The sequence below is a fragment of the Ruegeria sp. BH8 genome, assembly GCF_056538065.1.
In genome coordinates, this window is record NZ_JBQFSP010000003.1 from 169,473 (window position 1) to 224,352 (window position 54,880).

General features: G+C 58.1%; 59 protein-coding genes, 1 tRNA gene and 2 pseudogenes (2 of these 62 only partly in view). 34 read left to right on the plus strand and 28 right to left on the minus strand.

Features of this window, described 5'->3' with window-relative positions:
* The 5 genes in view from ACR0AD_RS09485 to ACR0AD_RS09505 are tightly spaced (at most 47 nt apart) and all read right to left on the minus strand, a layout consistent with a single transcriptional unit that may run on beyond the window.
* On the minus strand, positions 1-155 hold the 5' end (the start) of the coding sequence (locus tag ACR0AD_RS09485; RefSeq protein ID WP_480487032.1) for a hypothetical protein. It extends 1,993 nt beyond the left edge of the window; only the first 155 of its 2,148 coding nucleotides appear in the window; its start codon is at positions 153-155; the stop codon falls past the left edge of the window.
* Positions 152-1,021 (minus strand): flagellar motor stator protein MotA, encoded by an 870-nt coding sequence (gene motA / locus ACR0AD_RS09490; RefSeq protein ID WP_209505140.1) that lies wholly within the window; start codon positions 1,019-1,021, stop codon positions 152-154. Before motA ends, ACR0AD_RS09485 begins: the two co-directional genes overlap by 4 nt.
* Positions 1,022-1,068: 47 nt before the next feature.
* Positions 1,069-1,653 (minus strand): MotE family protein, encoded by a 585-nt coding sequence (locus tag ACR0AD_RS09495; RefSeq protein WP_480487034.1) that lies wholly within the window; start codon positions 1,651-1,653, stop codon positions 1,069-1,071.
* Positions 1,650-2,132, minus strand: coding sequence for a hypothetical protein (locus ACR0AD_RS09500; protein ID WP_480484557.1), 483 nt, complete (start codon positions 2,130-2,132; stop codon positions 1,650-1,652). Before ACR0AD_RS09500 ends, ACR0AD_RS09495 begins: the two co-directional genes overlap by 4 nt.
* A gap of 9 nt (positions 2,133-2,141) precedes the next feature.
* Positions 2,142-2,639, minus strand: coding sequence for a flagellar basal body-associated FliL family protein (locus ACR0AD_RS09505; protein ID WP_480487036.1), 498 nt, complete (start codon positions 2,637-2,639; stop codon positions 2,142-2,144).
* Between the two features lie 118 nt (positions 2,640-2,757).
* Here ACR0AD_RS09505 and fliF point away from each other — a divergent pair, with 118 nt between their 5' ends.
* From fliF to fliP, 4 genes are read left to right on the plus strand one after another with little or no spacing between them, the layout of a single operon-like run.
* Positions 2,758-4,341 (plus strand): flagellar basal-body MS-ring/collar protein FliF, encoded by a 1,584-nt coding sequence (fliF, locus tag ACR0AD_RS09510; protein ID WP_480487038.1) that lies wholly within the window; start codon positions 2,758-2,760, stop codon positions 4,339-4,341.
* On the plus strand, positions 4,341-4,937 hold the full coding sequence (locus ACR0AD_RS09515) for a FliH/SctL family protein (RefSeq protein ID WP_480487040.1): 597 nt from the start codon (positions 4,341-4,343) through the stop codon (positions 4,935-4,937). The genes fliF and ACR0AD_RS09515 overlap by 1 nt, the downstream gene beginning before the upstream one ends.
* Complete coding sequence (locus ACR0AD_RS09520) at positions 4,930-5,217, plus strand: FliM/FliN family flagellar motor C-terminal domain-containing protein (RefSeq protein ID WP_267364617.1); 288 nt, start codon at positions 4,930-4,932, stop codon at positions 5,215-5,217. Before ACR0AD_RS09515 ends, ACR0AD_RS09520 begins: the two co-directional genes overlap by 8 nt.
* Complete coding sequence (fliP, locus tag ACR0AD_RS09525; RefSeq protein WP_480484562.1) at positions 5,217-5,948, plus strand: flagellar type III secretion system pore protein FliP; 732 nt, start codon at positions 5,217-5,219, stop codon at positions 5,946-5,948. Before ACR0AD_RS09520 ends, fliP begins: the two co-directional genes overlap by 1 nt.
* Before the next feature lie 102 nt (positions 5,949-6,050).
* Here fliP and ACR0AD_RS09530 read toward each other — a convergent pair whose 3' ends face one another.
* Entirely contained in the window at positions 6,051-6,650 is a 600-nt protein-coding gene (locus tag ACR0AD_RS09530; protein ID WP_480484563.1) for an MlaC/ttg2D family ABC transporter substrate-binding protein, read from the minus strand.
* Positions 6,640-7,410 (minus strand): MlaA family lipoprotein, encoded by a 771-nt coding sequence (locus ACR0AD_RS09535; RefSeq protein ID WP_480484606.1) that lies wholly within the window; start codon positions 7,408-7,410, stop codon positions 6,640-6,642. Before ACR0AD_RS09535 ends, ACR0AD_RS09530 begins: the two co-directional genes overlap by 11 nt.
* Before the next feature lie 350 nt (positions 7,411-7,760).
* Between ACR0AD_RS09535 and ACR0AD_RS09540 the strand changes: the two genes are divergently transcribed.
* Genes ACR0AD_RS09540 through ACR0AD_RS09555 form a run of 4 tightly spaced genes read left to right on the plus strand, consistent with a single transcriptional unit; the run spans position 7,761 to position 10,503 of the window.
* Positions 7,761-8,216 (plus strand): RidA family protein, encoded by a 456-nt coding sequence (locus tag ACR0AD_RS09540; RefSeq protein WP_480474299.1) that lies wholly within the window; start codon positions 7,761-7,763, stop codon positions 8,214-8,216.
* A complete protein-coding gene (locus ACR0AD_RS09545; protein ID WP_480474298.1) occupies positions 8,213-8,980 on the plus strand; it encodes a glycerophosphodiester phosphodiesterase family protein in 768 nt (255 codons plus the stop codon). Before ACR0AD_RS09540 ends, ACR0AD_RS09545 begins: the two co-directional genes overlap by 4 nt.
* A gap of 45 nt (positions 8,981-9,025) precedes the next feature.
* On the plus strand, positions 9,026-10,213 hold the full coding sequence (locus tag ACR0AD_RS09550) for a GNAT family N-acetyltransferase (protein WP_480487042.1): 1,188 nt from the start codon (positions 9,026-9,028) through the stop codon (positions 10,211-10,213).
* The gene (locus ACR0AD_RS09555) at positions 10,210-10,503 is read left to right on the plus strand and encodes a 4a-hydroxytetrahydrobiopterin dehydratase (protein WP_209505128.1); all 294 of its coding nucleotides are present in this window, start codon (positions 10,210-10,212) and stop codon (positions 10,501-10,503) included. The genes ACR0AD_RS09550 and ACR0AD_RS09555 overlap by 4 nt, the downstream gene beginning before the upstream one ends.
* Here the strand turns inward: ACR0AD_RS09555 and ACR0AD_RS09560 are convergent.
* The 4 genes from ACR0AD_RS09560 to ACR0AD_RS09575 all read right to left on the minus strand — a co-directional run bounded on the left by ACR0AD_RS09560 (position 10,500) and on the right by ACR0AD_RS09575 (position 12,018).
* Positions 10,500-10,811: a hypothetical protein gene (locus ACR0AD_RS09560; RefSeq protein ID WP_267364626.1), complete on the minus strand. Its 312-nt coding sequence runs from the start codon at positions 10,809-10,811 to the stop codon at positions 10,500-10,502. The two genes, ACR0AD_RS09555 and ACR0AD_RS09560, sit on opposite strands and share 4 nt — an antisense overlap.
* A gap of 15 nt (positions 10,812-10,826) precedes the next feature.
* The gene (locus ACR0AD_RS09565) at positions 10,827-11,174 is read right to left on the minus strand and encodes an EF-hand domain-containing protein (RefSeq protein WP_480487044.1); all 348 of its coding nucleotides are present in this window, start codon (positions 11,172-11,174) and stop codon (positions 10,827-10,829) included.
* A 10-nt stretch (positions 11,175-11,184) separates the two neighbouring features.
* Complete coding sequence (locus tag ACR0AD_RS09570) at positions 11,185-11,430, minus strand: glycine zipper 2TM domain-containing protein (RefSeq protein WP_480487046.1); 246 nt, start codon at positions 11,428-11,430, stop codon at positions 11,185-11,187.
* 102 nt (positions 11,431-11,532) lie between these two features.
* Entirely contained in the window at positions 11,533-12,018 is a 486-nt protein-coding gene (locus tag ACR0AD_RS09575) for a redoxin family protein (protein ID WP_480474293.1), read from the minus strand.
* A 99-nt stretch (positions 12,019-12,117) separates the two neighbouring features.
* Between ACR0AD_RS09575 and ACR0AD_RS09580 the strand changes: the two genes are divergently transcribed.
* The 4 genes from ACR0AD_RS09580 to ACR0AD_RS09595 are packed head-to-tail and all read left to right on the plus strand — an operon-like array spanning position 12,118 to position 14,719.
* Positions 12,118-13,329: an NAD(P)/FAD-dependent oxidoreductase gene (locus tag ACR0AD_RS09580; RefSeq protein ID WP_480484567.1), complete on the plus strand. Its 1,212-nt coding sequence runs from the start codon at positions 12,118-12,120 to the stop codon at positions 13,327-13,329.
* Entirely contained in the window at positions 13,326-13,886 is a 561-nt protein-coding gene (rsmD, locus tag ACR0AD_RS09585) for a 16S rRNA (guanine(966)-N(2))-methyltransferase RsmD (protein ID WP_480487048.1), read from the plus strand. Before ACR0AD_RS09580 ends, rsmD begins: the two co-directional genes overlap by 4 nt.
* Positions 13,879-14,514, plus strand: coding sequence for an HAD family hydrolase (locus tag ACR0AD_RS09590; protein WP_480487050.1), 636 nt, complete (start codon positions 13,879-13,881; stop codon positions 14,512-14,514). The genes rsmD and ACR0AD_RS09590 overlap by 8 nt, the downstream gene beginning before the upstream one ends.
* 25 nt (positions 14,515-14,539) lie before the next feature.
* On the plus strand, positions 14,540-14,719 hold the full coding sequence (locus ACR0AD_RS09595) for a hypothetical protein (RefSeq protein ID WP_267364635.1): 180 nt from the start codon (positions 14,540-14,542) through the stop codon (positions 14,717-14,719).
* On the opposite strand, the gene map is transcribed toward ACR0AD_RS09595, so the two are convergent.
* The gene (gene map, locus ACR0AD_RS09600) at positions 14,707-15,519 is read right to left on the minus strand and encodes a type I methionyl aminopeptidase (protein WP_480484570.1); all 813 of its coding nucleotides are present in this window, start codon (positions 15,517-15,519) and stop codon (positions 14,707-14,709) included. The two genes, ACR0AD_RS09595 and map, sit on opposite strands and share 13 nt — an antisense overlap.
* Positions 15,520-15,794: 275 nt before the next feature.
* Between map and ACR0AD_RS09605 the strand changes: the two genes are divergently transcribed.
* Positions 15,795-16,712 carry a homocysteine S-methyltransferase family protein gene (locus ACR0AD_RS09605; RefSeq protein WP_480487052.1) on the plus strand — a complete coding sequence of 306 codons (918 nt, stop codon included), beginning with the start codon at positions 15,795-15,797 and terminating at the stop codon, positions 16,710-16,712.
* A 55-nt stretch (positions 16,713-16,767) separates the two neighbouring features.
* Here ACR0AD_RS09605 and sfsA read toward each other — a convergent pair whose 3' ends face one another.
* Positions 16,768-17,499, minus strand: coding sequence for a DNA/RNA nuclease SfsA (sfsA, locus tag ACR0AD_RS09610; protein ID WP_480487054.1), 732 nt, complete (start codon positions 17,497-17,499; stop codon positions 16,768-16,770).
* 50 nt (positions 17,500-17,549) lie between these two features.
* Here sfsA and ACR0AD_RS09615 point away from each other — a divergent pair, with 50 nt between their 5' ends.
* Genes ACR0AD_RS09615 through ACR0AD_RS09630 form a run of 4 tightly spaced genes read left to right on the plus strand, consistent with a single transcriptional unit; the run spans position 17,550 to position 20,466 of the window.
* Positions 17,550-18,272 carry a competence/damage-inducible protein A gene (locus tag ACR0AD_RS09615; protein ID WP_480487056.1) on the plus strand — a complete coding sequence of 241 codons (723 nt, stop codon included), beginning with the start codon at positions 17,550-17,552 and terminating at the stop codon, positions 18,270-18,272.
* A complete protein-coding gene (locus tag ACR0AD_RS09620; RefSeq protein WP_480484573.1) occupies positions 18,269-18,979 on the plus strand; it encodes a GNAT family N-acetyltransferase in 711 nt (236 codons plus the stop codon). The genes ACR0AD_RS09615 and ACR0AD_RS09620 overlap by 4 nt, the downstream gene beginning before the upstream one ends.
* Positions 18,980-18,994: 15 nt before the next feature.
* Positions 18,995-19,567 (plus strand): peroxidase-related enzyme, encoded by a 573-nt coding sequence (locus ACR0AD_RS09625; protein WP_267365930.1) that lies wholly within the window; start codon positions 18,995-18,997, stop codon positions 19,565-19,567.
* Complete coding sequence (locus ACR0AD_RS09630; protein ID WP_480487058.1) at positions 19,564-20,466, plus strand: OmpA family protein; 903 nt, start codon at positions 19,564-19,566, stop codon at positions 20,464-20,466. The genes ACR0AD_RS09625 and ACR0AD_RS09630 overlap by 4 nt, the downstream gene beginning before the upstream one ends.
* On the opposite strand, the gene ACR0AD_RS09635 is transcribed toward ACR0AD_RS09630, so the two are convergent.
* Entirely contained in the window at positions 20,459-21,421 is a 963-nt protein-coding gene (locus tag ACR0AD_RS09635; protein WP_480487060.1) for a sodium-dependent bicarbonate transport family permease, read from the minus strand. The two genes, ACR0AD_RS09630 and ACR0AD_RS09635, sit on opposite strands and share 8 nt — an antisense overlap.
* Positions 21,422-21,519: 98 nt before the next feature.
* Between ACR0AD_RS09635 and ACR0AD_RS09640 the strand changes: the two genes are divergently transcribed.
* Positions 21,520-22,437, plus strand: coding sequence for a LysR family transcriptional regulator (locus ACR0AD_RS09640; protein WP_480484577.1), 918 nt, complete (start codon positions 21,520-21,522; stop codon positions 22,435-22,437).
* 52 nt (positions 22,438-22,489) lie between these two features.
* Here the strand turns inward: ACR0AD_RS09640 and ACR0AD_RS09645 are convergent, their stop codons facing one another.
* Positions 22,490-23,395 (minus strand): LysR family transcriptional regulator, encoded by a 906-nt coding sequence (locus tag ACR0AD_RS09645; protein WP_209505110.1) that lies wholly within the window; start codon positions 23,393-23,395, stop codon positions 22,490-22,492.
* Positions 23,396-23,818: 423 nt separating this feature from the next.
* Between ACR0AD_RS09645 and ACR0AD_RS09650 the strand changes: the two genes are divergently transcribed.
* Positions 23,819-24,427 carry a LysE family translocator gene (locus tag ACR0AD_RS09650; RefSeq protein WP_480484578.1) on the plus strand — a complete coding sequence of 203 codons (609 nt, stop codon included), beginning with the start codon at positions 23,819-23,821 and terminating at the stop codon, positions 24,425-24,427.
* 20 nt (positions 24,428-24,447) lie between these two features.
* On the opposite strand, the gene ACR0AD_RS09655 is transcribed toward ACR0AD_RS09650, so the two are convergent.
* Entirely contained in the window at positions 24,448-26,475 is a 2,028-nt protein-coding gene (locus ACR0AD_RS09655; protein WP_480487062.1) for an FAD-dependent oxidoreductase, read from the minus strand.
* Positions 26,476-26,612: 137 nt separating this feature from the next.
* On the opposite strand from ACR0AD_RS09655, the gene ACR0AD_RS09660 reads away from it, so the two are divergent.
* Both ACR0AD_RS09660 and ACR0AD_RS09665 read left to right on the plus strand, forming a co-directional pair.
* Positions 26,613-27,104, plus strand: a complete 492-nt coding sequence (locus ACR0AD_RS09660; protein WP_480487064.1) for an RNA pyrophosphohydrolase — start codon at positions 26,613-26,615, stop codon at positions 27,102-27,104.
* Between the two features lie 185 nt (positions 27,105-27,289).
* Positions 27,290-29,488, plus strand: a complete 2,199-nt coding sequence (locus tag ACR0AD_RS09665; RefSeq protein ID WP_480487065.1) for an adenylate/guanylate cyclase domain-containing protein — start codon at positions 27,290-27,292, stop codon at positions 29,486-29,488.
* Positions 29,489-29,616: 128 nt separating this feature from the next.
* Here ACR0AD_RS09665 and ACR0AD_RS09670 read toward each other — a convergent pair.
* Positions 29,617-29,877 (minus strand): annotated as a pseudogene (locus tag ACR0AD_RS09670) (PfkB family carbohydrate kinase); the annotation flags it as partial.
* Between the two features lie 254 nt (positions 29,878-30,131).
* Here ACR0AD_RS09670 and ACR0AD_RS09675 point away from each other — a divergent pair.
* A complete protein-coding gene (locus ACR0AD_RS09675) occupies positions 30,132-30,875 on the plus strand; it encodes an ATP-binding cassette domain-containing protein (RefSeq protein WP_480487066.1) in 744 nt (247 codons plus the stop codon).
* Complete coding sequence (locus ACR0AD_RS09680; RefSeq protein ID WP_480487068.1) at positions 30,875-31,510, plus strand: glutathione S-transferase family protein; 636 nt, start codon at positions 30,875-30,877, stop codon at positions 31,508-31,510. The genes ACR0AD_RS09675 and ACR0AD_RS09680 overlap by 1 nt, the downstream gene beginning before the upstream one ends.
* Before the next feature lie 262 nt (positions 31,511-31,772).
* On the opposite strand, the gene ACR0AD_RS09685 is transcribed toward ACR0AD_RS09680, so the two are convergent.
* Both ACR0AD_RS09685 and ACR0AD_RS09690 read right to left on the minus strand, forming a co-directional pair.
* Positions 31,773-32,120, minus strand: a complete 348-nt coding sequence (locus tag ACR0AD_RS09685) for a cupredoxin domain-containing protein (RefSeq protein ID WP_480487070.1) — start codon at positions 32,118-32,120, stop codon at positions 31,773-31,775.
* Entirely contained in the window at positions 32,120-32,641 is a 522-nt protein-coding gene (locus tag ACR0AD_RS09690) for a DUF4142 domain-containing protein (protein ID WP_480484586.1), read from the minus strand. The genes ACR0AD_RS09685 and ACR0AD_RS09690 overlap by 1 nt, the downstream gene beginning before the upstream one ends.
* 136 nt (positions 32,642-32,777) lie before the next feature.
* Between ACR0AD_RS09690 and ACR0AD_RS09695 the strand changes: the two genes are divergently transcribed.
* A complete protein-coding gene (locus ACR0AD_RS09695) occupies positions 32,778-33,731 on the plus strand; it encodes an AraC family transcriptional regulator (RefSeq protein WP_480484587.1) in 954 nt (317 codons plus the stop codon).
* Between the two features lie 202 nt (positions 33,732-33,933).
* On the opposite strand, the pseudogene ACR0AD_RS09700 reads toward ACR0AD_RS09695, so the two are convergent.
* Both ACR0AD_RS09700 and ACR0AD_RS09705 read right to left on the minus strand, forming a co-directional pair.
* Positions 33,934-34,131: pseudogene (locus tag ACR0AD_RS09700) on the minus strand (hypothetical protein); the annotation flags it as partial.
* A 222-nt stretch (positions 34,132-34,353) separates the two neighbouring features.
* A tRNA-Leu gene (locus tag ACR0AD_RS09705) sits at positions 34,354-34,440 on the minus strand.
* 201 nt (positions 34,441-34,641) lie between these two features.
* Between ACR0AD_RS09705 and ACR0AD_RS09710 the strand changes: the two genes are divergently transcribed.
* Entirely contained in the window at positions 34,642-35,625 is a 984-nt protein-coding gene (locus ACR0AD_RS09710) for a complex I NDUFA9 subunit family protein (protein WP_480487072.1), read from the plus strand.
* Here the strand turns inward: ACR0AD_RS09710 and ACR0AD_RS09715 are convergent, their stop codons facing one another.
* On the minus strand, positions 35,626-36,429 hold the full coding sequence (locus ACR0AD_RS09715; protein ID WP_480487073.1) for an undecaprenyl-diphosphate phosphatase: 804 nt from the start codon (positions 36,427-36,429) through the stop codon (positions 35,626-35,628).
* A gap of 231 nt (positions 36,430-36,660) precedes the next feature.
* Between ACR0AD_RS09715 and ACR0AD_RS09720 the strand changes: the two genes are divergently transcribed.
* The 8 genes from ACR0AD_RS09720 (at position 36,661) to ACR0AD_RS09755 (ending at position 48,867) form a co-directional block, all read left to right on the plus strand.
* Positions 36,661-38,094: an NAD(P)-dependent oxidoreductase gene (locus ACR0AD_RS09720; protein ID WP_480487075.1), complete on the plus strand. Its 1,434-nt coding sequence runs from the start codon at positions 36,661-36,663 to the stop codon at positions 38,092-38,094.
* Between the two features lie 24 nt (positions 38,095-38,118).
* Positions 38,119-38,556: a GFA family protein gene (locus ACR0AD_RS09725; protein WP_480487077.1), complete on the plus strand. Its 438-nt coding sequence runs from the start codon at positions 38,119-38,121 to the stop codon at positions 38,554-38,556.
* Entirely contained in the window at positions 38,553-43,085 is a 4,533-nt protein-coding gene (gltB, locus tag ACR0AD_RS09730; RefSeq protein WP_480487079.1) for a glutamate synthase large subunit, read from the plus strand. The genes ACR0AD_RS09725 and gltB overlap by 4 nt, the downstream gene beginning before the upstream one ends.
* 181 nt (positions 43,086-43,266) lie before the next feature.
* Positions 43,267-44,181 carry a Hint domain-containing protein gene (locus tag ACR0AD_RS09735; protein WP_480487081.1) on the plus strand — a complete coding sequence of 305 codons (915 nt, stop codon included), beginning with the start codon at positions 43,267-43,269 and terminating at the stop codon, positions 44,179-44,181.
* A gap of 39 nt (positions 44,182-44,220) precedes the next feature.
* Entirely contained in the window at positions 44,221-44,955 is a 735-nt protein-coding gene (gene mtgA, locus ACR0AD_RS09740; RefSeq protein WP_480484594.1) for a monofunctional biosynthetic peptidoglycan transglycosylase, read from the plus strand.
* Positions 44,956-45,013: 58 nt separating this feature from the next.
* A complete protein-coding gene (gene fzlA / locus ACR0AD_RS09745; RefSeq protein ID WP_267363152.1) occupies positions 45,014-45,679 on the plus strand; it encodes an FtsZ-binding protein FzlA in 666 nt (221 codons plus the stop codon).
* Between the two features lie 74 nt (positions 45,680-45,753).
* On the plus strand, positions 45,754-46,791 hold the full coding sequence (gene queG, locus ACR0AD_RS09750) for a tRNA epoxyqueuosine(34) reductase QueG (RefSeq protein ID WP_480487082.1): 1,038 nt from the start codon (positions 45,754-45,756) through the stop codon (positions 46,789-46,791).
* A gap of 72 nt (positions 46,792-46,863) precedes the next feature.
* Positions 46,864-48,867, plus strand: coding sequence for a hydantoinase/oxoprolinase family protein (locus ACR0AD_RS09755; RefSeq protein WP_480487084.1), 2,004 nt, complete (start codon positions 46,864-46,866; stop codon positions 48,865-48,867).
* A gap of 39 nt (positions 48,868-48,906) precedes the next feature.
* On the opposite strand, the gene msrA is transcribed toward ACR0AD_RS09755, so the two are convergent.
* From msrA to ACR0AD_RS09770, 3 genes are all read right to left on the minus strand, one after another.
* Positions 48,907-49,419: a peptide-methionine (S)-S-oxide reductase MsrA gene (gene msrA / locus ACR0AD_RS09760; protein WP_480487085.1), complete on the minus strand. Its 513-nt coding sequence runs from the start codon at positions 49,417-49,419 to the stop codon at positions 48,907-48,909.
* Entirely contained in the window at positions 49,416-49,865 is a 450-nt protein-coding gene (gene msrB / locus ACR0AD_RS09765; RefSeq protein WP_267363147.1) for a peptide-methionine (R)-S-oxide reductase MsrB, read from the minus strand. The genes msrA and msrB overlap by 4 nt, the downstream gene beginning before the upstream one ends.
* 125 nt (positions 49,866-49,990) lie before the next feature.
* The gene (locus tag ACR0AD_RS09770) at positions 49,991-50,875 is read right to left on the minus strand and encodes a DMT family transporter (RefSeq protein WP_480487086.1); all 885 of its coding nucleotides are present in this window, start codon (positions 50,873-50,875) and stop codon (positions 49,991-49,993) included.
* A 182-nt stretch (positions 50,876-51,057) separates the two neighbouring features.
* Between ACR0AD_RS09770 and ACR0AD_RS09775 the strand changes: the two genes are divergently transcribed.
* On the plus strand, positions 51,058-52,254 hold the full coding sequence (locus ACR0AD_RS09775; RefSeq protein WP_480484607.1) for a BCCT family transporter: 1,197 nt from the start codon (positions 51,058-51,060) through the stop codon (positions 52,252-52,254).
* Between the two features lie 99 nt (positions 52,255-52,353).
* Here ACR0AD_RS09775 and ACR0AD_RS09780 read toward each other — a convergent pair whose 3' ends face one another.
* The 3 genes from ACR0AD_RS09780 to ACR0AD_RS09790 all read right to left on the minus strand — a co-directional run.
* Positions 52,354-52,827 (minus strand): GNAT family N-acetyltransferase, encoded by a 474-nt coding sequence (locus ACR0AD_RS09780; protein ID WP_480487088.1) that lies wholly within the window; start codon positions 52,825-52,827, stop codon positions 52,354-52,356.
* A 216-nt stretch (positions 52,828-53,043) separates the two neighbouring features.
* Positions 53,044-53,331 carry an HU family DNA-binding protein gene (locus tag ACR0AD_RS09785; protein ID WP_117871130.1) on the minus strand — a complete coding sequence of 96 codons (288 nt, stop codon included), beginning with the start codon at positions 53,329-53,331 and terminating at the stop codon, positions 53,044-53,046.
* A gap of 130 nt (positions 53,332-53,461) precedes the next feature.
* On the minus strand, positions 53,462-54,880 hold the 3' portion of the coding sequence (locus ACR0AD_RS09790; protein WP_480487090.1) for an AMP nucleosidase. 45 nt of this gene lie beyond the right edge of the window; 1,419 of the gene's 1,464 nt are visible here — the last part of the coding sequence; its start codon lies beyond the right edge, outside the window; its stop codon occupies positions 53,462-53,464.

Below are 54,880 nucleotides of genomic sequence, written 5' to 3' on the forward strand. Positions count from 1 at the left end.
TTGCGCTGGCTCAGAACCCAACCCGTATCCGGTGGAACGGTGAAAACCAGCCGGGTGTAGCCGTCATGTTCACCGGACCGCACAGTCACCTCTTCAGAGGTTGCGGCCGTTGCAAGCGTGATCAACGCTGCAACCAGTATCGCGGTTTGCCTCATGCTGCGGCCCGTTTGAGCTCTTTCAACGCATCCTCAAGCTCAGAGAAACCGGGGCGGTTGTGCGTTGGTGTGTTCTGGCGTCCGACCTCAATGCACATGGCAGCATTGTGGTTGTGCAGGTTTGCAACCAGAACTTCCTTGATCAACTGATAGAAGTGGTTGTCTTCCTCGACAACGGATTTCAGCTTGGCCGCAAAGGGACCAACCAGACCGTAGGCCAGAAAGACACCCAGAAACGTACCCACAAGGGCGCCGCCGATCAGTTTTCCCAGAACTTCCGGTGGCTGATCAATGGACCCCATTGTCTTGATTACCCCCAGAACGGCGGCGACAATTCCAAGTGCGGGCAGGCCGTCGGCCACGGTTTGCAAGGCGTGGCTCGAATGCAGGGCATGGTGGAAATTCGCTTCCATCCGTTTCTCCAGAACCTCTTCGACCTGATGCGGATCGTCGTAATTCATCGCCGCGGACCGCATCGTGTCGCAAATCAGATCAACCGCTTCCTTGTCGGCCTGAATTCTGGGGTAGGACGAAAACAGGTCCGAGCTGCCGGGGTCTTCGATATGCTGTTCCACCTCTACCGGATTGGCGCGGGCAATGCGGATGAGGGAAAACAGCAGGCACAACAGGTCGCGGTAATCCTCGGGCTTCCATTTCGGGCCTTTAAAGACCTTCCCCATGTCCTTGATCGTGTGTTTCACGCCGCCGATGTCGTTGCTGATCAAAAAGGCACCAACCGCGGCACCACCGATCATCATCATTTCAAACGGAAGCGATTTCAGAATGATGGTCATCTTGCCGCCAGCGGCCAGATAGCCGCCGAAGACCATCACGAAAATGACGACAATTCCAACAATTCCAATCATCTGAGATCTCCGGCTATGTGTGTTGCAACCGCGGGGAACACGGGCGACTATTCCTGAGGGGCCGAGGCGTTTCGGCCCGCCATGACAACGCTGATCGTATAGGCCGCTTCGGGGCTGAGCCCCGCCAGAACCCCGGCTGCCGCATCCGGTGACATGCGTGACAGAAACCCGGCGGCAAAGGTCGGGTCCATGGTTTCGAACAGCGCAGCCGCGTCTTTCGGCTTCATGTTCTGATAGATATCGGTCAGGCGCGTCAGGTCGTTTTCCGCCGCCCTGTCCGCCAGCGCCAGAGTGGTGCGCAACGACTCCTCGGCCTCCTCAAGCGCGGCCATGCGCATCTCAATAGCCTGACCCGCGATTTCCAGAGCGTTTTCCCGCTCGCGCAGCATGTCTTCCTTTTGTTTGACACGCTCTTCCCGGCGCAGAAGCTCGGTCAGCAAAACTTGCATGTCACGGGTGTCGGACGGGGCGGGTTCATCGTGTTCCGCCTCAGGTTTGGCTGGTTTGGCAAAGGCGGGTCCGGCTTCCAGTCCGATGCGGATAGCGGCCGAGCCGATCATCAGCAATGAGATCACGGCAAGCACCCCTCCGCGGGGCCGCGCGTTGGGAGTGTTGATCCGCGGGCGGCTCATGCCTGCGCCTCGCCTTGCTTGCGGTCATGCCGGAAGAACATCAGCCCCTCAGGTGCGCGTGCCTGTTCTTGGGGCGCAGCGGCTTCGCTGGCCTGCGGCTCGGGTTTGCCTTCGTGCTTCACGCTCTCCGGAACTTCGGTGATGGTGCTTGTCGCTGAAATCTCTGCCTCGGGTTGGGGATCAGCGTCTTTTTCGGGCACGACGTCGTGCATTGACGCCATCATGAGTTCCAGCCGCTGTGCCACCGTTTCGGCGCGCCCCGTCAGCGCCTTAAGCTGGTCGCCTGACTGATCAGAGGCGTTTCGCGCATCATCCAGTGATTTCCGCAGCTCTTCCGCTTGGGTTGACAACACCGCTACCGCGCCGCCGACGCCCTTTTCAAGATCGGCAAAACGCTTGAGACGGCGCGACAGCACAAAACAATACAGACCCGCACCCATGGCGCCGGCGACCAGCAAAATATCCGCAATCAGCTCCAATTTCGCCTCCTAGTTCAGAACAAATTCCATCACCAGCACGTCGCGCACGCGACCTTCGCCAACGACAATCTCGATGCGGCGTAGCAGGTGGCCCCGGATGCGCATCAACGCCAGTGAATCCTCAAGATCCATTAATTCGACGGCCCGCAGATACCCGTTCAGGACATCCATGATTCGCGGTCGCATTTTTTCCACGTCAGTCATGTACGGGGCGTTAACCTCAAGCTGTGCGTGAAACTTCAGATGCCGCGCGCCGCCGGAATTCACCGAAACGATCACCGGCGGCAAATCGAGAAAGGCAACATCCGCCAATGCCTTGGCCGGTTCTTCCTTTTCCAAGTCATGGCTTTCCGCCTTCTCGGCCTTGTTTCCCAGAGGCAGCAGCCCGGATGAGGTCAGGAAATACCCACCGGCGGCACCGGCGATGGCCAGAATCACTCCGACGATCATTCCTTTTTTCCCCTTCTTTTCCGGGGTTTCCGCCTGTTCAGCCGTTGCGTCGGTCATGACGTCCTCATTCCTGTGATCTGCCCTGTCATAACCTTGCAGGGACTAACCGATTGTTAAGGGCAATCGTCCAAACAGAGGACGCGCCGGGCAGAATGTCGGCGAGTCGGAGGTGAGCGTGCAGCAGATCGGAACTGTCTGGGCAAGTTTGGACAGGCGTAAACAAATCGTCGTTGCCGGTGCGGTTGTGCTGGTGTTTCTGGGGATCCTCGGGATGTCGCGCCTTGCGACAGCGCCGTCGATGACCTTGCTTTACGCGGGTCTGGAAAGCGGTGCCGCCGGGGATATCGTGCGCGCGCTGGATCAGCGTGGCGTGACCTTCGAGATTCGGGGCGGATCAATATACGTCTCTGGCGCACAACGGGACGAGCTGCGGATGACTTTGGCCAGCGAAGGTCTGCCGGCCAACGGCAACAAGGGCTATGAATTACTGGATTCGCTGAACGGCTTCGGCACCACATCCCAGATGTTTGATGCCGCCTACTGGCGCGCGAAAGAGGGGGAACTGGCGCGCACGATCGTGGGCAGCCCGCATATCAGCCAGGCCCGCGTTCATATCGCCAATGGCTCTGCCAATCCGTTTCAGCGCAGCGTCGCACCGACGGCTTCGGTTTATCTGGTGCCCTCGGGGGGGGATATCACCGGTGATCAGGCCAAGGCCATCCGGTTTCTTGTCGCCTCGGCCGTTAGTGGTCTGTCGCCTGAAAGCGTGACTGTGATCGATTCGAACGGGTCCGTGATTGGCGAGCAGGACACCGCCGTTGCCGCTGACATGGCAGATGAGAAGGCACGGCAGCTGCGGGAACGGGTTCTGCGTCTGGTCGAAGCGCGTGTCGGTACGGGGAATGCGGTTGTCGAGGTCAGCGTCGATACCGAAACCAGGACAGAATCCCTGCGTGAGCGGCGCTTTGACCCCAAAAGCAGGGTGGCGATCAGCACAGATGTCGAGGAACGCTCCGACAGCGTGCGCAATCAGTCATCTGATGTCACGGTGGCCTCAAACCTGCCCGACGGCGATGGCGCGGGGGGGGAGGAATCGAATTCGACCGGGACCCAGACACGCGAGCGGGTGAATTACGAGGTTTCCGAAACCGAGCTGGAGGTGCACACTGCCCCCGGTGCGATCAAACGCCTGACGGTTGCCGTTCTGGTTAACGGAACGCGGGCGGTGGATGCCTCGGGCGCTGAATCCTTCACGCCGCTGCCACAGACGGAACTCGACGCACTTGAGGAGCTGGTGGCCTCGGCTGTGGGATTTGACGCCGCGCGTGGGGACGTCATCACGCTGAAATCATTGGATTTACCAGTGGTCACGCCGCAAGGCACGCTGGTTTCCTCGTCGCTTTGGCAAAACATCCATCTGGACGCCATGTCACTGATCCAGATGGCCGCGCTGGCGCTGGTGTCGCTGGTGCTGGCGTTGTTCGTGATCCGTCCGATCCTGATGAAACCTGCGATGGTCCCGGCGCTGTTGCCAGCTGCGGAGGGACGGGCACCGGCCCCGTCGGTCCTGACCGGTGAAATTGCAGCCGACGGAACGGCAGAGTTCACGCCACTGCCCCAACAAGGGACCGTTCCCGTGCTTGGGGTCAGTGCCATCGGGGACCCGGTTGATCGGTTGCGCGCAATGATCGGCGACAAACAGGAAGAAACGGTCGAGATCCTGCGCAGTTGGCTTGAAGAAGGTGAGGAGCGCGTGTGATGTCCATCGCTCATCTGCTTGAGGATTTCACCACCCGAACCAGCGCCGGAGCAGTTCTGTATCTGGACGAGGAAGCGCTTGAGGAACAACGCCTTGCCGCGTTCGAAAGCGGGTACGGCGCCGGTTGGGAGGATGCCGCGCAGGCGCAGGAACAGAACCGCGGCCGCGTTTCAGCTGAACTGGCGGGTTCGCTTGAGGATATGTCCTTCACCTATCACGAGGCGCTTAACCGGATGACATTGTCTCTGGAACCGATGTTCGAAAGCCTGGTTCAGACCGTATTGCCTGACATGGTCGAACGCGGGCTGGCCGCCCGGATCGTCGAACAGCTTTGCGAGATGGCGCGCATGGAAATCGAACAACCGATGCAGATCATGGTGCCGGAAGGGTGCGCGCAAGCCGTTCAATCCCTGCTGCCGCAGACCTTGCACTCCGCACCGCGCGTCATCGAAGACCCTGGCCTGGCCCCCGGACAGGCGCGATTGCAGGTCGGCACAAGCCGGCGCGAGATTGATTGCGCGGCCCTGCTGTCCACCATTGCACAGGCATTTGACGCATACGTCTTTGAGGCAAGAAAGGCTTTGTCCAATGAATGACACCCAGTTCCCGAAAACCGAAAAACCCAATCCTTTCGAAACGGTTCCGATTGAAGTGACCGTTTCGGTTGGCCGCGCCCGCCCGTTGATCCGGGACTTGCTGAACATGGGTGAGAACGCGGTGCTGACCCTGGACAAGCGGATCGAGGACCCGGTCGACCTTTATGTCGGGGATCAGCTGGTGGCACGCGGGGTGCTTGAGGAGATGGAGGGCGATCAGGCTGGGCAACTGGCCGTGCGCCTGACCGAGATTGCGGATCTGCAAAACGGAATCGGCTGATGCGCTATGTGATCTGGCTGGGTCTGGCTGTAGTGGTGTCCCTGCCGTCGATGGCGGCGGCTCAGGATGTAACCCTGTCGCTGGGCGAAGGCGGTTCGATCTCGGCCCGCACCATCCAGCTGATCCTGTTGATCACGGTGCTCAGCGTTGCTCCGGGTCTGGCGATCATGATCACCTGTTTCCCGTTTCTCATCACCGTTCTGTCGATCCTGCGGCAGGGTGTCGGCCTGCAGCAATCGCCGCCGAATATGCTTTTGGTCAGTCTTGCGCTGTTTCTGACCTATTTCATCATGGACCCGGTGTTCACCGAGGCCTGGACCGCGGGAATACGCCCGATGATGGAAGAAACCATGGCGGTCGAGCCCGCGCTGGAACGCGCGTTAGAGCCGTTTCGCACCTTCATGGCGAACCGGCTGGATTCAGATACGTTTTATGCAATGGCGGCCCTGCGCCCCGGCGGTGACGCGGTCGAGCTGTCTGCCCAGGCCCCGTTATCGGTGTTGATGCCCTCTTTCATGCTGTCCGAGATCGCGCGTGCCTTTCAGATCGGGTTCCTGATCTTCCTGCCCTTTCTGATCATCGATCTTGTGGTTGCGGCGGTGCTTATGTCGATGGGCATGATGATGGTGCCACCTGCCATCGTGTCTTTGCCGTTCAAGCTGGCGTTTTTCGTAATCGCCGACGGGTGGGCTTTGATCGCAGGCGCGTTGGTTCGCAGCTACATGCCGTAAATCTGTCAGGCACGCGCATCATGAGAAAGGGTCAGGCAGACCCGACCCTCTTGAACTTCCAAAAACACGAGCTGTCCGGCACACTTTTGTGCCGGAAACGGCTTAACCCGTCTTTTTCAGATCCGTGATCAGTTGGTTCAGGTTGCCTTTGCGGGCATCCAGCATTGCGCCAATCTCGGTGCGTTCGGTCAGCAACAGATTCACGCCTTCGATGAACATGTTGTAGAACTTGTCGCGGCCGGATTTGTCGGAAACAAGGAACGTCACATCGAACGGGGCTGATCCGCGCAGCTTGACCATCGTGCGAACCTCGAACCCGGCCTTGATCCTGCGGGCATTGCGAACATCGACCTCACCGCCGATGAACTCGCGGAAACGGCGGCCGTATTTGCGCGAGATATAACCCTGAAATGCAGCGGTGAACTGTTTCAGCTGGGTCGGGCTGGCTGAGCGGGCATCCGCACCCAGCGCATAGCGCGCCATGATCGGCACGTCGGCATATTGAGCGAAGATCTTTTCGAAATCGCGCAGCATCGCTTTTTCGGACTTGCCCGACTCGATCACCCGGTTGATGTCGGTAACCACGCTGGTCACAAGCGCCTTGGCGGCGGCCTCGGTCTGGGAAAAGGCAGGTACGGGTAGCACTGCCAGCGCCAGCCCGGCTGCGATAAAATGACGGCGGTTCAACGCGTTATTCGGCATAGGGGTCCTCGTAGGGGTCAAGATAGGGGTCCCTGACCGGGTCCGTTCCGGTTTCGGCATAGGGGTCAGAATACAAGTCCAGATAGGCGTCTTCGTCATCTCTTGCCAGTTCGAAGCGGCGGTTTTGCAAATAGATCAGGCGGGCCTGCGCATAGCTGTCAGCACTTTCGTAAAGAATGGAATCGACAGTGTCCGAGAACCGGCCCCGATCTCCCATGCGCCGTACGATCTCGGCGTAGACGCCAAGGTTGTCGGTGGGGCGGGTCGGGCTGAAATTGATCGGGTTCGAGAACAGGTTGACCACAACCCCAATCGCATCCCTTTGGGTCGACGGGCCATAGAATGGCAGCTCGATATAAGCGCCTTCACCCACTCCCCAGACATGCAGGGTCTCACCGAAATCCGTGTCCACCGGTGGCAGGTTCAGCTCATCAGCGGGCGAAGACAGGCCAAAGCCACCAACGGTCATGTTGATCACAAAGCGCAGCAGGGCGTTGCCCATCTGTTTCGGGTTGCCCTGAAGCAGGTAGTCAACAGCCTGACCGGGCAGCGAGATGTTTTCGGCAAAAGTGCTGAAACTGGTGACCATCGGGTCAGGAACGATTTTGACATAGCCTTTCGAGGCCGGCCGGAACAGAAACCGGTCAACACCCAGATTGAACTTGTGAATTCCCCGGTTCGCATTTTCATACGGGTCAAACACGTCACTGCGCGAGGCACCCTCGGGCGGCGTGGTTGCACAGGCGGACACAACGGCCATGAGCGACAGTAAAACAAGGTGTTTCAGGCGAAATCTGCTCGACACGATCTTTGTCTCTCCTAAATGGCCCGGCATATGCGCCTGCCGGACATTCAATCAATAATCCACCAAAATCCACGTGCCGGAGCGGCACAAGTTGCAGTCACATAGTCGTTTCAGGTCTTAAATGAAACACCTTGCGTGTAACCTGTTCATCACGGTGGGGTAAAGTGACCGTCGATCAACAGTGAATTTTCAGTAAAGATACGCTCAGATCGCAGGAAGGCCGAAATTTACCGGTTTCCGTCTTTCCCAATCCGTGCTTCCCGGTTAGCGTCCCGCAGAGTTGAATTTAGGGAAGGACCCTCGCAATGAGCATCGCTGCCAAACTGGAAAGCCTCGGTGTAACGCTGGAAGACGCGCCCGCGCCTGCGGCCAACTATGTGCCTTTCGTGCGTGTCGGCAACATCCTTTATGTATCTGGCCAGATCTCGAAGACTGATAAGCTGATCACCGGAAAACTGGGCGATGACTTGGATGTCGAAGCCGGGGCTGCGGCGGCGCGTGTCTGCGCGATCAACCTGCTGGCACAGGTCAAGGCGGCTTGCGGCGGCGATATCGAAAAGCTGGTCCGCGTGATCAAGCTGACCGGATTCGTGAACTCGACCGCTGAATTCACGGCACAGCCGCAGGTGATCAACGGCGCGTCCGATTTTCTGGTCGAGGTGCTGGGCGATGCCGGTCGCCATTCGCGTTCCGCCGTCAGCGCGGCGTCGCTTCCGCTGGGTGTCGCGGTCGAGATCGAAGGCATTTTCGAAATCGAATGACGCCGCCCCTACCAGATGTGTTTTTGCAGGCCCCGATTGCGCATCGGGCGCTGCACGACATTACCAAGAACCGCCCGGAAAACAGCCGGGCGGCCATTCGTGCCGCGATTGAAGCTGGCTACGGGATCGAGATCGATCTTCAACTGACATCGGACGACCAGGCAATGGTCTTTCACGATTATGACATGACCCGTCTGACCGGGCAGTCGGGCCCCATTCAGCAGGTCACGGCACTGGCCGCCTCTGGCACGCCGCTTCTGCATGGGGATGACGGCATTCCGACACTGGATGATGTGCTGGAAATTGTCGCGGGCCGGGTGCCGTTGCTGATCGAATTAAAGGATCAGGACGGGGCGATGGGCACGAAGGTGGGCGCGCTTGAACGCGACACCGTACGCGCGTTGCAGGGCTACAAAGGCCCGGTGGCCCTGATGTCCTTCAATCCCAACTCGGTCGCTGAACTGGCGCGGCTGGCCCCGCATCTGCCGCGCGGGATCACGACCTGCGCGTATGAGCCCAGTGTCGAGCTTTTGCCGCAAAGCGTCTGCGATCACTTGCGCGATATCCCGGATTTCGACCGTGTCGGCGCCAGTTTCATCAGCCACGAAGCCGCAGACCTGTCGCGCCCCCGCGTGGCGGAACTCAAGGCGCGGGGCGTGCCGATCCTGTGTTGGACAATCCGGTCGCCCGAACAAGAGGCAGAAGCCCGCAAGGTTGCCGACAATGTGACCTTCGAAGGCTATTTGGCCGCGCATTCGACTTGAACCCCCTCCGTGCGGTCACAGATAAAGGACAGGCGCGGAGGACATATGGATCAGGCACAGATCGAGATTCAGGTACTGGGCGCTCTGTCGCAGATTTCAGAGGCAGAGTGGGATGCCTGCGCCTGCCCCGAAGCTGCCGATGGCGGGCGGCCGCTTGGTCCCTTTACCACACATCGCTTTTTGCTGGCGCTGGAGGACAGCGGCTCGGTCGGGCGTGGCACCGGCTGGCAGCCGCAATACCTGACCGCCTATCATGACGGGATGTTGATCGCGGCGGCCCCGATGTATGCCAAATCGCACAGCCAGGGTGAATATATCTTCGATCACAGCTGGGCCCATGCCTATGAAAGCGCGGGCGGGCGGTATTACCCCAAACTGCAAATCGCGGTGCCGTTCACCCCGGCAACCGGGCGGCGGTTTCTGGTGCGTCCGGGCTATGAACGGATCGGCATGTCGGCGCTGGTTCAGGGGGCGGTGCAGCTTGCGGCTGACAACCGGGTTTCGTCCCTTCACGTGACCTTCTGTACCGAAGACGAAGCCCTTGCTGGTGAACAGATGGGCCTGATGCTGCGCCGATCGCAGCAGTTTCACTGGCTGAACGATAACTATTCAGATTTCGACGACTTCCTGAGCGCGCTGTCGTCGCGCAAGCGCAAGACTATCCGGAAAGAACGCGCGCAGGCCTGTGGTTTTGGCGGTGAGATCCGCACTCTGACCGGTGACCAGCTGCGCCCCGAACACTGGGACGCGTTCTGGCGGTTCTACCAGGACACCGGATCGCGCAAATGGGGCTCACCCTATCTGACGCGGCAGTTCTTTGATATTGCACAGGACACGATGGCAGAAGACATGGCCCTTGTGCTGGCCGAACGGAATGGCTTTCCCATTGCGGGTGCGTTGAACTTCATCGGCCGTGAAACCCTTTTTGGGCGCTATTGGGGCTGCATCGAACATCATCCCTGCCTGCATTTCGAACTGTGCTATTATAGGGCAATCGACTTTGCCATTGCCCAAGGTCTGGCCCGGGTCGAGGCAGGCGCACAGGGCGAACACAAGCTGGCGCGAGGGTACCTGCCAACACGCACGCATAGCTTGCATTGGGTGGGCGATCCGGGTTTTGCTGATGCGGTCAAGAAATATCTGGACGCCGAAGGCCACGCAGTGGAAGAAGAGATCGAGATTCTGACGGATTACGGCCCGTTCAGGAAATCGAACCCGGAGGAACAGCAATGACCGAACTCTTGTCGACCGAAACCCGTGGCCCGCTGCTGGATCCGCTGTTCAAAAACGGTTGGACCATGGTTGAAGGCCGCGATGCGATCACCAAGACCTTCATTTTCGACAATTTTGTCCATGCCTTCGGCTGGATGACACAGGTGGCAATCTGGGCCGAGAAGTGGAACCATCACCCCGAATGGTTCAATGTCTACCGCACGGTCGAGGTTGTCTTGTCCACCCATGACGTGGGCGGCCTGTCGTCGCTGGATGCCAAGCTGGCCCGCAAGATGGACAGTCTGTGCTAGCGATCGTTGCGGCCTGACCCTTCACCGCCAGCCAGCGATGCGGCAGTGCCCATCTGCCGGAACTCGGCAGGCGTGACAGTGCCGTCGCTGACGTCAATTGCCCTTGGAATGCCCGTGGTCTTGTTTCCGATCTGACGCACGCTGCGCGCGGCCGGGTTGATATCCAGACACTTGTTTTCATAGCAGGTCAGGCCAGACAGGTTGATCTGAATGCGGGCCTGCCCGTCCGGGCCTGTCACCAACGGGGCCTGCGGCACGTCACAGGCCGCAACCAGCGCCAGCGCTGTCAAACCGAGCCATTTGTTCATCTCATGCTCCTGCCATTAATCAAGCTGACCATTCCCGTTCTGATCGGCAGACAGGAAATCCTCGCCCATCTGGGTGTCAAATTCAGGTCTTGAGATTACGTTGTCGCCGTTTCGGTCAGCGTTGCGGAACAGTTTGATGTCCATGAACGGTTTGGCCTCGGCCTGACCCAAAGTGCCGTTCCTGTCTTCGTCCATCGTCTGAAAGGCGTAATCCGAGAAAGCATCGAACTCGTCTTTGGACAGGAACCCGTCATTGTTGGCGTCGATGGCCTTCAACTCGTTTTCGTGCAGTTCAGCCACGCTTTCGGCGTGACCCGAACCGGCCAAAGCCACCATGAACATCACTAGGCTTAGCTGTTTCATATCGACCTCCTCAGCACGCGAATCTCTGACCTTCGATGCCGCCAGCGGCAGCGCCCGCTGCGGTCAGGATCGTCTTGCCTGATCCGCCACCAAACTGGTTGCCGATTGCGCCCCCGATCAGCGCCCCGCCCAACGTTCCGCCCAGACAGGCGATTTCGTGCTGGCGTGCAGCTTGCTGTTGCTGAGTTGGGACCGGTCCACAGGCCGCCAAAAGGGCCGCGCCGGACAGTAATAGGTAGAACGCGTTAAGTTTCATGAAAAACTCCCCGTATGAATACGCCAAGTATTCGCGCTCTGGGGCGGTGCTTCAAGTTAAATTGGCGGCGAAAGGCCCCGGTCGGACCGGGGCCGATCAAAATCAGATCACATCCAACAGGCCTTCACCGGCGGAAATCTCGCAGGCGCCGGGGTTTTCTTCCATATTCAGCACCGTGACCGTGCCATCCTCGACCAGCATTGCATACCGCTTGGACCGCGCGAAAAGCCCCACGGGCGGCGCGTCGAAATCCATGCCGATGGCCTTGGTGAACTCTGCCGCTGCGTCCGACACCATGGTCAGCCCCGCCTCGGTCGCGCCTGTGGATTGCCCCCACGCCTGCATCACAAACGGATCATTGACCGAAAGGCACAGGATCTCGTCCACGCCCTTGGCGTCAAACTGTTTCTTTGTGCGGATGAAACTGGGCACATGGGCGGTCGTGCAGGTTCCGGTATAGGCCCCCGGCACGGCAAAGATCACCACCTTGCGGCCTTTGGTCTTGTCTGAAATCCGCACCTCTTCCGGCCCGTTCGCACCCATCTGGATCAGCGTTGCTTCGGGTAGGGTATCTCCTGTTGAAATCATTATTCAGCTCCTGTCGTTTGGATTTGCAGAAATGTGCTTAGCCGCAATATAGGTGGTCTGAACACGGTGACCACTTGAAAACTACGGGGTAGGCAAAGCATGAACCATATTGTCGTGATCGGCGCGGGGCAGGCAGGCGCCTCTTTGGTGGCTCGTCTGCGCAAGGACGGGTTTGCGGGTGAGATCACTCTGATCGGGGCCGAGCCGCATCTGCCCTATCAACGCCCACCCCTGTCCAAAGCCTATCTGCTGGGCGAGATGGAGCTTGAGCGTCTGTTCCTGCGGCCCGAAAGTTTTTACACGGAAAACAACATCACCCTGCGTTTGGGTCAGCGCGTCACCGGTATCGACCCCAAGGCCAAAACGGTCACCCTGGGGGATGAGGTTATCTCTTACGACGAACTGGCGCTGACCACCGGATCGGACCCGCGCCGCCTGCCTGCCGCGATTGGTGGCGATCTGGACGGTGTGCATGTGGTGCGCGATCTGGCCCATATCGACGAGATGGAGCCCAAAGTGACCGAAGGCGCCCGCGCGCTGATCGTGGGCGGCGGGTATATCGGGCTCGAAGCTGCCGCTGTCTGCGCCAAGCGCGGCGTCAAGGTCACTCTGATTGAAATGGCCGACCGTATCCTGCAACGGGTCGCAGCGCCCGAGACCAGCGATTATTTCCGCGCGTTGCACAGTGCATACGGCGCTGACATCCGCGAGGGTGTCGGGCTGGATCGTCTGATCGGCGAAAACGGCAAGGTCACCGGCGCGGTTCTGACCGACGGCACAAAGTTGGACGTTGATTTTGTAGTGGTTGGCGTCGGCATTGCACCCGCGACCCAGCTGGCCGAGATGGCCGGGCTGGAACTGGATAACGGCATCAGGACCGACGCCCATGGCCGCACGTCCGACCCGTCGATCTGGGCGGCTGGCGATTGCGCCTCTTTTCCGCATGGCGAAGGCCGCATCCGTCTGGAAAGCGTCCCCAACGCCATTGATCAGGCCGAGATCGTGGCCCAGAACATGCTGGGCGCGGCCAAGGATTATGTGGCAACCCCGTGGTTCTGGTCGGATCAATACGACGTCAAGCTTCAGATCGCGGGCCTGAACACCGGATATGACCGCGTGGTGACGCGGCAGGGCGAAGGGCAGACCGTATCCTTCTGGTATTACAACGGTGACAAGCTGATTGCGGTCGACGCGATGAACGATCCGCGCGCCTATATGGTTGGCAAGCGCCTGATCGAGATGGGAAAAACGGCAGACCCGGCCGTCGTGGCCGACCCGGATGCAGACCTTAAACCGCTGCTCAAGGCATGAGGATCATCGCCGGAGAGTTCCGCGGTCGCGCCCTGACCCCCATCGGCAAGGGCGATGCGGGCGCACATCTGCGCCCGACCACCGACCGGGTGCGCGAAAGCCTGTTCAACGTGCTGGCCCATCAGATCGATTTCGACGGCCTGCGCGTGCTGGACCTGTTTGCTGGCACCGGGGCGCTTGGGCTCGAAGCGCTGTCACGCGGCGCGGCACATGTCACCTTCGTTGATGACGGGCGCGTGGCGCAGGGTTTGATCCGCAAGAATATCGACCTGACCCGCAGTGCCGGGCGCACCGACCTGATCCGCCGCGATGCAACCCGGTTGGGCGAAAATCCGGGCGCACCCTACGATCTGATCTTTCTGGACCCGCCCTATGGCAAGGCCATGGGACAGAAAGCCATCGCCGCGCTGTCCAATGGCTGGATCGCGGATGATGCGCTGCTGGTTTGGGAAGAAAACTCACGGATGCAGGCTCCGGCCGGGTTCACGTTGCACGACAGCCGCAAATATGGCGACACCTATATCTCATTGATGCGGAACGGTGATCAAAGTGCATGATCTGGTCATTTTCGATTGCGATGGCGTTCTGGTCGACAGCGAGGTGATCTCGAACCAGGTGCTGGCGGACAATCTGGCGGGCTATGGCCTGCACCTGACCTTGCCCGAATGCATGTCCCTGTTTGTGGGCGGAACCATGGTCGGGGTGCGCGACAAGGCGCGTGCGATGGGCGCTGATCTTCCCGAAGACTGGATTGATCAGGTCTATGCCGAAACCTACGACCGCCTGCGCGCCGGTGTGCCTTTGGTGCCGGGTGTCGCGGACCTGCTTGCGGCGCTGGATCAGCGGGGCATCCCCTGTTGCGTGGCCTCAAACGGCAGCCCGGACAAGATGCAGATCACGCTGGGCCAGAATGGGCTTTGGGACCGGTTCAAAGATGTGATGTTCTCGGCCCATGTGCTTGGCACCGGCAAGCCTGATCCAAAGATGTTCCAACTGGCGGCCGAGAATTTTGGCGCACAGGCCCCGGTGGTCATCGAAGACAGCCACAATGGCGTTACAGCCGCAATCCGGGCCAATATGCGCTGTCTGGCCTACGCGCCGCATGGCGGTGGTGACAGGCTGGCCGATCTTGGGGCCGAGGTGATCACGGATATGTCACAGGCGCACCCGCTGTTGGGACTCTGACTCCCAACTGTGCTAGGGTGCAGCCATGGATCATGCTCTGACACCCTTTGTCTGGACAGTCTCCCGCGACGCCGAGGTCATGGCGAAACCTGACCCCAAGCCCCTGCGCGCGCCGGTGTTCATCCACGATGCGGTTACCCCTTGGGGGGCTGAGACGATGCTGCTGAAACTCCTGCGCGAACAGGCCGCCGATCAGGACGAATAGGTCGGGTGAAACTTGCCGCCTGGCGACAGGGTAAAGATATCGACCCCATCCGCCGTTACGCCCACCGAATGCTCGAACTGTGCCGACAGCGACTTGTCGCGGGTCACGGCGGTCCAGTCATCGGCCAGTGTCTTGGTTTCGGGACGGCCCAGATTGACCATCGGCTCGATGGTAAAGAACATGCCTTCCTCAAGAACCGCGCCTGTGCCGGGGCGGCCATAATGCAGCACATTCGGCGGCGCGTGGAACACGCGGCCCAGACCGTGCCCGCAAAAGTCGCGAACAACACTCATCCGGTGCGCTTCGACATAGGCCTGAATGGCATGGCCGATATCGCCGAACGTGTTGCCCGGCTTGACCATCTCGATGCCCTTGAACAGTGCGTCATGGGTTACCTGGATCAGACGCTCGGCCTTGCGCGGCAGTTTGCCCGCCACATACATGCGCGAGGTGTCACCGAACCAGCCATCCACGATGACGGTCACATCGATGTTCAGGATATCGCCATCCTTCAGCTTCTTGTCACTGGGAATACCGTGGCAAACCACATGGTTCACACTGATGCAGCTGGCGTGCTCATATCCTTTATAGCCGATCGTGGCCGAGGTCGCGCCCGCATCCTCGACCATCTGCGTGATCAGCCCGTCAAGCGCACCCGTGGTCTGACCGGGAAAGACATGCGCGGCGATATCATCCAATATCCGCGCCGCCAGAGCGCCCGCCGCGTGCATCCCGGCAAAATCACCCTGTTCATAGATGCGGATACCGTCCTTGGTCAGGCGGCCACGATGCTCTTTCATCGACGCAAAGCTCCAAATGTTACGCGCGGCACTTCTTTTACGCTGCTTGTGCAGAAAGTACCAGAGGGCGCAGTGTATCAGGCGGCACATGGGGCAGAACCACGAGAGTTCAAGAACTTGAACTGAAGTTAGGTTTCAAATCCGGTTTGACCCATCGACCATTGCGTTGACGCATAACGGATTGGCGTTTGTTCAGTTTACACAGCAAATTTCACAGACAGCCTCTGCCCTGTTATTGTTGCGATGAACTCCAACAACTAAAGGAGCGCACTGAAGTGCCACGACAGCTCCCGCACGAGACAGACAAAAAGTATTTGGTTTTTGCCGGAACTGGCACGGATCTGATCTTTAACCACGGCATAGATTTGCCGGGATTTGCCTCATTTCCATTGCTAGAGAACCCAGAAACCCGTTCTGTCCTGGCAGGTCAGATGCACGCGCTTGTTCAGTTGGCGGGCGAGATGGAAGTGGGTTGTATACTTGATGCACCGACTTGGATGGCCAATGCTGATCGGGCTGCTCCTCTGGGTTACGATGCCGAACAACTGGATGAAATAAACCGGGATGCTGTCGCGTTAATGGAAGACGTGCGTCAGAGCGCTGGTCGAGATGACGTTTTGGTTTCTGCCTGCGTCGGCCCACGCCACGATCCCTATGCGGACGTTCCGGCCATGTCGATCGATGATGCCCGTCAGTATCACAGTGCGCAGCTTGCCGTTTTGAAACAAACCAGTGTCGACTTGGTGACAGCTTATACGTTCAACAGACCTAGCGAAGCAGCGGGCTGCATTCTGGCTGCGCAGGATTTGGGACTACCGATAGTGATGTCATTGGTAGTTGAAACCGACGGGTGTCTGGCTGATGGAACAAAGCTTGTAGACGCGCTGGATCAAATCGATGTCGCCACGGATGCGGCTGCGCAGTTCTTCATGGTCAATTGTGCCCATCCGACCCACTTTTCCGATGCGCTAAATCGCCATCCAAGACTAAGAGGCGTTGTCGCAAACGCATCAAGTTGCTCTCATGCGGAACTGGATGAGGCCGAGGAATTAGACGAAGGTGACCCCCATGTGCTTGGGCAAGAGATTGCGGACGTCGTGCATAACAACCCGTCAATTTCAGTGATAGGAGGGTGCTGCGGTACAGATATGAGGCATTTGAAACTCATGGCACAAGCGGTTGCTGCGTCTTAGACGCGCGCCAAACAGTCTCAATCAGTGCTCCTTAGTCAATCGCGCGCATTTTGGGCTACGTCAGCAGGCCAGGGTCATGCTGGTTGATTACTGGAAAGGTACTGACGTCAACCCAAACCCCATCCGGCGCAATCCGCGTCCCGCAAATCATCCGCTCTACCCCTTGCGCCTGCGCGACCTCAAACGCCGCCGCATAGGCCGGGTCGATATCCGCGGCCAGCGCGAACCGGTCGCAATCGGTGCGTTGCACCAGGTACAGCATGATCGCCCGGTGCCCCTGCGCTGCCATCTGTGCCAGCTCGCCCAGATGTTTGGTGCCGCGGGCGGTGACGCTGTCGGGGAACTCGGCCAGACCGGGCTGGCGGGACAGCGTCACGCTTTTGACCTCGATAAAGGCATCTGGCAGGCCGGGGCCGCTCAGCAGGAAATCGATACGGCTGTTTTGCCCGTATTTCACCTCGGGCCGGACGGTGTCATAAGCGGCCAGCTCGGGGATCTCGCGCGCCTCAAGCGCTGCCCGCAGGGCGCGGTTCGGGACGGAAGTATCGACCCCGGTGAAATGCCCGTTTTCGTGATCCACCAGCCGCCAGCCGAATTTCAGCTTTTTCTTCGGGTCGTCATTGGGCTCAAGCCAGATCAACTGGCCCGGTTCGGCCAGCCCCATCATGGATCCCGGATTGGCGCAATGGGCAGTCACTTCGTGCCCGTCTTCCAAACGGCAATCGGCCAGAAAGCGTTTGTAGCGACGGATCAGGCGGGCGGGGACAAGAGGGGTTCCAAAACGCATGTCTCACGGCCTATACCTGCCCCTGAAGACGATCAAGAGGAGTCCGCGCCATGGCCAATCCAACCGCAGCAATGCTGGTGATCGGGGATGAAATCCTGTCGGGCCGCACCCGCGATGCAAACATGCATTATCTGGCGCAGGAGCTGGCAAAACACGGCATCGATCTGAAAGAGGTCCGCATCGTCAGCGATGACGCCCCCGCCATCGAAGCGGCGGTCAAAGCGCTGTCTGACAGCCACGACACCGTCTTTACCAGCGGCGGCATCGGCCCGACCCATGACGATATTACCGCCGATTGCATTGCGCGCGCCTTTGACACCCCGATTGACATTCGCGACGACGCGTGCGCGCTGTTGCAGGCGCATTACGACAAATCCGGGCTGGAACTGAACGCTGCCCGCCTGCGCATGGCGCGTATCCCGGATGGCGCGACATTGATCGACAATCCGGTCTCGACGGCGCCGGGTTTCACCCTGAAGAACGTGCATGTGATGGCCGGGGTGCCGCTGGTGTTTCAGGCCATGGTCGCCAGCGTCCTGCCCACACTGACCGGTGGCAGCCCCTTGTTGTCGCAAACCCTGCGCGTGGACCGGGGCGAAGGCGATATCGCCGCAAACCTGTCCGCGCTGGCCGAGGATTTCAGCGATCTGTCCATCGGTTGCTATCCGTTTCAGATCAACGGGGCCTTCGGGGCCAACGTGGTGGTGCGCGGCACCGATGGCAGTCGGATTGACGCGGCCATGACCCGTCTGGCGAAAGAGCTTGCGCTTTGAGCGGCGACTGGGCGGACATCGTCGACGGCACATGGCCTGCCGCGCGGTATCGCAGGCTGGGGCCGTTTCAGCTGCGCGAAGGGCAGGGCGGCGGCTCGCGTGTTTCTGCAGCCAATGCGCTGGCCCCGGCCAGTGATGCAGATATCGACGCGGCCGAGGCCGCGATGCAGGCCATGGGGCAGAAATCCATCTTCTGCCTGCGCCCGGGGGATGAGGCGCTGGATGCAAAGCTGGCGCAACGGGGATATGACATCCTTGATCCGGTCAACATCTATACGTGCCCCGTCTCTCACCTCACCGATCAGCCGATCCCTCCGGTCATGGTGTTTTCGGTCTGGGAGCCGCTTGAAATCATGCGCGAAATCTGGGCAGCTGGTGGGATCGGGCCCGAACGTCTGGCGGTGATGGAGCGCGCGAAGGGTCCCAAAACCGGTCTGCTGCTGCGCCACAACGACCAACCCAGCGGCGCAGCCTTCGTGGCGATGCATGGCGATGTCGCGATGCTGCATGCGCTTGAAATCCTGCCCGCGCACCGCCGTCAGGGGCTGGGTCAGTGGACCATGCGTGCCGCGGCGATTTGGGCAGGTGACAACGGCGCTCAAACCTTCAGTGTGATCTGCACCAAGGCCAATGAAGGTGCCAATGGTCTCTATTGCGCCCTCGGGATGGAGATCGCCAGTGAATACCATTACCGTCACCTTGTCTGAACAAAAGGGGTCGCCATGACACAGAAAGACATGCCCACCGCGCTGAACCTGCCCATGGTCGATCCGCTGCCGCCGGAAACGCAGAAATATTTTGATATCTGTGTCGAAAAGCTGGGCATGGTGCCGAATGTGCTGAAAGCGAACGCCTTCGATATCGACAAGCTGAACACGTTCACGGCGATGTATAACGATCTGATGCTGGCCAACAGCGGCCTGTCCAAGCTGGAGCGCGAGATGATCGCCGTAGTCGTGTCGTCGATCAACAAGTGCTTCTACTGTCTGGTCGCGCATGGTGCGGCGGTCCGGCAGCTTTCGGGCAACCCGCAACTGGGCGAGATGCTGGTGATGAACTACCGCGTTGCCCCGATCGAGCCCCGGCAGCGCGCAATGCTGGACTTTGCCGCCAAAATGACAACCGCCAGCGCCGAGATCGAAGAGCCCGACCGCCAGAACCTGCGCGACGCAGGCTTTTCCGACCGCGACATCTGGGACATCGCCAATGTTGCCGGGTTCTTCAACATGTCCAACCGGGTGGCCAGTGCCACGGCAATGGTACCCAACCCCGAGTATCACGCGCAGTTTCGATGATCCGATCAGCCGCCCTTATCGCCACGCTGCTGGCGGGGCCGGTTCTGGCGCAGGACCTGACCCTGCCAGCCAGCGCCCGCCAGATCAGCGACCGTACCTCGCCGCTGGACAGCTATGACCTGCCAACGGGGCCTTATGCGAATGGCGCGGTGCCTGCTGACACCCTCGAAGGCCGGGTTGAACGCTACACGTGGCGGCTTCAGGCGGGCTCAAGCACAACCCTTCAGCTTCTGACCCCGCTGCGCGACCAGATCGAGGCGCAGGGCTACAAGATTCTGTTCGAATGTGATGCCCGCGCCTGTGGCGGCTTCGATTTCCGCTTTGGCACCGAGGTCGTTCCGACCCCGGACATGTATGTCGCCATTCAGGATTACCGTTTCCTGTCGGCCACCAAGGGGCCTGTTGCCCTCAGCCTGTTGGTCAGCCGCAACCCCCCGGACGGGTATGTCCAGATGATCCGCGTCACACCCCAGAATGCACCGGACCCTGTTCCGGTCGTGATCGAACAGGCAGTCGAGGGGTCGGGCGGGCTGATTGAGGCGCTGGCAACATCGGGTCACGTGATACTGGACGATCTGCATTTCCCAACCGGTGAGGTTGCGTTGGGCGAAGGGACATACGCCTCTCTGACCCTGCTGGCCGGGTATCTGGCCGAAAACCCCAAGATGCGCCTAGCGCTGGTGGGGCACACCGATGACACCGGCGCGTTGCAGGCCAATATCGCGGTCAGCAAAAGCCGGGCCGAGTCGGTCCGCACCCGTCTGATTGATGCGCATGGTGTGGCCGCCGACCGGATCGAGGCGCAGGGCGTCGGCTATCTGTCCCCGCTCACCTCGAACGCAACCCCCGAAGGGCGCGAGCTGAACCGCCGGGTCGAGGCGGTCTTGCTCGTCAACTGACCCACCACAGGTAGAGCGGCAGTCCGACCGTGATGTTGAACGGAAAGGACACCCCCAGCGACAGGGTCAGATAAATCCCGGCCTCGGCCTTTGGCAGTGCGATTTTCATGGCGGCCGGAACCGCGATATAAGACGCCGAGGCCGACAGCACCATGAATAGGAACAGGCTGCCTTGCGGCAATCCGATCACCGCACCGACGGCCCAGGCCATCAGCGCGCCGATCAGGGGCATCAATACGCCAAAGGCGAACAGGCCAACCGACAGTTTGTCGCGATTGCTGATCAGGCTGCGCCCAGCCGAAAGCCCCATATCCAGCAGGAACAGGCACAGGATGCCAGTGAAAGGCGTTACGATGAAAGGCGCGATCATCTGCATGCCTTCACCCCCGGTTATGGCTCCGATCAGGAACGCCCCGGTCAGCAGCACAATCGATCCATTGGCCAGCAGATCACGCCACAGCTTGTCATCCTTGACGCCATTGCCGCTGGTCTTGTGCGCCAGCCACAGCGCCGACAGAATGGCCGGCACCTCCATCGCTGCCGCAACCGCCACCATGAACCCGTCATGGGCAAGACCTACCAGATCCAACAGGCTGGTGGCGGTGACAAAGGTGACAATCGAAATCGAGCCGTAATGCCCTGCGACCGCCGCTGCATTCAACGCATCCAGCCGTGTCATAACCCTCAGCAGGGCAAAGGCCACGAAGGGGATGGTAAAGGACAGGGCCACGCCGCCCAGCAGGGTCAGGAACAGTTGCAGGTGGATGCCATGCGCGGCCAGGCTGGCACCGCCTTTGAACCCGATGGCCAGCAGCAGGTAAAGCGACATGAACTTGGCCGCGCCCGCCGGGATAGACAAATCACTGCGCACAAAAGCCGCCAGAAGCCCTAGGGCAAAAAACAAAATGGTGGGCACCAGCAGATTGCTGGACAGCGTCTCGATCACTCCGGGCATACTTGACTCCTGATCCCTCGTTTCAGGGCTAGGTGCCTTGCAAAATTGATTTCGCCAAATACTATCTTTTTAAGTTTAACATAGTTTCAGGCTATGAAATGCGTCCAACCTTGCGCCAATTGGAATACATCGTCACGGTCAGCCGCCTCGGGCGGTTCAGTTTGGCCGCCGAGGTGCTGAATGTCAGCCAACCCAGCCTGTCAGCGCAAATTGCGACCGTAGAACAAGAGCTTGGCGTTCGGATCTTTGACCGCAACCGCGGCGGAATTCAGGTGACGACAAAGGGGGAAGAGTTCATCTCGCGCGCGCAAAAGATCCTTGCCGAGGTCAAGGACCTGCGCCACGCCATGACCAACGATATGCCTGTCGGAGGAAGGTTGCGACTGGGCGTTTTGCCTTCGATCGGGCCGTACCTGCTGCCGCAAGCCATCAAAGAGGTGCACCGCCTGCGCCCGGGGTTGCGCATTGTCGTGCGCGAGGAAAACACCCGCGATCTGGAACAGGGTCTGAAATCCGGTCGGTTTGATCTGATCCTGTCAACGCCCGAAGATCACCCCAATACCGTGCAGCACCGTTTGTTCAACGAACCCCTCTGGGTCGCGGTGGCCGTTGACGACGTTCTGGCACAAGACCCACAGGGCGTCAGAGCGGCCGACTTGCAGAACCGGCTGTTCCTGACCCTTGACCAAAGCCACCGCCTGTCGCGTATCGTCTATGCGCTGGCAGCCGAGTGCGGTGGCGTGGTTTCGGACGAATATGAAGGCACAACGCTTGATTCCATTGTCTTGATGGCGGCCTCGGGGGTTGGGGTTGCGGTACTGCCGGATCTGTTTGCCCGCAGACAGGGCATTTACCGCGACGAAGTACGGCTGCGCCCGCTGTCCATTCCCAATGCCAATCGCGATATCGCATTGCTGGCGCGCAATGCCGAAACGCCGCCGCCGGGCCAGAACGTATTGATGGAAAGCCTACGCTCTTCCGCGCGATCCATCGGCCTGACGGTGATCGGTTCATAAAAAAAGGCCCGCACTTTGACATGCGGGCCAGAGGTTGGTCTTCAGGGAGAAACTACCAATCCATCGGGCTTTTGTCTTCGAATGCATCGACCAGAAAATCGATGAAGGCCCGTACTTTGGGTTGTGTGAAGCGGCCGGGCGGATAAACGGCGTAAATGCCCTGTACCTCGTCCGGCAGGGACGGCATGGCATCGACAACCCGCCCCGATTTCAACGCTTCGGCATAAAGGTAGCTGGGCAGATACGCGATCCCCAGCCCCGAGATGGCCGCGTTCAGCAGCGACTGGCCGTCATTCACGCTCAGCCAACCCGCGGTGCGCACCTGACGCTTCTCGCCAGACGGTGCGGTCAGTTTCCAGACATTGCCTGACGACTGGCTGGAATAGTGCAGCAACTTGTGTTCGTTCAGATCGTCGATCTTCTGCGGGCGCCCGAACCGTTCGATATAGCTGGGCGCGGCGACCATGCGTTTGACCGTTTCGGTCAGCTTGCGGGCGCGCAACGTGCTGTCTTCCAGCTCACCGATGCGCACGGCCACATCAAATCCTTCGGAAATCAGTTCGACATAGCGGTTGTTCAGAACCATGTTCACGGTGATGTCGGGGTAGACGGCCAGGAAATCGGACAGGACAGGCGACAGGTGATTGACGCCGAAATCCGTGGCAACACTGATGCGCAGCAGTCCGGACGGGGCCGATTGCATCGATGTGACCAGCGAATCCGCTTCACCCGCATCATTCAGAACGCGACGCGCGCGGTCATAATAGGCCAGGCCGATTTCTGTCGGCGACACCCGGCGCGTGGTGCGGTTCAGCAGCCGGGCTCCCAGACGCGCTTCGAGGCTCGAGACGTGTTTGGACACGGCCGATTTGGAGATGCCCATCTTCTTGGCCGCATCGGTGAAGCCACCCTGGTCCACCACGTTGGCGAAGGCTTCCATTTCGGTCAGTCGGTCCATTCTCGTTCCCCAGATCTTGATTTCCAACCCGACTATCGCTCTGAATCTGGGCGGAATCGGGGCATACATGGGATAATATCAGGGATTTGAATCGGATCGTTTGCGTATGAGAAACGCAGAAACAGTGGTTTCCAAACCGGCCCCGAACCCTGCGATACTGCATTTTCCGCGCAATCCTTCGTTTCTGTTCATCTTAGAATGGCATTTTTGTGACGACAGAGGGGGTCAGGAAATCCGTTTTCTCCGTCTCCGTCCTTGTCGGTCTTTTGGCCGGGGGCACGGTACCCCGAAAACCCTTTTCAAAGCCAAGTTTCACCACCACGCCCAGCGGCGACACCGGGCCGCAACCCCTGTTCCCGGACCGATCGCTATTTACATCTTCGCGGATGTTCGCGACCCTGCGCGCATTTGCAGGGGGTTTGAATGTCACTGGAATTCTTCATCACATCCATGATCGTCGTGCTGCTGCCAGGCACCGGTGTCATCTACACACTGGCCGTTGGCCTTGGCCGCGGTTTCCGGGCCAGCGTTGCCGCCGCGGTCGGATGCACAGTGGGAATCGTTCCCGCTGCCGTGGCCAGTATCGTCGGGCTTGCCGCATTGCTGCACACCAGTGCCGTGGCGTTTCAGCTCGTGAAATACCTTGGTGTCATTTACCTTTTCTACATGGCGTGGGGCATCCTCAGGAGTGGCGGCGCCTTGGATGTCACCGCCGACAAGACCGCGAAAAGCAGTTTCAAGATTGCCATCACGGGAACGCTCATCAACGTGCTGAACCCTAAGCTGTCGCTGTTCTTTCTGGCGTTTCTGCCGCAGTTCCTGCCAGCCGACACGGCGAACGCAGGGGGTGCGCTGATCCAGCTGGCCCTGGCCTTTATGGCCATGACCTTTGTTGTCTTCGTCGGATACGGGGGCTGCGCAGCACTGGCCCGCGACTATGTGATCCGCCGTCCAACGGTGATGAAGTGGATCAGGCGGAGTTTTGCAACGGCCTTTGGCGCTCTGGGTGCAAAACTCGCGCTGTCCGACTAGGAAACGCTAAACCGGGGCGATCAGAACTTCGCCGCCAGCCGCGTGCCCTGATTGATCGCGCGCTTGGCATCCAGCTCGGCGGCGACATCCGCACCCCCGATCACATGGGGGGTGATGCCCCGCTCGATCAGCGCGTCCGCCAGTGACCGTTCGGAAACCTGACCGGCACATAACACAATGGTATCGGCCGCGATTACCGTCGGGTCCGCGCGCTCTTCGCCAAAGCTGACATGCAGGCCGTCATCGTCGATGCGTTCATAATTCACGCCACCCACGAAATTGACGTTCTTCATCTTCAGCGTTGCCCGGTGAATCCAGCCAGTGGTTTTGCCCAAACCCTTGCCATGCGCCTGTTTCTTGCGCTGCAACAGGGTGACCTGACGTGCGGGGGCGCTGGGTTGCGGCCCCTCGGGCGCCAATCCCGCACGGTGTTCAGCCGGGTCCGTCACACCCCATTCCTTCATCCACAGTGGCAGGTCGGTCGTGGCGCTGTGCCCCTCTTCCAGCAGGAACTCGGACACATCAAAACCGATGCCACCGGCCCCGATCACGGCAGCAGACTTGCCAACCTCGGCCTTGCCGCGCAGCACGTCGATGTAACTCAGCACGTTGTCCCGATCCTGCCCCGGTATCTGCGGATCACGCGGGCTGACACCGGTGGCGATGACCACCTCGTCAAAGCCGGTCAGGTCATCTGCGCCTACCTCGCGGTTCAGTTCCACTTTCACGCCCAGATCATCCATCATGGTGCGGTACCAGTCGACCAGTCCCCAGAATTCTTCTTTCCCCGGCACCTGCTTGGCCATGTTCAGCTGCCCGCCGACCTCATCAGCGCGGTCGAACAGGGTAACATCGTGGCCGCGCTGGGCCGCGATCATTGCGGTCGACAGACCGGCAGGACCTGCCCCCACAATGGCGATGGATTTCCGCGTTTTGGCCGGTTCAATCACCAGCTCCGTCTCATGACAGGCGCGCGGGTTCACGAGGCACGAGGTCAGCTTGCCGCTGAACGTGTGATCCAGACAGGCCTGATTGCAGGCAATGCAAGGCGCGATCTTCGCGGCCTCACCCGCAATCGCCTTGGCCACGAAATCCGCATCCGCCAGCATCGGGCGGGCCAGCGAGACCATGTCGGCGCAGCCGGTCGAAAGAACCTCTTCGGCCACCTCGGGGGTGTTGATCCGGTTCGATGTGATCACCGGTATCCCCACCTTGCCCATCAGCTTCTTGGTCACCCAGGCAAAGGCCGCGCGCGGCACGCTGGTGGCAATCGTGGGAATCCGCGCCTCGTGCCAGCCAATGCCGGTGTTGATGATCGTGGCGCCGGCCTTTTCGATCTCCTGCGCCAGTTGCACCACCTCGTCATGGGTCGAGCCGTTGGGGACCAGATCGATCATCGACAGCCGGTAGATGATGATGAAGTCGGTGCCCACCGCCTCGCGCGTGCGGCGTACAACTTCGATCGGCAGACGCATCCGGTTCTCATAAGACCCGCCCCAGCGGTCGGTGCGCTTGTTGGTATGGGTCACAAGGAACTGGTTCAGGAAGTACCCTTCCGACCCCATAATCTCGACCCCGTCATAACCCGCCTTTTGCGCCAGTACGGCGGCGTTGACGATATCGCTGATCTGCTTCTCGATGCCCTCTTCATCCAGCTCAATAGGCGGGAACGGAGAGATCGGCGATTTCACCGGGCTGGGGGCCACGCATTTCGGCCCATAGGCATAGCGCCCCGCATGCAGGATCTGCATTGCGATCTTGCCGCCCGCTTCATGGACGCGCTGCGTCACGATGGAATGGTGCGCCACATCCTTGTCGCTCACCATCATCGAAGCCCCCGGCAGGACCGAGCCTTCAAGGTTCGGACCAATCCCGCCCGTCACCATCAGGGCCACGCCGCCCCGCGCCCGGCCGGCATAGAACTCGGCCACCCGGTTCCAGTCTCCGGTCTCCTCAAGCCCCGTATGCATCGAGCCCATCAGCACGCGGTTTTTCAACGTGGTAAAGCCCAGATCCAGCGGGGCCAGCATATTCGGGTACGCAGTCATGGCGGAACTCTCCCTCCTGAATTTGCCCGCTAGATTGACGTTCGCGTCAACTTTGTCACGCGAAACCCCACGTCACCCTCTTTGCTGTAGCGCCGGTGATTGCTAGAGGTGGGCGGAACAACCCGATGAGGCCGCGCATGACCCCCGAAGAAATCGCCAAACTGCCCTATCGCCCCTGCGTCGGGCTGATGCTGATGAATACCGAGGGGAGGGTTTTTGTGGGCATGCGAAACGACGGCCCACAAGACGCCTGGCAAATGCCGCAGGGCGGTGTGGACAAGGGCGAAGATCCCCGCGACGCAGCCCTGCGCGAGCTGTGGGAAGAAACCGGGGTCACGGCTGATCTGGTCGAAATCATCGCCGAGACCGCGGGCTGGCTGCCCTATGACCTGCCCCATGACATCGTGCCCCACATCTGGAAAGGCCGCTATCGCGGGCAGGAACAGAAATGGTTCCTGCTGCGCTTCACAGGCGCCGATGATCAGATCAATATCGCCACCGATCATCCCGAATTCACCCGCTGGAAATGGCAGAAGCCAGACCGGCTGATCGCCGAAATCGTGCCCTTCAAGCGCGATGTGTATGAGCGCGTGGTCGAGGCTTTTTCCGATTATCTAAGCGAATTCTGATCGCTAGGGATGTTTTTCAGGTTGTTCCGCTAAGCGAGACGAAGCCAGCAGTTCGGCCTTCGCTTACCCATGACTTGTGTTTGCAGCTCGCGACTGGGATGTTTGCGAATATTCGAAAGGGATTGAACGACGCGAACAGCTAGGGCAACCTTAAAGGCATAGCTTGTACCACAGCGGAATTCTGGATGGAGCGGCGCCTAGCAGCCATTCTTGTTGCCGACCTGGTCGATTTTTCGCGCCTCATGCACGAGGACGAGGCTGGCATTCTTGCCCGGCTCGAGGCGCTCGACACAGGTATCATCACGCCATTGGTCGAACGCCACGGGGGACGGATCGTCAAGCGGATGGGCGACGGCTATCTGATCGAGTTTGCCAGCGTCGTAGATGCGGTGAACTGCGCTTTGGACTGGCAGGACCGGATAAGGCCTCGCGCGGACGAGCCGGACGCCCTGCAATTTCGGATCGGGATAAACCTGGGTGATATCGTTGTCAGGGACGACGATATTTTCGGAGATGGCATCAACGTAGCCGCGCGGCTGGAATCCATCGCTGAGCCGGGTTCGGTGCTGGTATCGCGCACGGTCGTCGATCATGCCAGCGGCAAGCTTGAGGCGGCGTTCGGCGATCTGGGCGACAAGACGCTGAAAAACATCCCCGAGCCTGTCCGTGTTTATCGTGCCACAAGACGCACCGAACCAACCGTCGTTCGGCCATCCCGCGGGCGCTACGGTAAAGCAAGCGCGGTCATAGCCGCGCTTTTTGGCCTTCTGGCCATCAGTGCTGGAGCGGCGTACTGGCTTCAATCCCGTCCGGTGAAGGTCGAAGCGGCCTCGATCGAAGCGATGGCATTGCCGTTACCCGACAAGGCCTCGGTTGCGGTTCTGCCGTTTGACAATCTCAGCGGCGAGTCCCAACAGGAACCTCTGGCCGACGGGATAACCGAGGATCTGATCACCGACCTGTCGAAAGTTTCGGGCTTGTTCGTCATCGCGCGCAATTCGACCTTCATTTACAAGCGCAAGTCGGTGAGCATCAAAGACGTCGCCGAAACCCTGGGCGTGCAATACGTGCTCGAAGGCAGCGTGCGGCGCTCGGGCACCACATTGCGCGTCAACGCTCAGTTGATTGACGCTACCACCGGCAACCACGTCTGGGCTGACCGCTTCGACGGCGACGCCTCGGATGTTTTTGCGGCACAGGACGCGTTTGTACTGAAGATCATCAACGCGCTGAAGGTTGAACTGACCGACGACGAACTCGAGGAGGTGAACCGGGCCGATACTAAAGTCGTCGCCGCCCGCGAGGCATTTCAACGTGGCTGGGAGTTGATGTCGAACTTCAACGAACGCGACAATGCCCGAGCTGTGGATCATTTCGAAAGGGCGATTGAAATTGATCCCGACTATGGCCGTGCCCATGCCGCACTGGCGCTGGCCTTTCAACGAGATGGCGTGTTCCGGTGGAACCAGAAAATTCGCGGTAACTCCCGCGCCCACCTCTATACCGTTCTGATCCCCGATCATCTTGAAAAAGCCGGCGACAGAGGCGGGTCGATGGTGCACATTATTCGCGCCATGCGGCAGCTTAACTTCCGTGACCAGAACACTGGCGAAACTGGCGCCGCGCGCTCGGCAAAGGCCATCGAAGAAGCGGCCAGGGCGATCGAGCTTGGCCCAAATGACCCCGAGGCGCATGTCACTATGGCCTGGGCGCTAATCGCTTCGGGCAATCCCGAGCAGGGTCTAGACGAGATTGCGATTGCCAAGCGGCTTGACCCCAGTGTGCCCGCCAATGTCGTTATTGTCGAGGCAGCTGCGTATTATGCGTTAGGGCAGTTGCACAGGGCAGCCGAAATTCTGGACGAGGCGACTGCCAGAACGAAAAAGTCGCTGAACCTGATCATCACCGCGGCGTCGATTCACGCGCAGTTGGGCGACCGCCGGAAAGCCGACGACCTGATGTATGCCTGGGCGCGCGACAAGGATCGGCTGGCGCTTGCCGAAAACTATCTGCTGCCGATGCAGTGGGACGGTGATCACGAGGAACTAAACCGCAAGATGGCCGACGGGTTGAAACTCGCAGCGCTCAGGCCAACCACTACCGTGACATCCCTACTGGAAGACCTCAAGACGCAGGAAGGACCAGCGCAAATCGAAACGCTGCGGATGTTGGGCTGGTTCGGTCCCCAGGCGGCCAGCGCGGTCTCTGATCTGCTCGGTGTTCTTGAAACTGGCGGTAAGCGCGCGCGCCGCGAGGTCGTAATCACGCTCGGAAAGATCGGCGCGCCAGCCAGTGCAGCTTTGCCAGCGCTGGAGGCCGTCACTGAGGAGCCCATAATAGGGCTTCGTGCCAAGAGGGCGATCACGCGCATCTCAGGCGAGTAGAAAGCTGACTCCTAGCCCTGCTGGGAAAGGCGCGCACGGTCAGATTCAGGCCGGCTATCCGCCCGGGATTGCACGCCTGCAGCACTATCGACCAGTTCGAGCATGCCGCAGCATCGGCAACTCCGGACTCAAAGCAGCCCTTCTTCCCGCAACAATTCCAGCATATCCGCCTCGGGTCTTAGGCCGATATGGCTGATGACCTCGCGGGCGCAGACGTTGCCGATCCTGGCACAGGTCTCGTAATCGCGCCCTGTGGCCATTCCATACAGGAACCCCGCGGCGAATTGGTCTCCGGCACCGGTTGCGTCTACGGGGACGATCCTCTTGACCGGCACGTCGATGCGCGCGCCTCCGTTCAGGACGGTCACGCCGTCACCCGAGCGCGCGCAAGGTTTTTCATTCCAGAAGGCTATCAGGGGCAAGTTCCCCGGAAACGTGATTGAAAAGACCATAGGATCATCAAGATGTGGATCACCCAATGCTCGGCTTCAAATCCTTTGCATCCGCAACGCTGGATGGCATTCAAGTCGCGCAGATGATCAGGATGGGCGAGTAGGGAGTCGGAATATGCCCATTCAACCAGTTTTCGAAGTTCGGCGACCAAGCACTGAACCTGCCACTCCCCTTCATTTTTCAAAGAAGTTTGAGACAAATTCCCCCGACATTAGCCGGGTTCAAGGCAAACGATGACGGACAATTTGGTGTTGTCGGTGAAAGCGGCTCAGGGAAGTCAACGGTCGCGCGGTTAATCAGCGGACTTAACGCGTTAGATGGCGGAGAAGTTGAGTTCGCCGGTACAGTCGTGAGCAATCCGTTGGACAAGACTGCACAAGCGAATTTTCGTCGCGACATTCAGATGATTTTTCAAGACCCTTACTCATCTCTTAATCCGCGTATGAAAGTGTTGGATCTCATTGCTGAACCCATCCGTCACCACAAAATTCTGGGAGGCGATGAGTTGACGAAACGTGTGCATGAACTCTTGGATCAAGTTGGACTTGGCGCCGCAGCGGCCGGAAAATTCCCTCACGAGTTTTCAGGGGGACAACGCCAGCGGATTTCGATAGCGCGGGCACTGGCGACACAGCCACGCTTTTTGATCTGCGACGAACCTACTTCTGCGCTGGATGTTTCTATTCAAGCACAGATCCTCAATATCCTGAAAGATCTGCAGCAGCACCTTGGCCTGACAATGCTGTTTATCAGCCACGACCTTCCTGTTGTGCGCCAGATGTGTGACCGCGTCGCAGTTATGCAATCTGGCCGTATTCTTGAAGTACAGGAAACCGCAGAGTTGTTTACCAATCCCCAGACCTCATACACAGAGGAACTGCTTTTTCTGATGCCTCATCTTGAAGGGTTGTCGGAAGAAGGTCTCGAATTCTGATGATTAAATTCTATGGATACAACACTGTAAATGCTCTGAAGGTTCTGATGATGCTATTGGAAACAAAGCTCGAATACGAGTTTGTTCCAATCGATATCAGAAAAGGAGAACAGCACCGGCCTGAGTTCCTGAGGTTGAACCCGGCCGGTAGAACGCCGGTCATAGATGACGGTGGATTTGTACTCACTGAATCCAACGCCATTCTTTTGTATCTCGCTCGAAAAACCGGATGGGGACTTGTCGAAACGCCGACGGGTTTGGACGAGATTAATTCTTGGTTGTTCTACCAGTCTTCGTCTCAAGGGCCCTACTTTGGTCAGGTTGAGTATTGGTCTGGTCTTGCAGAAAACCCCAACCCAGAGGCGCTTGCGTTGTATAACTCAATTGCTAATCGTTCTATCGCGTATCTGGACAGCATATTGGATGACCAGCAGTACCTTTGCGGCAATTCTTACAGTGTTGCAGATATTGCCTTGTTCCCTTGGATTAATGACCACAACCATCTCTGCCTTTCACTTGAGAATGCACCGAATGTTACACGTTGGATGGAGCATATTAAGGCAAAGCCTGCGACGGCAATGGCGTGCGAATTCTTCGGGTGCGACGCGTTATTTCAATCCAAAAGGAAAACGTGACAAAACAGCAGGATTTTAGGAATGGAATTGGTCCGCCGCCGAATATCACGGCAACTTCGCACGTATACTCTGCCTCCGACACTCCCTCGTTCTTGCAGGTGTGATTTTCGTATTCTTCGGCCGCGGGTTGAACAGACGCGCCGGGTGGTAATCTCACCGAAAATTTGGGGCGTTTAGAAGTAGGTTTTTACGGATGAATGAGGTGACTCTGATGAAGAAATCAAAACACGGCGACGCTCAGTTCCCCGCGTTTAGCCGCTGATTAATCTTTCACTATGATAGTCCCCTTCATATGCGGGTGAAACACGCAGAAATAGGTATAAACCCCGGGTTTGTCGAATACCACGGCTGCCTTTTCGTTCCGCTCTAGCGGTCCGGTGTCCCAGTCTTGCATCTTTTGTTCCGTTGCGGTGTGAGGCGCGATGTCCAGATTGGTCCAGATCACCTCATCACCGACCGAAACTTCGAGTTTCTCAGGCGCGAACTTGAATTTGCGAATGGAAACCTGATGGCTGGTTGCCCCGGCGGACGCAACCTGTGCGCCAGCCAGAAGAGTAAGCGGTGCCGCACCCAGTACGGCACCAAACTTTCTGCGTGACAGTACAGCCATCAGCCGCAATCCAGCCCAGACACCATCTGTTCGGCGTGGCCTTCATGCTGTTTGAATGTTGCAAGAGCATCCTGCAGCAGGTTGGTGAGCGGCTCAACGGTGGTGTTGGGGATGAACTCGTCCTCAACCGTTTTGTTCACGATCTGATGATAGGCGAGCTCATTCTGAGCGTAGGCGCAATCAAAGGCTTTGCCGCGCAGCCCGCTCAGCTCATCGCGTTTCTCGACCGAACCTTTAACCAGGGCCTGGCTGAGGGCGTTGTCCTGGGGCGTTACATTCAGTTGTTGGATCAACGCCCCTGCAGCTTGGTTCACGGCCGCATGATCACGGATCATTGTGTTTGCAAAATCCCGAACGTCGTTATTGTCGGACACAGCAAGAGCAAGATGCGCATAGCGGATGTCGATTTCACCGGCAGTATACGCTGTATGCGCGATTTCAAGATCGTTCATCTTGTTCTCATCTGCAACAGCAGCATAGCCGACGACGACGAGAGCAGCAGAAAGGAAAACGGTTTTCATCTGGAATCTCCAAAGTTGATTGAAGCCCTGATATGCGTACAGTTTGCCTTGTCTTTGAATTACCTGCCGTCCAGAAGACATGCCCTATCGTTCGAACATGTAGACAGATATCGAACTCTTGGTAATATCAGCAACCATGCTTGATCTGCTAAGTGATATTCTGACCCGCCTGTCGCTCAAGGGGACACTGTATTTCCGCACCAGCCTTAGCGAACAGCCCTGGGGGATCCAGGTGCCGGCGTTTCAGAACGTGGCCCGGTTCCACTATGTACATCGCGGTGAGTGCGTAGTGCGCGTCGCAGGAGAAGATCGGGCGCTACGCCTTACCAAAGGCGATCTTATCCTGGTTCCACACGGGGCGGCACATACGTTGAATTGTCGTGTTTCGGGCCCGGAAGACGCCTTGCCGCTGGATGACGTGCTGGAAAGGTCCGGCTATGATGGTAAGGGTGTTCTGGTGTATGGCGGCAACGACCCCAACATGGAGAACCAGCTGATTTGTGGTCATTTTTCACTAGCCGAAGGATCAAGGCATCTGTTGCTTGACCGATTGCCGCCAAGCATTGTCATCCGGGATTATGGCGCCGAGGCCAGCGATTGGCTGGAAGCGACGTTGCGCGTGATAGGGTCCGAGGCAGGGTTCGGCCGTTTTGGAGGTGATTTGATAGCGCTGAAGATGTCAGAGGCGATTTTTGCGCAGGCTATCCGGTGCCATATCGAAGATACCGCCAGAACAGGGGGAAAACTCGCAGGTTTCGCCGATGTTCATCTTACCCGCGCATTGACGGCGTTCCACAATGACCCGACTGCGCAGTGGAGTGTCGATTCTTTGGCCAACAGGGCGGCATTGTCTCGGACAAGTTTCGCAATGCGGTTTTCCGAGAAGCTTGGGATCACACCGATGCAATATGTGACTGCATGGCGTATGCAGATTGCCCGCAGCGCGTTGGTAGAGAAAGGTGTCAGTGTTGCCGAGGCCGCGGATCTGAGTGGGTATTCCTCGGAAGCAGCGTTCAGTCGCGCGTTCAAGAAAGAGATCGGGCAACCGCCTGCCAGATTTCGAACCTCTGCGTTACCCACTCAGGTCTGAACGATCTGCAATGTTGCCGGGTATGCATTCATTCCAACGACAGTGCTCAAAAGTACCTGTTGCTGAGGAGCACACTTTTCCGTCGCAAAACAACGGAGAAGAAAGTTTCCGCTTTTTGCCGCCAAAGATATATCCGCCCTTATCGATAATCCCGCCGCCATCGCCATGATGGTGCCTCCTTTTGTTCTCGGACTGGGCGTTTTCAACCTCTGTCTGACGTCAGACAGACTATTCGAGCGCGACCATTTCCTGCCTGCTTTCTGGGTCTTTTCCCATCAACCTGAAATACTCTTTCGGCCCTTCTGACACTTTTCCAGAACCCATCTTGTTCGGTGACTTTTCTCTGAGCCAGAACAGTCGCTTCCTTGGGGTCTTTCGTTTGGAGAGAAAATCGAGTTCGTTTCGATTGCTTAGCTTGGGGTAGTGCTTTCGAACGTCTTGGGGAACACGCCTACGAAATTACCAAACACCATTGGAGTTCTTTTGTTCAATGTATCTAGCCATGATCAGAATCGCTTCTGCTGCAAAGATGATTAGAGGCATTGCGTCACCTCTTGTGTCACTTTTACAGGTTTGAACTTTCCGCTAAGCTCTTGTGATTTATATATTTTTGAGGAAAAGATGGTGCCCAGGAGAGGACTCGAACCTCCACGTCCATACGGACACTAGCACCTGAAGCTAGCGCGTCTACCAATTCCGCCACCTGGGCAGGTGTCGTGGAGCGGCGTTTAAGCTGACTGGCGGGGGGCGTCAACCGGATTCTGAATGAATTTTGAAAGTTTTTTGAATTCGGTTTTCGAACTGAGATTTTGGCCTGAGTATTTCATGACCGGCGCGGCGAATTAGTGCCTTGTTTGGCTGGCCTGCGGGCGTTAGTTCTAGGGCGCAATTTCTCAGCAGGAGCCCTCTCATGTCGAAACTGGTGACGATTTATGGCGGATCGGGATTTGTCGGTCGCTACATCGCGCGACGCATGGCGAGTGAGGGGTGGCGTGTGCGGGTGGCAGTACGACGCCCGAACGAAGCCATGTTCGTGAAACCCTACGGCGTCGTGGGACAGGTGGAGCCTGTGCTGTGCAATATCCGCGATGACGCCTCGGTCGCGCTGGCGATGCAGAGCGCCGATGTCGTGGTGAACTGCGTAGGTGTGCTGAATGAACTGGGCAAGAACGCGTTTGATGCCGTTCAGGCCGAAGGGGCCGAGCGTATTGCGCGCCTGGCCGCACAGCAGGGCATTGGTCGAATGGTGCATATTTCGGCCATCGGTGCGGATGCAAACGCGGCCAGCGATTATGCCCGGACCAAAGCGCTGGGCGAGGCAGGTGTGCTGAAGCACATACCGGATGCGGTGATCCTTCGCCCATCTGTGATCTTCGGTACCGAGGATCAGTTCTTTAACCGATTTGCTGGGATGACCCGCATGGGTCCGTTCCTGCCAGTGGTTGGTGCCGAGACCAAATTCCAGCCGGTTTACGTGGACGACGTGGCCCAGGCAGCGATCAAAGGTATTCTGGGGCAGGCAGAGCCGGGCGTGTACGAGCTTGGCGGACCGGAAGTGAAAACCTTCCGCGCCCTGATGCAGCAGATGCTTGAAGTTATCCACCGGCGGCGCATCATTGTCGGCCTGCCGTTTTTTGCTGCCCGGATTATGGCGGGTGTGCTGGATATCGCAAAATTCGTCAGCTTCCAGCTGTTCCCGAACAACATTCTGACCCGCGATCAGGTCAGGAATCTGCGTCATGACAACGTGGTAACTGACGGGGCCAAGTCCTTTGCGGACCTAGGCATTGCACCGACCACTCTGGAATCGGTGCTGCCGGAATATCTGTGGAAGTTTCGCCCATCGGGGCAGTATGATGACATTCAGAACTCGGCGAAAAACCTGCGTATCTGATCAGCTGTAGGCCATGAACAACAATGCCGCGCCCAGAATGACGCGGTAGATCACATAGGGCGTAAAGCTGACACTGCGCAGCAGTCGCATCATAAGGCTAAGCGCCAATAGTGCTGAGACAAAAGCAAATGCCGCGGCAATGGCCCCATCCCGGGCCAGTTGCGCATCAGCGTCGCGTATCACATCCAGTGCAAGCAGTGTGCCAGAGGCCAGAATGGTTGGGATTGACATCAGCATGGCAATCCGCGCGCCGTCTTCTCTGGTATAGCCCAGTTGACGTGCCCCTGTAATGGTGATCCCGGACCGCGATGTTCCGGGGATCAGCGCAAGAACCTGCCACAGCCCCATGACGAAAGCATCGCGAATATCCCAATCAGACGCCTCTTTCTTTTGGGGGCCTTTCTGGTCAATCCAATAGAGCAGCAGGCCAAAGCCCAGCATCGTCCACCCGATTACAGCGATCGAACGCATGGCCTCGCTTAACCCGGTCAGATGCAAAATTAGACCTGCAATCACGGTTGGAAGTGTCGCAATGATGAGGCCCAGAGCCAAACGGGCCTGCGGTGTATCTGTCCGGCCGGTCAGGGCGCGCGGCACCCCGGCAAGAGCCTGCTTCACATCCGCCCAGAAATACAGAACGACCGCACCAAGAGTTCCCACGTGCACCGCGATGTCTATGGCCTGACCCTGATCCTGAAGGCCCGACAAGTTCGGCAGCAGGATCAGGTGACCCGAAGACGAAATGGGCAAAAACTCAGTTATTCCCTGAATGATTGCCACGAGAATCAGGTGGAAAAGACTCATCTGCCCTGCCGTGCTGCCGCCACGTTTTTTATGTGGTGTATGGCTATAAGGGTGGTGGGGAAAAGGAAAGTCTTCATATGGGTCCGAATCGTACCTAAAATTCCTTTAAGAATTCACAGATTTCGAGCGGGTGGGCGGAAAATTCTCACAATAGGTCAGCATATATGACTTTTCATCCGTTTGCGCATCGCATAAAGAAATCCAACCAAGCCAATTCATGGAGTCTGACCCGTGGCCAAGCAACCGATGCTGAAATTTGTGCAGATCGACCGCGTCATGCCGGAAAAGCGTGCCGCCAATGACCGCAGAGAAGACTTTAACGAAATTTATGCCGAGTTCGCCGCCGAGAAAGCAGCAGAACAGGCCAGCCGTTGCAGTCAATGCGGTGTGCCCTACTGTCAATCGCACTGCCCGCTGCATAACAACATTCCCGACTGGTTGCGGCTGACTGCAACCGGACGGCTGGAAGAGGCTTACGAAACCAGCCAGGCGACAAACACCTTCCCCGAGATTTGCGGCCGCATCTGCCCGCAAGACCGTTTGTGCGAAGGAAATTGCGTGATCGAACAATCCGGCCACGGAACGGTCACCATCGGCACGATCGAAAAGTACATTACCGACACGGCGTGGGACAAAGGCTGGGTCAAACCAGTGGTCCCTGCGACAGAGCGCCGTGAAAGCGTCGGCATTATCGGTGGCGGGCCGGGTGGTCTTGCCGCGGCGGACATGCTGCGTCGGGCCGGTGTTCAGGTCACGGTCTATGACCGCTACGACCGTGCGGGTGGTCTGCTGATGTATGGCATTCCGGGCTTCAAGCTGGAAAAAGAAATCGTCCAGCGGCGTAACGACCTGTTGGCGGACGGCGGTGTCGAGTTCGTATTGAACTGCGACGTGGACGCCGCAAAATTCGCTGAACTTCACGCTAAGCATGACGCGATCATCATCGCAACGGGCGTTTACAAGTCGAGGGATCTGTCCATGCCGGGCAGTGGTCTTGCCGGGATCGAGAAGGCAATCGATTTCCTGACTGCATCAAACCGTAAAAGCTTTGGTGACACTGTTGAGGATTTCGACAACGGACGGCTGAATGCCGAGGGCAAGAAGGTTGTCGTGATCGGTGGTGGTGACACCGCGATGGATTGTGTGCGTACGTCGATCCGTCAGGGCGCGACATCGGTCAAATGCCTGTACCGTCGTGACCGGGCAAACATGCCGGGTTCGCAGCGCGAGACACAGAACGCCGAGGAAGAAGGCGTGGTATTCGAATGGCTCAGTGCACCCAAGGGGTTCACGGGCGACGACAAGGTTTCTGGCGTGATGGTGCAGAAGATGCGTCTGGGGCAACCCGATGCATCTGGTCGCCAGGCCCCCGAAGTGATCGAAGGCGCGGATTATGTTGAGGGCGCCGATCTGGTGATCAAGGCATTGGGTTTTGAGCCTGAAGACCTGCCCACCTTGTTCGGGCAGCCCGACTTGCCTGTCACCCGATGGGGAACGGTCAGGGCAGCATTCCAGACCGGGGAAACCGAAATGGATGGTGTGTACGCGATCGGGGACATCGTGCGCGGTGCCTCACTGGTCGTATGGGCGATACGCGACGGGCGCGACTGCGCTGACGCGATCATCGACCGGTTCAACGCCAAAACTGCCGTGGCGGCGGAATAACCCCAGTTTTCAGGAGGGTTCGAAATGTCGGAACTTCAAGGCCAATGCATGTGTGGCGCGGTCACAGTCACCGCCACCCCTGTGCGGGATGCTCTGGGGGCGTGTCACTGTGATCAATGCCGTCGGTGGACCAGTTCGATGCTGGTGACCTTTCAGGCGAAAGAAGGCTATGCAGCGCTGGGCCCGGTCAAGACATTTACCTCGTCCGACTGGGCAGAACGTGCTTTTTGCGGCGAATGCGGATCCTCGCTCTGGTATCGGATCACGCTGCCGGGTGAGATGCACGGACAGACACAAATGGCGGCTGGCCTGTTTGAAAATGCAACAGGTAACCCGCTGAAACTTGAACTTTATATCGACAAAAAGCCCGAGGGATACGCGTTCGCAGGTGAACGTCGGCAAATGACCAAAGCCGAGGTCGAAGCCATGTATTCCCCCTCTGACGAAGGAGACAGCCAATGACCAAATATGATGCCGATTGGGTGCGGGCAGAAGAAGCAAAACGCAAGTGGATGGCCGAAAATGGTCTCTATTCCGAGGCAGAAGAGCATTCTTCGTGCGGTGTGGGCCTTGTTGTGTCCGTGGATGGCAAACGGTCGCGCAAGGTGGTGGATGCCGGGATCGATGCCCTGAAAGCGATCTGGCATCGCGGGGCCGTTGACGCCGATGGCAAGACCGGCGATGGCGCGGGCATCCATGTGCAGATTCCGGTTCCCTTCTTCTATGATCAGGTCCGCCGCACGGGTCACGAACCCAAGCTGAATGAGCTGATTGCTGTTGGTCAGGTTTTCCTGCCCCGCACCGATTTCGGCGCGCAGGAGCGGTGCCGGACCATCGTCGAAAGCGAAGTTCTGCGTATGGGTTACTACATCTATGGCTGGCGACACGTGCCGGTCGATGTGACTTGCCTTGGGGAAAAGGCCAACGCAACCCGCCCCGAGATTGAGCAGATCCTGATCTCGAACTCCAAGGGTGTGGACGAAGAAACTTTCGAGCGCGAGCTCTATGTCATCCGTCGCCGCATCGAAAAAGCGGCTTTGGTGTCGGGTATCTCTGGTCTTTATCTTGCGTCGCTGTCCTGCCGGTCGATCATCTACAAGGGTATGATGCTGGCCGAACAGGTCGCTGTATTCTATCCCGATCTCATGGACGAACGCTTTGAATCGGCATTCGCGATTTACCACCAGCGTTATTCGACCAACACGTTTCCGCAATGGTGGCTGGCGCAGCCATTCCGCATGCTGGCCCACAACGGCGAGATCAACACCCTCAAGGGCAACGTCAACTGGATGAAAAGCCATGAGATCCGGATGGCCAGCGGAACCTTTGGTGACTATGCTGAAGATATCAAGCCGATCATCGCAGGTGGTTCGTCAGATTCTGCCGCATTAGACTCGGTTTTCGAGGTTCTGGTGCGCGCGGGGCGGTCGGCCCCGATGGCAAAAACCATGCTGGTTCCGGAAAGCTGGTCCAAGCAGGCGGTCGAGCTGCCGCAAGCGTGGCGCGACATGTATTCCTACTGCAACTCGGTGATGGAGCCATGGGATGGCCCGGCCGCGCTGGCGATGACCGATGGACGCTGGGTCTGCGCCGGTCTGGACCGGAACGGGTTGCGCCCCATGCGGTACGTTGTGACTGGCGATGGCCTTGTCATCGCAGGATCCGAGGCCGGAATGGTGCCGATCAACGAAGCTACCGTGACCGAAAAAGGCGCGTTGGGGCCGGGTCAGATGCTGGCGGTCGACATGAAAAAGGGCAAGCTGTACCGCGATACCCAGATCAAGAACAAGCTGGCCCGCGCGCTGCCATTTGGCGAATGGGTTGGCAAGATAAACGATCTGGACGAAACGCTTGCGGGTGTGAGCGAAGTTCCGATCTTTGCGGGTGGCGAGTTGCGCAAGCGCCAGATTGCTGCGGGATACTCGGTGGAAGAGCTGGAACAAATCCTTGCTCCGATGGCGGAAGACGGCAAGGAAGCCCTGGCATCCATGGGGGATGATACGCCCTCGGCTGTTCTGTCAAAGCAATACCGCCCACTCAGCCATTTTTTCCGTCAGAACTTCAGCCAGGTGACCAACCCGCCGATCGACAGCCTGCGTGAATACCGCGTGATGTCGCTGAAAACCCGGTTTGCCAACCTCAAGAACGTGCTGGACGAAGACAGCAGCCAGACCGAGATCGTGGTTCTGGAAAGCCCCTTTGTCGGCAACGCGCAATGGGACAAGCTGGTTGAGAACTTTGATGCGCCGCTGGCGGAAATCGACTGTAGCTTCGAGGCTGGTCAAGGCGCATTGAGCGCGGCTTTGGCCCGTATCAGAGCCGAATCCGAAGAAGCTGTGCGATCTGGTGCCGGGCATATCGTCTTGTCTGATATGCGGTCGGGCGAGGATCGGATTGCGATGCCAATGATCCTCGCGACCAGCGCTGTGCATTCCCATTTGACGCGTCAGGGTTTGCGGACCTTCTGTTCGTTGAACGTCCGTTCGGCTGAATGTGTAGACCCGCATTACTTTGCCGTTCTGATCGGCTGTGGCGCGACTGTGGTGAACGCCTATCTGGCCGAGGATTCTTTGGCTGACCGTATCGATCGCGGTTTGCTGGACGGAAGCCTGACCGAAAACGTCGCGCGCTATCGCGAGGCGATCGATCAGGGCTTGCTGAAGATCATGGCCAAGATGGGCATCTCGGTCATTTCGTCTTATCGCGGTGGTCTGAACTTTGAGGCCGTTGGCCTCAGCCGTGCCATGGTGGCCGAGTATTTCCCTGGAATGACCAGCCGTATCTCGGGCATAGGTATCAAAGGTATTCAGGCCAAGGCCGAAGAAATCCATGCCAAGGGTTGGAACAGCGGTCTGGATGTGCTGCCCATCGGTGGTTTCTACAAGGCGCGTAAGTCAGGTGAGACCCACGCGTGGGAAGCGACCTCGATGCACATGATGCAGATGGCCTGCAACAAGGCTTCGTATGAGCTGTGGAAACAGTATTCAGCCAAGATGCAGTCGAACCCGCCAATTCATCTGCGCGATCTGATGGATTTCAAACCGCTGGGCAAGCCGGTGCCGATCGAAGAGGTGGAATCGATCACCTCGATCCGCAAACGCTTTGTCACGCCAGGTATGTCGCTGGGTGCATTGTCGCCAGAAGCGCATAAAACACTGAACGTGGCGATGAACCGGATCGGTGCGAAATCCGACAGTGGCGAAGGTGGCGAAGATCCGGCACATTTCGTGCCTGAACCCAATGGCGACAACCCTTCGGCCAAGATCAAACAGGTGGCTTCAGGTCGGTTTGGTGTGACTGCGGAATACCTCAACCAGTGTGAGGAGCTTGAGATCAAGGTCGCTCAGGGTGCAAAACCCGGCGAAGGTGGTCAGTTGCCAGGTATGAAGGTCACCGACCTGATCGCGCGCCTGCGCCATTCGACCAAGGGCGTGACGCTGATCTCGCCGCCGCCGCACCACGATATCTATTCGATCGAGGATCTGGCGCAGCTGATCTACGATCTGAAGCAGATCAACCCGCGCTGCAAGGTGACGGTCAAGCTGGTAGCGTCCTCGGGCGTTGGCACGATTGCTGCCGGTGTAGCCAAAGCGAAAGCGGATATTATCCTTATTTCGGGTCACAATGGCGGTACAGGCGCGTCGCCTGCGACCTCGATCAAATACGCTGGTCTGCCGTGGGAGATGGGCCTGACCGAGGCGCATCAGGTTCTGGCGATGAACAACCTGCGCGACCGCGTCACCCTGCGGACCGACGGTGGCCTGCGCACGGGGCGCGACATTGTCATGGCCGCGATGATGGGGGCCGAGGAATTCGGCATCGGTACCGCTGCGCTGATCGCCATGGGCTGTATCATGGTGCGTCAGTGTCAGTCGAACACCTGTCCGGTGGGCGTGTGTACGCAGGATGAATCCCTGCGCGCCAAATTCACCGGCAATGCGGATAAGGTCGTCAATCTGATCACCTTCTACGCGCAGGAAGTGCGCGAGCTGCTGGCCAGCCTCGGCGCGCGTTCGATTGATGAAATCATCGGTCGGGCCGATCTGCTGGCTCAGGTCAGCCGTGGGTCCGCTCATCTGGATGATCTCGATCTGAACCCGCTGCTGATCACTGTCGATGGGGCACATAACATCATCTACAACCGCGACAAAGAGCGCAACGCGGTGCCGGATACGCTGGACGCCGAAATTGTTCGTGATGCGGCCCGGTTCCTGAAGGATGGTGAAAAGATGCAGCTGTCTTATGCAGTGCAGAACACACACCGGACCGTTGGAACCCGAGTGTCCAGCCATATTGTGCAGAATTTCGGGATGCGGAACACCTTTCAGGACGACCATCTGCATGTGAAACTGCAGGGCTCGGCCGGGCAATCGCTGGGAGCTTTTGCGGCCCCCGGTCTGAAGCTGGAAGTGTCGGGCGATGCCAATGACTATGTCGGTAAGGGCCTGTCCGGCGGTATGATCGTCGTGCGTCCACCGCAGGTCAGCCCGCTGAAAGCAGATGACAACACGATCATTGGCAATACTGTGCTCTATGGCGCCACCGACGGGTATCTGTTCGCGGCCGGTCGCGCCGGTGAACGGTTCGCGGTCCGGAACTCTGGTGCCAAGGTTGTTGTCGAGGGGTGCGGTTCCAACGGGTGTGAATACATGACCGGCGGTGTCGCCGTTATCCTTGGAACGATCGGAGCCAACTTTGGCGCGGGCATGACAGGCGGCATGGCCTATCTGTATGATCCCGAAGGCAAGGCTGAGGCGCTGATGAATAGGGAAACGCTGGTCACTTGCCCGGTCACTGTGGATCACTGGGAAGAGCAGTTGAAATCACTCATCATGCGCCATGCTGCTGAATCGCAAAGCCGCAAGGCCACTGACATTCTTCAGCACTGGGAAGTGGAAAAAGGCAACTTCCTGCAGGTTTGCCCGAAGGAGATGCTGAACAAGCTCAGCCACCCGCTGAGTGTTGAAGCCAAAGCAGTTCCGGCGGAATAAGCCGAAACCTATTGTCTCTAAAAGCCCCGCGTGTCATTTGCACCACGCGGGGTTCGTATGTTAACGACGTTTCAGTGCAGGTCTTGCCCGTTTATCCGAAAATCGCCAATCTTTCTTCACACTCAGGCGACAATCATGGGCCGATCTAGGCGCCAGATGATAAGCAAACAGGGGCAACCGGATGCCAACACCGTATCAGGATCAGTTTTATACTTTCGATCCAGCAAACCCGCCACCTGCGGGAACGGCAGTCACTGTTAGCAGCTTCACTTTGATCGATGCAGACGATGACAACGAAATCGATGCACCGAGCGGCGACACCGTCAACGGTCAGGACGTCACGAATTCCTGGCCAGGGGACACTGTTACCATCAACGTGGCGGGCGTCGGGAACGTAACCTATACCGGCACCACGTTTTATCTGGCTGACGGATCTCGGGTTTTCACACCGACAGACGGCCAGGTCCTGCAGCCGGGAACATTTGTTTCAGCCACCTTCGTCAACACACAGGGGCCGCTGAATGTCGGCAATCTGGGTCCGCCCTGTTTCACGCCGGGCACCATGATAGCGACCCCGGAAGGCGAACGTGCGGTTGAAGATCTTGAAGTCGGCGATCTGGTCACGACCGTGGATCATGGCCCCCAGCCTTTGATCTGGGTTGGGCGTACAGTGGTGGCGGCCGAAGGAAAGCTGGCCCCGATCCGGTTTGAGGCCGGAGTGTTTGACCTGGATCGTCCGCTGCTTGTTTCGCCTCAGCATCGGATGCTGGTTGAAGACTGGCGGGCCTCGTACTTGTCTGGGCACGCTGAAGCGCTGATTCCGGCACATGCTCTGGTCAATGGAAAAACGGTGACCCGGGTGGAAGGCGGCGAGGTGGAGTATTTCCACCTTTTGTTCAAGCAGCACGAGATCGTCATCGCCAATGGCGCCAAAAGCGAAAGCTATTATCCGGGGCACGCGTTGTCGGCCTCGGACCGCGAAACGCAGAGCGAGGTCCTGCACTTGTTCCCTGAACTGGCAGGTCATGATCCGATGTCGGTAGAAACCGCACGACCGGTTGTTCACCCGCGCGAAGCGCGCGCTTTCGCGATTTAGGCCGTTTCAAACCCGGACCGCGCGTCGTATAGCTGAGGCATGGCGAAGAAAGCAGCCCGCAAATCAAGCGGTAAGAAAAACAAGGCATCCAGCAGAAAAACACCTACGGTGCGTCAGATTCGCCGTTGGCTGACTCGTGCGGTTGCGGCAATTGCCGGAGCTTTGCTTGCGATAATCCTGTTGTATTCGGTTGTGAACCCACCCGTAACCCATACGATCTGGTCGGAATGGCGCCGTTTGGGAAAGGTTGAGCGCGAATGGGTGCCGATCGAGGACATGGCTCCGATCATGGCGCGTTCGGTCGTGGCAGCAGAGGATGCAAATTTCTGCCTGCACTGGGGATTTGACGTAGAGGCCATTCGCGATGCGCTTGAGGATGGCGGGAATCGCGGCGCCTCGACGATTACACAGCAAGTTGTGAAGAACGTATTTCTTTGGCAAGGGCGCAGTTGGATACGCAAGGTGTTGGAAACTTCGATCACACCTGTGGTCGAGATTTTCTGGAGCAAGCAGCGAATTCTCGAGGTCTATCTGAACGTTGCCGAAACCGGGAATGGTGTTTTTGGGGTCGAGGCTGCCGCGCAACGGTATTTCAACACCAGCGCCTCAAAACTGACCCCAGTTCAGGCGGCGCGGATTGCCGCCATTCTGCCGTCACCGCGCAACAGATCGGTCACTGACCCGACGGCGCAAACGCGCAGGCGGGCGGCATCTATTCTGGATGGGGCGGCCACCATCCGCGCAGATGGTCGCGCAGATTGTTTCGAGGATTGAAACCCGTCGCCTGCCAAGGCTAAATCTGTCGGGTACTCACTGGTTCGATTGGAAGCCCATGGCGCGTCTGTTTCATGTTCCCCTCTCTCCATATTGCCGCAAGGTTCGGCTGTCTCTGGCGGAAAAGAAGATCGAGGTTGAGCTTGTCGAAGAGCGATACTGGGAACAGGACCCCGACTTTTTGCGCCGTAACCCCGCGGGTAAAGTACCAGTATTGCGTCTGGACGGACAAATGATGTCGGAAAGCGCAGCGATCTGCGAATACATCGAAGAAACCCGTCCCGAACCGCCATTGATGCCAAAAAGCCCCGAAGCCCGATACGAAGTGCGGCGCCTTGTTGGTTGGTTTGACGACAAATTCCACCATGAGGTGACGTCGAAGCTGCTGTACGAACGGGTAAACAAAAAAGTGACGGGTCAGGGCTATCCGGACAGCAAGAACGTCAAACAGGGTGCCAAGGCCATCAAGTACCACCTGGATTATATGGCATGGCTGCTGGATCACCGCCGGTGGTTGGCCGGTGACCAGATGACATTGGCTGATTTCGCAGCAGCGGCGCATCTGTCTTCGCTGGACTATATCTCGGACGTGGATTGGAACCGCAGTCAGGTGGTCAAGGATTGGTATGCGAAAATCAAATCACGCCCTGCGTTTCGCTCTATTCTGGCGGATCAGGTGCCGGGTTTCCGGCCGCCGCCCCATTACGCTGATCTGGATTTCTGATAGGGTGCGCCAGGGGGGCTGTCTGCCCCCCATCGCGCGGATGCGCGATTCCCCCCGAGGATATTTTTGGCCAGATGAAGAGCGGATCTGATTTGAAGGAAAAGCTGGTACAACAGGCCCTTGAAGAAGGGTTTGTTGCGTGCCGTGTCTGCCGCCCGTGGGATGTTCCAGAAGTTCCCGAGCGTTTGGCCGCGTACCTGGGTGCCGGGTATCATGGGCAGATGGGATGGATGGCCGAACGAACGCATTGGCGCGGTGATCCTGCAGCCCTTTGGCCCGAGGCGCGATCAGTGATCATGCTGGCCGAGAGTTACACGCCGGAACATGACCCGACAGACGTCTTGAAGCAACGCGGCCACGGGGCGATTTCTGTCTATGCGCAGAACAAAGACTATCATGATCTGGTCAAAAAGCGACTGAAGCGTCTGGCGCGGTGGCTGATTGCCGAGGCGGGCGGCGAGGTTAAGGTGTTTGTTGACACTGCACCCGTGCCAGAGAAAGCCTTGGGGCAGGCCGCCGGGTTGGGCTGGCAGGGGAAACACACAAATCTTGTCAGTCGGGAATGGGGTAATTGGGCCTTTATAGGGTCTGTTTTTTCAACATTGGATATACCCGCTGATTCTGCTGAGATTGATCGCTGCGGGTCTTGTCGGGCCTGTTTGGACAGCTGCCCCACGGACGCCTTTCCAGGCCCGTATCAATTGGATGCACGGCGGTGCATCTCCTATCTGACCATCGAACATAAAGGCCCTGTAGAGCCTGAACTTCGCGGAAAGCTGGGCAATCGAATCTACGGCTGTGATGATTGCCTGGCAGCTTGCCCGTGGAACAAGTTTGCGGTTGCCGCAAGTGACATACGCTATGCCGCGCGTGAAGATCTGGCAGCGCCTGCGTTGGAAGAGCTGGTGGCACTTGATGATACCTCGTTCCGAGCGAAGTTCTCTGGCTCACCCATCAAACGGATTGGGCGCGACCGGTTTGTGCGCAACGTGCTTTATGCCATTGGAAACTCGGGGCAGTCGAAACTGAGGGCTGCGGCCCAGAGATTGACAGATGACCCGGATGAAACCGTGGCCGACGCAGCGCGTTGGGCGGTGGAACAACTTTCATAATTGCCGCAAACAGGCTGGACGTGTCGGCCCCAATCGCTACACCAATCTGCAGCGAACAGTAAGGAGAACCCGATGGCGCTGGCTTTGGGGGTGGATACGGGTGGAACCTATACCGATGCGGTACTGATCCGGGATGAAAAAGAGGTCATAGCCTCGGCCAAGTCCCTGACCACACGCGCGGATTTGGCAATTGGTGTGGGCAAGGCGATTTCTGCCGTTCTGGAGCAGGCGAAAGTTGCGCCGGATCAGATTTCAATGGCGTCTTTGTCCACAACATTGGCGACTAATGCCTTGGTCGAAGGGCAGGGCGGGCGCGTTGCGTTGATCTATATCGGATTCAAAGACAGCGACCTTGAAAAGCACGGTTTGAAGGACGCGTTAAAAGGGGACCCGTCCCTGGTTATGTCTGGTGGGCATTCTCATTCTGGCAGCGAAGCTGCGCCATTGGACGTTGCCGCGCTGGAGCAGTTTTTAGACTCTCATAAAGGGATTTCTGGCTTTGCCATAGCCGCTCAGTTTGCCACCCGTAATCCCGCGCATGAACTGGAAGCCGCACGGATCGTTACGGAAAGAACCGGGGCTCCGGTAACATGTTCGCATCACTTGTCGGCAAAGCTGAATGGGCCGAAACGCGCCGTGACGGCCGTGTTGAATGCGCGGCTGATCGGGATGATCGATCGTTTGATCGGGCGTGCGCAGGACCAGCTGCGCGAGTTGGGGATAATGGCCCCGATGATGGTCGTGCGCGGTGATGGGGCGTTGATGAGTGCTGAACAGGCGCGTGAACGCCCCATTGAAACGATCCTGAGCGGACCAGCCGCGTCAATTGTAGGCGCGCGCTGGTTGACCGGCGCAGAGAATGCGTTGGTGTCGGATATTGGCGGCACGACAACTGACGTGGCGTTGATCCGTGACGGTAAGCCCGCGATAGACTCGGCCGGGGCACAGGTGGGCGGGTTCCGCACAATGGTCGAGGCAGTTGCGATGCGCACCCATGGCCTTGGAGGTGACAGTCAGGTGCATGTCGTGACCGAGGGATTGCAGGGCGGTGTGTTTCTGGGGCCGCGCCGCGTTCTTCCGGTGTCCCTGATCGCCTCGGAAGCGCCCGAGATCGTCCATGCCGTTCTGGACGATCAATTGCGGGCCACGACGGTGGGTGAGCACGATACGCGCTTTGCCCGTCGCGTGCCGGGAATACGTGACGACGGTATAGATGTGCGAGAAGAAGCCCTGTTGGAGCGGTTGGGAGATCAGGTTCTGCCGATCGGTTCCTTGCTTCGGTCCCGAATGGAGAGCGGCGCATTGACCCGGTTGGTGGACCGCGGGATCATTCAGATCTCGGGCGTGACGCCGTCGGATGCCAGCCATGTACTGGGGCGGGTGGATGCCTGGGATGCGGACGCCGCCCGTAAGGCACTTGAACTGGTCGCGCGCAAACGGGTCGGGTCCGGAGATATGTTGGCAAATTCCGCCGAAGCGCTGGCGCAGATGATCGTGGACCAGTTGACAGAACAGACCAGTTTGACCTTGTTAGAGGCTGCTTTTGATGAGGAACCAGACAGTTTCGGGCTTTCGCCACAGGAGCTGGCGCGGCATATCCTGACACAGCGCGGATTGGCGCAGCATCGCGGTTTGTTGTCGCTGACCGCAGCCCTGAACGTTGATGTTGTGGGACTTGGGGCATCTGCCCCCAGCTATTACCCGGCGGTTGGTGAACGGCTTCACTGCCGGATGATACTGCCGGAACATGCGGGCGTAGCCAATGCGATTGGCGCTGTCGTGGGGCGGTTGACCTTACGGCGAACGGGCACGGTGACAAGTCCTGCCGAAGGGCGGTATCGTGTACATCTCGAGGGCGGGCCCAAGGATTTTTCCGCATCAGAAGATGCGCTGGCTTTGCTGGAAAATGTTCTGAGGTCGGAAGCTGAAGGCGCGGTGCGCGAAGCCGGTGCAGAAGATATCCGGGTGATCGTGGATCGCGACATCAAAACCGCGCGGGTCGAGGCCAATGATGTGTTTGTCGAAGCAATGATCACGGTCGAGGCTAGCGGGCGACCGCGGGTTGCGTCGGGCTAGCCCCTCTGACTCGTTCAGAGGGGCCGGGCAGGTGGTGCATTATTCTGCGGCGCTGGCACGTTTGGGAAGAACCCAGTCCTGGCGCGGGAAGTGGCAGGTATATCCGTTCGGGATACGCTCAAGATAATCCTGATGCTCGGGTTCGGCCTCCCAGAAATCGCCGACGGGTTCCACTTCGGTTACGACTTTTCCCGGCCACAAGCCGCTGGCATTCACGTCTGCGATTGTATCCAGGGCGGTTGCTCTTTGGGCTTCATCGACGTGGTAAATCGCGGAACGATAGCTCATGCCTCGGTCGTTGCCTTGTCGATTCACCGTGGTCGGGTCGTGAATCTGGAAGAAGAATTCCAGCAGGTCGCGGTAACTGATCTGCGATGGGTCAAACCAGATCTCGATCCCTTCGGCGTGGGTGCCGTGGTTGCGATAGGTGGCGTTGGGCACATCGCCTCCGGTGTAGCCCACCCGGGTACGCAAGACGCCTGCCAGCTTGCGGATCAGGTCCTGCATACCCCAAAAGCAGCCTCCGGCCAGTACAGCACGGTGTTCAGTCATTGGATTTCCTCCACGTGGATCAGGAATTCGGCGTAACCTTCAGCCTCCATCTCATCCCGATGGATGAACCTGAGCGAGGCCGAGTTGATGCAATATCGCAGGCCGCCATGTTCTCGCGGGCCGTCGGGGAAGACATGCCCCAGATGGCTGTCGCCGTGTTTCGAGCGAACCTCGGTCCGGATCATACCATGTGTCGTGTCGCGAAACTCTTCCACATGCTCATGGATGATCGGCTTGGTAAAGCTGGGCCAGCCACATCCGGATTCGTATTTGTGGGTCGAAGCAAACAGCGGTTCGCCTGACACAATGTCCACGTAGATACCCGGTTCCTTGTTCCCCAAATACTTGCCTGTCCCCGGCCGTTCGGTGCCGTTGCGTTGGGTGACGTGAAATTCTTCGGGCGAAAGCGCCGCAATAACCGTGGGGTCTTTGGTGTAGCGTGTCATGGATCCTCCGGCTGATTTGACGTTTGTGCCATTATCTGGGGGCTGCCGTACAGAAAGCAAAGCGATATTTCAAAGCGCTCTCACAGTCGTGCGGTTGGTCAGACGCATACACTTAGGTCCTTGTGTTAGGCCGAAGTCGTTTTGCTGGCAGGTTGGCGTGAAAGCTGTACAGCAAGAATACCCAATGTCGTGATTGTAACGCCAATTGCGTCCATCGCGCCCAGTTTCTCGCCCAACAATATGGCTGCAATCGTGACACCGAATACCGGATTCAAGAAGTGGAACGTGGCTGCGCGGATTGCGCCGATGCGATCCAGAAGAAGGAACCAGATCAGCGTGGCCAGCAACCCAGGAAACAGGGTTGTGTAAGTGAACGCCAATGCCAATGGCAGCGTCGGGTGGATGTAGATGGCCTCAAAGATCGGAGCAGCCATGAACAACATGGCTGAACCTACAAGCATCTGCAGACCGACGACCATCATGAAATTACCGCCCGAAGTCGCACCGCGGACCGCGAGGGTGGCAAAGGTCAGCGCCAAAGCTCCGATGCCGCACAACGCGATGCCGAACATGTCGACACCAGAACTGATCCGGCTGCTCATGATAAGGGCGACGCCGGTGAATCCGGCAAACAATCCCAAAATCCCGAGAGGGCGCAGTTTCTCGCCAAAAATCAGCCACCCTGCCAGCGCCACCAACAAGGGCATTGTGGACGCGATAATCGCCGCAGCCGAAGCCTCGACCGTTTGCATCGCGTAGAAATTCAGACCCAAATACAGGGCATTTTGGCAGATACCGAACAGAATTGTCGCCCGCCATTGGTTCCGGGTCAGGTGCCAGCTTTGCCCCATCGCCCGGGCAATCAGAACCCCCAGACTCCCTGAGATCAAAAACCGCAGAGCCAGCGAAAACAAGGGAGAGGCGTCTGCCACGATGATCCGCGCCGAGGTAAAGGCAGACGACCAGATCAGGGCAAAAGTAAGCCCCATGGCTATGGCGCGCAGATCCATGGAGACCCCCTGTCACTTTGCGCGGACTGTCCCCGATTTTCCGATGGGTCGCAAGCGCTGCGCGTCAAAAAAGACACATCCGTGATGCAACGAAAGTCACGAGGATGTTTTTATTGATTGACTGAACAATTAAAGTTATCGGCTCCGGGATCTGACATATCAAGGGAGGGTTGTCGGTGCTTCTGGAGTACATTCTATCTTTTGGCGTCCTGCTGGCATTGGGCTTGGTCGCGTTCTTCGTCGTGAAATGGTGGAACCTGCGCTGCGTTGGCGTGACACCTGTTCACCTTTTCACATTCATCGCGATCCTGTTTACGTCCGGTCTGGATGTTGGCCTGATCATGTTCCCGCTGACGGAATTTGGTGGCTATGCCGAAGATCCGGCCTATGCCTTTGCCAACCCGCTGGCGATCGAATTTGGATTCTGGGGGTTTCTGATCTGGGCGTTTTACTTCCTGACAGCCTTCTATTTCTGCGTGATCGAACCGCGCGTGAACTTCTTTGAGATTCCGCTGGTCAAGCTGATCAACAACGTCGTCATCATCGGTACCTGCGCCTTTACCGCCAGCCTGTTCCTGATCTACCTGCCTGGCTACCTGCCAGAGGTCGGAGATGGCGAATCTGTCGTTACCACCTTCTACGTCATCGTGTTTGTGGTCATTCTGGCGGCAGCATACTCGTCGACCGATTTGAAATATGTGCGCATCCTGTCGGTCGGTTCGACCTTTCTGTTCCTTGCACTGATTCTGGGTATGTGGGCGGCCGCTGGCATGGGAATGACCGGGTTTATCGAAACCGGCAGTAACATTGGTGCCTATTTCACCAATGTGCACAAATTTGTCCTGCCGCTGACCGATTATCATGCCTTCTACTTGTTCTGGTGGTTTGCGTGGTCAATCATGATTGGCCAGTTTACTTCGCGCTTTGTGGGCGGTTTGAAAACCTGGCAGCTGCTGGCGGCGTTGTTGATCTTCCCGTCGATCCCGCTGGGGATCTGGTTCACCGTTCTCTACTACTATCACCTGAACGGCATCAGCACCGCAGGCATCACCAATATCGCGATGGTAATCGTGGGCGTGACCTTTGTGATCAACTCGCTGGACTCGCTGATTAGGCTCTATACAGACAACCTGAACATGACCGCCGAGCGGTTTGGCAAGGCGACCTATGTCGCTGGCAACGTCGCGCTGCTGTTTGTGCTAACGCTGCTGTTCCAGAGTCAGTGGTTGCAAATCCAGTGGATCGGAGCCGTCGTAGTCGGTCTTTACCTGGCTTGCGTGGTCTATATCCTGGTCACCAAGCGCAAAGAGGTGATGAGTATCGATGCCATGCCGGAAGATCGCGATCTGGACTTCCACAAGGTTGAGACGATTCACTGATTGTTTCGAACCTACCAAACCAAAAGCGGGCCTCGACATTGGGGCCCGCAGCCGTTTTTGGGCACTGCCCGATCCGGCCCTCATTCCTTGTCGTTCACTTCAGTTCGTGTCGAGACGATATTTGAGGAAACTGTGGCCAGCGTAGTCTACTTGCCCAACAAAATAAGCGCCGAGTTTGGTCATTGCGCGCAGTTTCGTGCGTGAAGGCGGCAGCAAGAATGTCACGAACGGAATACGATTGTCCTGCTTTGCGAATGCGATGGCCTGACGTGCTATCTTTGCACCCAGTCCAAATGCACCGGGCTTCAAGACCAACCCGAAATCCCACTCTTCACCTTCTTTTTGAAATCCGCCCCATCCCACATAATGTCCGCGGTGCAGAATTGCCCAATGACCTAGGCCGTCCCGCGCCCAACACGACTCTTTCGCGTGAATGAAACCGGCGACTGTTTCCTCATCCCAATCCTGCGTCAGGAGAGGCATGTGTTCGGCAAGAATTGGATTTCTCATATGCGCCAGTATCTCAGGTGCTGAGACGAGGGGCAGTCGCGTGAAGGTTATATCCTGTTCCATAGAACTGGGATTTAGCGGGCCAAGCAGGAAATCAAAGGGTTGTCCGTAAAAAACGTGCCAAGGACAACCGGTGTTGGATTGTAGCCCATATTTACAGTCTGAATAAGAACTCTGATGCCTTAGGACACATGTGCGCAGGCTTTAAAATGTGAAGCTCAGGCACAAAAAAGGGGCCGCGTAACCGCCACCCCTTTTCATGGTTCCAAGCGCTTGAGATCAGCCGTTCACGCTGTCTTTCAGTGCTTTCGCGATGGTCATTTTCACAACCTTGTCGGCTTCTTTGGTGAAGGTTTCACCGGTTGCCGGGTTGCGGACCTGACGCTCGGGGCGCTCGCGGCAGTAGATTTTGCCGACGCCAGGCAGGGTCACTGCACCACCTGCGGAAACTTCGCGTGTGATCAGGCCGGTTATGGCCTCAAGCGCAGAGTTCGCGGATTTCTTATCGGTTCCCATTTCCTCAGCGAGAGCAGCAACCAGCTGAGTCTTTGTCATAGGTTTTGCCATTTCTTGGTCTCCTTAACGTGCCCGATCTATAGGGCCTCACCGCGTAACTGTAACGGGATATTGTGGCCAAACACAACGAATAGTAGCGCAGAAACCCCTAAAAATATGGGGAAAACGTTGCTTTTTTGCGTCAGAGGAAGGCAGTTTCGTCGAAGGAACGCAATTTCCGGCTGTGCAGACGCTCCAACGGCATGCCGCGCAGGTGCTCCATAGCGCGTATCCCGATCATCAAATGACGCCCGACCTGAGTGGTATAAAAGGTAGACGCCATGCCCGGTAGTTTCAGTTCGCCGTGCAGGGGCTTGTCCGACACGCACAGCAAAGTGCCGTAAGGAACGCGAAAGCGATAGCCGTTCGCGGCGATGGTGGCGCTTTCCATATCCAGCGCGATGGCCCGCGACTGGCTGAGGCGCTGAACCGGTCCGGATTGATCGCGCAGTTCCCAGTTGCGATTGTCGACCGATGCAACTGTTCCCGTCCGCATGATCCGCTTCAGTTCATACCCTTCCAGCTCGGTCACTTCGGCCACGGCGCGTTCCAGCGCGACCTGAACCTCGGCCAGGGGCGGGATGGGCACCCAGACCGGCAGGTCATCATCCAGAACCTTGTCATCACGTAGATATGCATGGGCCAGAACGAAATCACCCAATGCCTGCGTGTTGCGCAATCCGGCGCAATGGCCAACCATCAACCACGCGTGGGGGCGCAGAACCGCGATATGGTCGGTCGCAGTTTTCGCATTCGAGGGGCCAACACCGATGTTCACCAAAGTAAGACCCGAACCATCTTCACGCTTCAGATGATAGGTTGGCATTTGCGGCAGTTTCAGCGGTTGCTCGATTTCTGCGTCCGGCTCCGTGATCTCAACATTCCCGGTCGAGACAAAGCTGGTATACCCGCTGCTGGGATCAGCCAACTGCTCACGGGCGTAGTTCTCGAATTCCGAAACATAGAACTGATAGTTCGTGAACAGAACGTGGTTCTGAAAATGCCGGGCATCTGTCGCTGTGTAATGTGCCAGTCGCGCAAGTGAATAATCGACGCGCTGGGCAGTAAACAATGACAAGGGTCCGACGGCGTCTTCATGATCGTGCACGCCGTTAACGATGTCGTCATTCGTGGTGGTCAGATCCGGCACGTCAAACACATCGCGCAGGGTGAAAGCAGCCGCCCCCTGATGCGGCACAACCAGACCTGACGTATTCGCCACGGCAAAATGCACCGGAATAGGTGTGTCCGACGCTGCAATCGTCACCGGTTGGTCGTGATTCTTGATCAACAGGGCAATCTGCTGGGTCAGGTAGGACCGGAATAAATCCGGGCGCGTTACGGTTGTAGCGTGAACACCGGGTTCCGCCACATGCCCAAAACTCAGGCGGCTGTCGACTTGAGCATAGGTCGACGTCTTTATGCGAATCTCGGGGTAATAGGCCCTGTATCTGGCGGTTGGTGCTCCATTTTGCAGTACCTTCGAGAAGCTGTCGCAAAGAAATTCTGTTGCTTGAGTGTAAAGCTCCTCCAGTCGCGCAACTGCGGCTGCGGGATCGGT

Bases quoted from the DNA above. Each gene is read 5' to 3' on its own strand.
- motA (WP_209505140.1), bottom strand. From the start codon at position 1,021: ATGATTGGAATTGTTGGAATTGTCGTCATTTTCGTGATGGTCTTCGGC.
- ACR0AD_RS09495 (WP_480487034.1), bottom strand. From the start codon at position 1,653: ATGAGCCGCCCGCGGATCAACACTCCCAACGCGCGGCCCCGCGGAGGG.
- ACR0AD_RS09505 (WP_480487036.1), bottom strand. From the start codon at position 2,639: ATGACCGACGCAACGGCTGAACAGGCGGAAACCCCGGAAAAGAAGGGG.
- ACR0AD_RS09515 (WP_480487040.1), top strand. From the start codon at position 4,341: ATGTCCATCGCTCATCTGCTTGAGGATTTCACCACCCGAACCAGCGCC.
- ACR0AD_RS09520 (WP_267364617.1), top strand. From the start codon at position 4,930: ATGAATGACACCCAGTTCCCGAAAACCGAAAAACCCAATCCTTTCGAA.
- fliP (WP_480484562.1), top strand. From the start codon at position 5,217: ATGCGCTATGTGATCTGGCTGGGTCTGGCTGTAGTGGTGTCCCTGCCG.
- ACR0AD_RS09530 (WP_480484563.1), bottom strand. From the start codon at position 6,650: ATGCCGAATAACGCGTTGAACCGCCGTCATTTTATCGCAGCCGGGCTG.
- ACR0AD_RS09535 (WP_480484606.1), bottom strand. From the start codon at position 7,410: ATGGCCGTTGTGTCCGCCTGTGCAACCACGCCGCCCGAGGGTGCCTCG.
- ACR0AD_RS09540 (WP_480474299.1), top strand. From the start codon at position 7,761: ATGAGCATCGCTGCCAAACTGGAAAGCCTCGGTGTAACGCTGGAAGAC.
- ACR0AD_RS09545 (WP_480474298.1), top strand. From the start codon at position 8,213: ATGACGCCGCCCCTACCAGATGTGTTTTTGCAGGCCCCGATTGCGCAT.
- ACR0AD_RS09550 (WP_480487042.1), top strand. From the start codon at position 9,026: ATGGATCAGGCACAGATCGAGATTCAGGTACTGGGCGCTCTGTCGCAG.
- ACR0AD_RS09555 (WP_209505128.1), top strand. From the start codon at position 10,210: ATGACCGAACTCTTGTCGACCGAAACCCGTGGCCCGCTGCTGGATCCG.
- ACR0AD_RS09560 (WP_267364626.1), bottom strand. From the start codon at position 10,811: ATGAACAAATGGCTCGGTTTGACAGCGCTGGCGCTGGTTGCGGCCTGT.
- ACR0AD_RS09565 (WP_480487044.1), bottom strand. From the start codon at position 11,174: ATGAAACAGCTAAGCCTAGTGATGTTCATGGTGGCTTTGGCCGGTTCG.
- ACR0AD_RS09570 (WP_480487046.1), bottom strand. From the start codon at position 11,430: ATGAAACTTAACGCGTTCTACCTATTACTGTCCGGCGCGGCCCTTTTG.
- ACR0AD_RS09575 (WP_480474293.1), bottom strand. From the start codon at position 12,018: ATGATTTCAACAGGAGATACCCTACCCGAAGCAACGCTGATCCAGATG.
- ACR0AD_RS09580 (WP_480484567.1), top strand. From the start codon at position 12,118: ATGAACCATATTGTCGTGATCGGCGCGGGGCAGGCAGGCGCCTCTTTG.
- rsmD (WP_480487048.1), top strand. From the start codon at position 13,326: ATGAGGATCATCGCCGGAGAGTTCCGCGGTCGCGCCCTGACCCCCATC.
- ACR0AD_RS09595 (WP_267364635.1), top strand. From the start codon at position 14,540: ATGGATCATGCTCTGACACCCTTTGTCTGGACAGTCTCCCGCGACGCC.
- map (WP_480484570.1), bottom strand. From the start codon at position 15,519: ATGAAAGAGCATCGTGGCCGCCTGACCAAGGACGGTATCCGCATCTAT.
- sfsA (WP_480487054.1), bottom strand. From the start codon at position 17,499: ATGCGTTTTGGAACCCCTCTTGTCCCCGCCCGCCTGATCCGTCGCTAC.
- ACR0AD_RS09615 (WP_480487056.1), top strand. From the start codon at position 17,550: ATGGCCAATCCAACCGCAGCAATGCTGGTGATCGGGGATGAAATCCTG.
- ACR0AD_RS09625 (WP_267365930.1), top strand. From the start codon at position 18,995: ATGACACAGAAAGACATGCCCACCGCGCTGAACCTGCCCATGGTCGAT.
- ACR0AD_RS09630 (WP_480487058.1), top strand. From the start codon at position 19,564: ATGATCCGATCAGCCGCCCTTATCGCCACGCTGCTGGCGGGGCCGGTT.
- ACR0AD_RS09635 (WP_480487060.1), bottom strand. From the start codon at position 21,421: ATGCCCGGAGTGATCGAGACGCTGTCCAGCAATCTGCTGGTGCCCACC.
- ACR0AD_RS09640 (WP_480484577.1), top strand. From the start codon at position 21,520: ATGCGTCCAACCTTGCGCCAATTGGAATACATCGTCACGGTCAGCCGC.
- ACR0AD_RS09645 (WP_209505110.1), bottom strand. From the start codon at position 23,395: ATGGACCGACTGACCGAAATGGAAGCCTTCGCCAACGTGGTGGACCAG.
- ACR0AD_RS09650 (WP_480484578.1), top strand. From the start codon at position 23,819: ATGTCACTGGAATTCTTCATCACATCCATGATCGTCGTGCTGCTGCCA.
- ACR0AD_RS09655 (WP_480487062.1), bottom strand. From the start codon at position 26,475: ATGACTGCGTACCCGAATATGCTGGCCCCGCTGGATCTGGGCTTTACC.
- ACR0AD_RS09660 (WP_480487064.1), top strand. From the start codon at position 26,613: ATGACCCCCGAAGAAATCGCCAAACTGCCCTATCGCCCCTGCGTCGGG.
- ACR0AD_RS09665 (WP_480487065.1), top strand. From the start codon at position 27,290: ATGGAGCGGCGCCTAGCAGCCATTCTTGTTGCCGACCTGGTCGATTTT.
- ACR0AD_RS09680 (WP_480487068.1), top strand. From the start codon at position 30,875: ATGATTAAATTCTATGGATACAACACTGTAAATGCTCTGAAGGTTCTG.
- ACR0AD_RS09685 (WP_480487070.1), bottom strand. From the start codon at position 32,120: ATGGCTGTACTGTCACGCAGAAAGTTTGGTGCCGTACTGGGTGCGGCA.
- ACR0AD_RS09690 (WP_480484586.1), bottom strand. From the start codon at position 32,641: ATGAAAACCGTTTTCCTTTCTGCTGCTCTCGTCGTCGTCGGCTATGCT.
- ACR0AD_RS09695 (WP_480484587.1), top strand. From the start codon at position 32,778: ATGCTTGATCTGCTAAGTGATATTCTGACCCGCCTGTCGCTCAAGGGG.
- ACR0AD_RS09710 (WP_480487072.1), top strand. From the start codon at position 34,642: ATGTCGAAACTGGTGACGATTTATGGCGGATCGGGATTTGTCGGTCGC.
- ACR0AD_RS09715 (WP_480487073.1), bottom strand. From the start codon at position 36,429: ATGAGTCTTTTCCACCTGATTCTCGTGGCAATCATTCAGGGAATAACT.
- ACR0AD_RS09725 (WP_480487077.1), top strand. From the start codon at position 38,119: ATGTCGGAACTTCAAGGCCAATGCATGTGTGGCGCGGTCACAGTCACC.
- gltB (WP_480487079.1), top strand. From the start codon at position 38,553: ATGACCAAATATGATGCCGATTGGGTGCGGGCAGAAGAAGCAAAACGC.
- ACR0AD_RS09735 (WP_480487081.1), top strand. From the start codon at position 43,267: ATGCCAACACCGTATCAGGATCAGTTTTATACTTTCGATCCAGCAAAC.
- mtgA (WP_480484594.1), top strand. From the start codon at position 44,221: ATGGCGAAGAAAGCAGCCCGCAAATCAAGCGGTAAGAAAAACAAGGCA.
- fzlA (WP_267363152.1), top strand. From the start codon at position 45,014: ATGGCGCGTCTGTTTCATGTTCCCCTCTCTCCATATTGCCGCAAGGTT.
- queG (WP_480487082.1), top strand. From the start codon at position 45,754: ATGAAGAGCGGATCTGATTTGAAGGAAAAGCTGGTACAACAGGCCCTT.
- ACR0AD_RS09755 (WP_480487084.1), top strand. From the start codon at position 46,864: ATGGCGCTGGCTTTGGGGGTGGATACGGGTGGAACCTATACCGATGCG.
- msrA (WP_480487085.1), bottom strand. From the start codon at position 49,419: ATGACTGAACACCGTGCTGTACTGGCCGGAGGCTGCTTTTGGGGTATG.
- msrB (WP_267363147.1), bottom strand. From the start codon at position 49,865: ATGACACGCTACACCAAAGACCCCACGGTTATTGCGGCGCTTTCGCCC.
- ACR0AD_RS09770 (WP_480487086.1), bottom strand. From the start codon at position 50,875: ATGGATCTGCGCGCCATAGCCATGGGGCTTACTTTTGCCCTGATCTGG.
- ACR0AD_RS09780 (WP_480487088.1), bottom strand. From the start codon at position 52,827: ATGGAACAGGATATAACCTTCACGCGACTGCCCCTCGTCTCAGCACCT.
- ACR0AD_RS09785 (WP_117871130.1), bottom strand. From the start codon at position 53,331: ATGGCAAAACCTATGACAAAGACTCAGCTGGTTGCTGCTCTCGCTGAG.